The sequence below is a fragment of the Maritimimonas sp. 2405UD52-3 genome, assembly GCF_056591715.1.
Map to the genome: position 1 here is coordinate 576,716 of NZ_JBWQOL010000002.1, position 57,671 is coordinate 634,386.

Annotated in this window: 43 protein-coding genes (2 of these 43 running past the window's edge); 20 read left to right on the plus strand and 23 right to left on the minus strand. The window is 35.7% G+C overall.

Annotation, left to right across the window (positions count from 1 at the left end):
• The 7 genes from AC1EU5_RS06935 to ilvD form a co-directional block, all read right to left on the minus strand.
• Positions 1-191, minus strand: partial view of a GNAT family N-acetyltransferase gene (locus AC1EU5_RS06935; protein ID WP_480191643.1) — the 5' portion only. 427 nt of this gene lie to the left of the window's left edge; only the first 191 of its 618 coding nucleotides appear in the window; its start codon is at positions 189-191; its stop codon lies beyond the left edge, outside the window.
• Between the two features lie 445 nt (positions 192-636).
• Positions 637-2,235, minus strand: coding sequence for an NADP-dependent glyceraldehyde-3-phosphate dehydrogenase (locus AC1EU5_RS06940; protein ID WP_480191644.1), 1,599 nt, complete (start codon positions 2,233-2,235; stop codon positions 637-639).
• 32 nt (positions 2,236-2,267) lie between these two features.
• A complete protein-coding gene (gene ilvA, locus AC1EU5_RS06945) occupies positions 2,268-3,530 on the minus strand; it encodes a threonine ammonia-lyase (protein WP_480191645.1) in 1,263 nt (420 codons plus the stop codon).
• Positions 3,531-3,534: 4 nt separating this feature from the next.
• Positions 3,535-5,034, minus strand: coding sequence for a ketol-acid reductoisomerase (gene ilvC / locus AC1EU5_RS06950; protein ID WP_480191646.1), 1,500 nt, complete (start codon positions 5,032-5,034; stop codon positions 3,535-3,537).
• A gap of 11 nt (positions 5,035-5,045) precedes the next feature.
• On the minus strand, positions 5,046-5,564 hold the full coding sequence (gene ilvN / locus AC1EU5_RS06955) for an acetolactate synthase small subunit (RefSeq protein ID WP_480191647.1): 519 nt from the start codon (positions 5,562-5,564) through the stop codon (positions 5,046-5,048).
• Positions 5,565-5,569: 5 nt separating this feature from the next.
• Positions 5,570-7,303: a biosynthetic-type acetolactate synthase large subunit gene (gene ilvB / locus AC1EU5_RS06960; RefSeq protein ID WP_480191648.1), complete on the minus strand. Its 1,734-nt coding sequence runs from the start codon at positions 7,301-7,303 to the stop codon at positions 5,570-5,572.
• A 31-nt stretch (positions 7,304-7,334) separates the two neighbouring features.
• Entirely contained in the window at positions 7,335-9,011 is a 1,677-nt protein-coding gene (ilvD, locus tag AC1EU5_RS06965; protein ID WP_480191649.1) for a dihydroxy-acid dehydratase, read from the minus strand.
• A 369-nt stretch (positions 9,012-9,380) separates the two neighbouring features.
• Here ilvD and AC1EU5_RS06970 point away from each other — a divergent pair, with 369 nt between their 5' ends.
• The 3 genes from AC1EU5_RS06970 to katG all read left to right on the plus strand — a co-directional run bounded on the left by AC1EU5_RS06970 (position 9,381) and on the right by katG (position 13,508).
• Positions 9,381-10,421, plus strand: a complete 1,041-nt coding sequence (locus AC1EU5_RS06970; RefSeq protein ID WP_480191650.1) for an alkane 1-monooxygenase — start codon at positions 9,381-9,383, stop codon at positions 10,419-10,421.
• A 10-nt stretch (positions 10,422-10,431) separates the two neighbouring features.
• Positions 10,432-11,169, plus strand: a complete 738-nt coding sequence (locus AC1EU5_RS06975; protein ID WP_480191651.1) for a nitroreductase family protein — start codon at positions 10,432-10,434, stop codon at positions 11,167-11,169.
• A gap of 140 nt (positions 11,170-11,309) precedes the next feature.
• On the plus strand, positions 11,310-13,508 hold the full coding sequence (gene katG, locus AC1EU5_RS06980; RefSeq protein ID WP_480191652.1) for a catalase/peroxidase HPI: 2,199 nt from the start codon (positions 11,310-11,312) through the stop codon (positions 13,506-13,508).
• A gap of 59 nt (positions 13,509-13,567) precedes the next feature.
• On the opposite strand, the gene AC1EU5_RS06985 is transcribed toward katG, so the two are convergent.
• From AC1EU5_RS06985 to AC1EU5_RS07055, 15 genes are all read right to left on the minus strand, one after another.
• Positions 13,568-14,125 carry a hypothetical protein gene (locus AC1EU5_RS06985; RefSeq protein WP_480191653.1) on the minus strand — a complete coding sequence of 186 codons (558 nt, stop codon included), beginning with the start codon at positions 14,123-14,125 and terminating at the stop codon, positions 13,568-13,570.
• Between the two features lie 218 nt (positions 14,126-14,343).
• The gene (locus AC1EU5_RS06990) at positions 14,344-14,865 is read right to left on the minus strand and encodes a hypothetical protein (protein WP_480191654.1); all 522 of its coding nucleotides are present in this window, start codon (positions 14,863-14,865) and stop codon (positions 14,344-14,346) included.
• Between the two features lie 123 nt (positions 14,866-14,988).
• The gene (locus tag AC1EU5_RS06995; protein ID WP_480191655.1) at positions 14,989-15,462 is read right to left on the minus strand and encodes a hypothetical protein; all 474 of its coding nucleotides are present in this window, start codon (positions 15,460-15,462) and stop codon (positions 14,989-14,991) included.
• Between the two features lie 6 nt (positions 15,463-15,468).
• Positions 15,469-16,359, minus strand: coding sequence for a mechanosensitive ion channel family protein (locus AC1EU5_RS07000; protein ID WP_480191656.1), 891 nt, complete (start codon positions 16,357-16,359; stop codon positions 15,469-15,471).
• 3 nt (positions 16,360-16,362) lie between these two features.
• On the minus strand, positions 16,363-17,649 hold the full coding sequence (locus AC1EU5_RS07005) for an APC family permease (protein WP_480191657.1): 1,287 nt from the start codon (positions 17,647-17,649) through the stop codon (positions 16,363-16,365).
• Positions 17,650-17,669: 20 nt separating this feature from the next.
• The gene (locus AC1EU5_RS07010) at positions 17,670-19,271 is read right to left on the minus strand and encodes a beta-N-acetylhexosaminidase (RefSeq protein WP_480191658.1); all 1,602 of its coding nucleotides are present in this window, start codon (positions 19,269-19,271) and stop codon (positions 17,670-17,672) included.
• 10 nt (positions 19,272-19,281) lie between these two features.
• Positions 19,282-21,660: a penicillin acylase family protein gene (locus AC1EU5_RS07015; protein ID WP_480191659.1), complete on the minus strand. Its 2,379-nt coding sequence runs from the start codon at positions 21,658-21,660 to the stop codon at positions 19,282-19,284.
• 89 nt (positions 21,661-21,749) lie between these two features.
• Positions 21,750-23,522 (minus strand): cytochrome c oxidase subunit I, encoded by a 1,773-nt coding sequence (locus AC1EU5_RS07020; protein WP_480191660.1) that lies wholly within the window; start codon positions 23,520-23,522, stop codon positions 21,750-21,752.
• 30 nt (positions 23,523-23,552) lie between these two features.
• Positions 23,553-24,593 (minus strand): cytochrome c oxidase subunit II, encoded by a 1,041-nt coding sequence (locus AC1EU5_RS07025; RefSeq protein WP_480191661.1) that lies wholly within the window; start codon positions 24,591-24,593, stop codon positions 23,553-23,555.
• A 26-nt stretch (positions 24,594-24,619) separates the two neighbouring features.
• The gene (locus tag AC1EU5_RS07030) at positions 24,620-26,185 is read right to left on the minus strand and encodes a quinol:cytochrome C oxidoreductase (protein WP_480191662.1); all 1,566 of its coding nucleotides are present in this window, start codon (positions 26,183-26,185) and stop codon (positions 24,620-24,622) included.
• Between the two features lie 23 nt (positions 26,186-26,208).
• Positions 26,209-26,799 (minus strand): c-type cytochrome, encoded by a 591-nt coding sequence (locus AC1EU5_RS07035; RefSeq protein ID WP_480191663.1) that lies wholly within the window; start codon positions 26,797-26,799, stop codon positions 26,209-26,211.
• 7 nt (positions 26,800-26,806) lie between these two features.
• Complete coding sequence (locus AC1EU5_RS07040; RefSeq protein WP_480191664.1) at positions 26,807-27,331, minus strand: DUF3341 domain-containing protein; 525 nt, start codon at positions 27,329-27,331, stop codon at positions 26,807-26,809.
• A 2-nt stretch (positions 27,332-27,333) separates the two neighbouring features.
• Positions 27,334-29,103, minus strand: coding sequence for an NrfD/PsrC family molybdoenzyme membrane anchor subunit (gene nrfD / locus AC1EU5_RS07045; RefSeq protein ID WP_480191833.1), 1,770 nt, complete (start codon positions 29,101-29,103; stop codon positions 27,334-27,336).
• Positions 29,104-29,122: 19 nt separating this feature from the next.
• Positions 29,123-32,197 (minus strand): TAT-variant-translocated molybdopterin oxidoreductase, encoded by a 3,075-nt coding sequence (locus AC1EU5_RS07050; RefSeq protein ID WP_480191665.1) that lies wholly within the window; start codon positions 32,195-32,197, stop codon positions 29,123-29,125.
• Positions 32,198-32,260: 63 nt separating this feature from the next.
• Positions 32,261-33,529 carry a c-type cytochrome gene (locus AC1EU5_RS07055; RefSeq protein WP_480191666.1) on the minus strand — a complete coding sequence of 423 codons (1,269 nt, stop codon included), beginning with the start codon at positions 33,527-33,529 and terminating at the stop codon, positions 32,261-32,263.
• 155 nt (positions 33,530-33,684) lie between these two features.
• Here AC1EU5_RS07055 and AC1EU5_RS07060 point away from each other — a divergent pair, with 155 nt between their 5' ends.
• Positions 33,685-34,083, plus strand: a complete 399-nt coding sequence (locus tag AC1EU5_RS07060; protein ID WP_480191667.1) for an SPOR domain-containing protein — start codon at positions 33,685-33,687, stop codon at positions 34,081-34,083.
• Here AC1EU5_RS07060 and AC1EU5_RS07065 read toward each other — a convergent pair.
• Complete coding sequence (locus tag AC1EU5_RS07065) at positions 34,080-35,261, minus strand: hypothetical protein (RefSeq protein WP_480191668.1); 1,182 nt, start codon at positions 35,259-35,261, stop codon at positions 34,080-34,082. The two genes, AC1EU5_RS07060 and AC1EU5_RS07065, sit on opposite strands and share 4 nt — an antisense overlap.
• A 68-nt stretch (positions 35,262-35,329) precedes the next feature.
• Between AC1EU5_RS07065 and ruvB the strand changes: the two genes are divergently transcribed.
• From ruvB to AC1EU5_RS07145, 16 genes are all read left to right on the plus strand, one after another.
• Complete coding sequence (ruvB, locus tag AC1EU5_RS07070) at positions 35,330-36,352, plus strand: Holliday junction branch migration DNA helicase RuvB (protein ID WP_480191669.1); 1,023 nt, start codon at positions 35,330-35,332, stop codon at positions 36,350-36,352.
• 118 nt (positions 36,353-36,470) lie between these two features.
• On the plus strand, positions 36,471-37,568 hold the full coding sequence (locus tag AC1EU5_RS07075) for a nickel-binding protein (RefSeq protein ID WP_480191670.1): 1,098 nt from the start codon (positions 36,471-36,473) through the stop codon (positions 37,566-37,568).
• A 146-nt stretch (positions 37,569-37,714) separates the two neighbouring features.
• Positions 37,715-39,082: an FAD-binding oxidoreductase gene (locus tag AC1EU5_RS07080; protein WP_480191671.1), complete on the plus strand. Its 1,368-nt coding sequence runs from the start codon at positions 37,715-37,717 to the stop codon at positions 39,080-39,082.
• 117 nt (positions 39,083-39,199) lie between these two features.
• Complete coding sequence (locus AC1EU5_RS07085; RefSeq protein ID WP_480191672.1) at positions 39,200-39,937, plus strand: hypothetical protein; 738 nt, start codon at positions 39,200-39,202, stop codon at positions 39,935-39,937.
• A 58-nt stretch (positions 39,938-39,995) separates the two neighbouring features.
• Positions 39,996-40,919: a tRNA epoxyqueuosine(34) reductase QueG gene (gene queG, locus AC1EU5_RS07090; RefSeq protein WP_480191673.1), complete on the plus strand. Its 924-nt coding sequence runs from the start codon at positions 39,996-39,998 to the stop codon at positions 40,917-40,919.
• A 45-nt stretch (positions 40,920-40,964) separates the two neighbouring features.
• Positions 40,965-43,238: an NADP-dependent malic enzyme gene (locus tag AC1EU5_RS07095; protein WP_480191674.1), complete on the plus strand. Its 2,274-nt coding sequence runs from the start codon at positions 40,965-40,967 to the stop codon at positions 43,236-43,238.
• Positions 43,239-43,375: 137 nt separating this feature from the next.
• Positions 43,376-43,957 carry a Holliday junction branch migration protein RuvA gene (gene ruvA / locus AC1EU5_RS07100; protein ID WP_480191675.1) on the plus strand — a complete coding sequence of 194 codons (582 nt, stop codon included), beginning with the start codon at positions 43,376-43,378 and terminating at the stop codon, positions 43,955-43,957.
• Between the two features lie 4 nt (positions 43,958-43,961).
• Positions 43,962-51,251, plus strand: coding sequence for a T9SS outer membrane translocon Sov/SprA (gene sov / locus AC1EU5_RS07105; RefSeq protein WP_480191676.1), 7,290 nt, complete (start codon positions 43,962-43,964; stop codon positions 51,249-51,251).
• Between the two features lie 38 nt (positions 51,252-51,289).
• The gene (gene gcvH / locus AC1EU5_RS07110; RefSeq protein WP_480191677.1) at positions 51,290-51,670 is read left to right on the plus strand and encodes a glycine cleavage system protein GcvH; all 381 of its coding nucleotides are present in this window, start codon (positions 51,290-51,292) and stop codon (positions 51,668-51,670) included.
• Positions 51,660-52,034: a VanZ family protein gene (locus tag AC1EU5_RS07115; RefSeq protein ID WP_480191678.1), complete on the plus strand. Its 375-nt coding sequence runs from the start codon at positions 51,660-51,662 to the stop codon at positions 52,032-52,034. The genes gcvH and AC1EU5_RS07115 overlap by 11 nt, the downstream gene beginning before the upstream one ends.
• Before the next feature lie 57 nt (positions 52,035-52,091).
• Positions 52,092-52,811 (plus strand): energy transducer TonB, encoded by a 720-nt coding sequence (locus AC1EU5_RS07120; protein ID WP_480191679.1) that lies wholly within the window; start codon positions 52,092-52,094, stop codon positions 52,809-52,811.
• A gap of 143 nt (positions 52,812-52,954) precedes the next feature.
• Positions 52,955-53,686 (plus strand): energy transducer TonB, encoded by a 732-nt coding sequence (locus tag AC1EU5_RS07125; RefSeq protein ID WP_480191680.1) that lies wholly within the window; start codon positions 52,955-52,957, stop codon positions 53,684-53,686.
• An 85-nt stretch (positions 53,687-53,771) separates the two neighbouring features.
• The gene (locus AC1EU5_RS07130) at positions 53,772-54,515 is read left to right on the plus strand and encodes an energy transducer TonB (RefSeq protein ID WP_480191681.1); all 744 of its coding nucleotides are present in this window, start codon (positions 53,772-53,774) and stop codon (positions 54,513-54,515) included.
• A 63-nt stretch (positions 54,516-54,578) separates the two neighbouring features.
• Positions 54,579-55,322, plus strand: coding sequence for a deoxyribose-phosphate aldolase (deoC, locus tag AC1EU5_RS07135; protein ID WP_480191682.1), 744 nt, complete (start codon positions 54,579-54,581; stop codon positions 55,320-55,322).
• 2 nt (positions 55,323-55,324) lie between these two features.
• Complete coding sequence (locus tag AC1EU5_RS07140; protein ID WP_480191683.1) at positions 55,325-55,900, plus strand: acyltransferase; 576 nt, start codon at positions 55,325-55,327, stop codon at positions 55,898-55,900.
• A gap of 32 nt (positions 55,901-55,932) precedes the next feature.
• Positions 55,933-57,671: the 5' portion of an energy transducer TonB gene (locus tag AC1EU5_RS07145; protein WP_480191684.1), read on the plus strand. It continues 364 nt past the right edge of the window; 1,739 of the gene's 2,103 nt are visible here — the first part of the coding sequence; its start codon is at positions 55,933-55,935; the stop codon falls past the right edge of the window.

Consider the following 57,671-nt stretch of genomic DNA (forward strand, 5'->3'; position numbering starts at 1 on the left):
ATATAACAGAACCCCACAAATTTATCTTCATCCAATGCGATAACCGCATTTCCTTTTTCCATTTTAGATATAACATATTCTGGAGTACGCTTCGCGATACCCGTTCCTCGAACACTGGCAGAGTCTGATATGGTTTGGCAGATAATATCTGCATAAATATTATGTGATTTGTCAGCAATTATGATTTTCATTGCTATACTTTTTTATTATTAATCTGAGAAAAATCTTTGAAAGGAGAACCGGACACACCTGAGTTCTAAATTATGGAAACACCCTTACGGGCGACGCGGGAAACGACGACGCAAAACACATCTGTTAAGAGTGCTACTAGTTGTTGAGAAAAATATTATGTGATAATTGTTGTACATGGTTTAAAAATAAAATTTACGAATCGGGTTTAAGCAGTATACTAAGAGCGGCGACGGCGCTCGGGTAAACCGGGAAGTGTGAATCGTATTTTATTTTTAATTGTAATCATAATGTAAAACTAGTCATTTTTTTTAAATGAAGACAATTTTAATGCCAAATCAGCAAAGAATTATGAATTTCTCAACATATATCGTTTTCATTTATAAAATGAAAATTCAAATTATCTTTTTTTGTAATTACACAATCATTTACGGCTCTTATTTAACTTTAAAGAATATAATCTGTACTTACAAAATTTGATTTCTTAGAGTCTAACAGGTCCTCTAATATTTGATTATTGTACTCATTGTCTTTAGAAGCAATAAACGTTCTTATAGAAAAACTCCTTAAAGCATCATGCACACTTAAGGTAGAAACCGCTGAGTCTTTTCTTCCGGTAAACGGAAACACATCAGGTCCGCGCTGACAAGAACTATTCAGGTTTACCCTACACACTAAATTTACCAAAGTATCAATTAACCGAGACAGTTGGTTTAAATCTTTGCCAAATAAGCTTACCTGCTGTCCATAATTAGAATCAGCAATATCATCTAAAGGTTCTTCAACATTTTTAAAAGTTCTTATGGGTACTACCGGGCCAAACTGTTCCTCCTCATATACTTTCATATCTTTAGAAACCGGATATAAGACTGCAGGAAAAATAAAATTATCTAGTATTTCCCCTCCTCTTTCGTTAATGACTTCTGCACCTTTGGCTTTAGCATCATCAATTAAATCTTGAATATATTCAACTTTTCCAGGTTCTGGAAGCGGCGTGAGTTTCACTCCTTCTTCCCAAGGGTATCCATATTTTAAAGCATCTACTTTCTCGCTATAGCGCTTGTTAAATTCATCAGCAATATTCTCATGTACATAGACAATCTTCAAAGCTGTACAACGCTGGCCATTATAAGATAAGGTTCCTGCAATACATTCATTTACAGCCAGGTCAATATCTGCATCTGGTAAGATAATCGCAGGATTTTTTGCTTCAAGTCCTAATACCAATCGTAATCTATTTGATTTTGGATGCAGACTTTGCAGTGCATTTGCAGATGAACTATGGCCAATCAATGCCAATACGTCAATCTTACCTGTTTTCATAATTGGAGATGCCACTGCTCTACCTCTACCGTACAGTACATTTACAACTCCTTTCGGAAAGCTCTCTTTGAAAGCTTCAAGCAATGGTGAGATTAATAATACTCCATGTTTTGCAGGTTTGAAAATGGTGGTATTCCCCATGATCAATGCAGGAATCAATAAGCAAAATGTTTCGTTTAAAGGATAATTGTATGGACCCAAACACAACACGACTCCTAATGGTCCTCTTCTTATATGCGCATGAATGCCACCATTTTTTTGAAAACGGGCACTATTGCGATCCATATTCTTATAGTCTTCTATAGTATCATAAATATAATCAACAGTTCTATCAAACTCTTTTTCAGCATCAGCAGTGGTCTTGCAGATTTCCCACACCAAATATTTTACCACCTCATCGCGTTTGGTTTTCATTTTTTCAACGAAATTTTCCATACATGTAATACGATCAGCCACTTTCATTGTAGGCCACTCACCTTGTCCCTTATCATAAGCAGCACAGGCTGCATCTAAAGCATCTATGGCTTCCTTTTCACCTAAAGTAGGAATAGTACCTAATAAGGTTTTTGCATGTTCTCCACTTCCATTTTCTGTAAGTATGGGAGAGTGCACTTCAGAAGTATTACCAGTCCATTTAATCAATTCACCATTGACCAAATACGTATTTTGATGCAATAAAGATGTAATCTGAAATTTTTCAGGTATATAATTAGTTGAGATCATTCTGTCTTAATTTTCTAACAAAGTTCGATTATTTAAACCAAGAATTGAAATAAATCAGGTTTATTATTAAGGTAGTCGCCAAAAAAGTTATGTGCTTTCATACGTTGGACCAAAGGTTCAAAATCTGCTTCATTCTTTAATTCAACACCTACCACTGCAGGTGCTTGTTCACGGCTTGATTTTTTAGTATATTCAAAGTGTGTGATGTCATCATTTGGTCCTAAAATTTCAGCAACAAATTCTTTCAAGGCTCCAGCACGTTGTGGAAAACGGATGATGAAATAATGTTTTAAATTGGCATGCAACAAAGCACGCTCTTTGATCTCTGCGGTTCTGGTGATATCATTATTACTACCACTTACTATGCAGACTACATTTTTCCCTTTGATTTCCTCAGCATACTGGTCTAGAGCTGCCAAGGTCAATGCACCAGCAGGTTCTACTACAATGGCATCTTTATTATACAAATCAAGAATAGTTTGACATACCTTACCTTCAGGAACGGTGATCATCGCATCGAGGTTTTCTTTACAAATGGAGAAAGTCAAATCTCCCACCTGTTGCACAGCGGCTCCATCAATGAATCTTTCTATAGTTTCCAGTCGTATCACTTCATTTTTTTCGATAGCCGTTTTCATAGAAGGTGCACCAGAAGGTTCTACTCCTATAATCTTCGTGTTTGGTGATAATGCATCAAAAACGCTAGATAATCCGGCGGCCAATCCTCCTCCTCCAACAGGAACAAAAACATAGTCTATATGATGTTCCGTTTGCTCTAAGATTTCCAGTCCAACCGTTGCCTGCCCTTCTATAATCTTTTCATCATTAAAAGGGTGTACAAACGTTTTTGATAGTTGCTCACAGGCCTTCTTTGCAGCCGCATAAGCATCATCAAAAGTATCCCCAATCAATTCAATGGTAATCGCATCACCTCCAAACATCTGGACCTGTTCTATTTTTTGTTTAGGCGTAGGTGCCGGCATAAAAATAGTACCCTGAATTTTTAGTTTTTTGCATGAATACGCTACACCTTGTGCATGATTTCCAGCACTTACACATACAATACCACGAGCTAGTTCTTCTTCACTTAAAGAGCTAATCTTGTTATATGCACCACGAATTTTATAGGAACGTACTTGTTGTAAGTCCTCACGTTTTAATAGTACATTGGCTTCAAAAAGTTTAGAAAAGGTAAAATTTTTCATTAAAGGAGTTACTGCTGCTACGTTTTTCAATGTAGCAGCAGCGTTCCTAACTTCAACCAATTCAGGGATATATGTTTGGGTAACATTCATTGCTTTATGCCAATACTGCTTCCTCTTTTTCTTGCGTTTTAATAATCTTCATCGCTGTCATTGCAGCACGTAATATCTTACCGGTTTTTTCAATAGGGTGATTTCGTACAGCGTCATTTACAGCAATCAATTCAATATTATTTACCTGATTGGAACTTGCATACGATTTGCCAATCACATCAGTTGTAACCGATTTCATAAAATCTTCAAGTAGAGGTTTTGCTGCATGATCAAATAGATAACAACCATACTCTGCAGTATCAGAAATGATTCTATTCATTTCAAATAATTTCTTTCTTGCCACTGTATTTGCTATTAAAGGAAGCTCGTGTAATGATTCATAATAGGCAGATTCTTCTATAATACCTGATGCCACCATGGTTTCAAAAGCCAATTCAACACCAGCTCTAACAAAAGCAACCATCAACACACCATGATCAAAATATTCTTGTTCAGAAATAGCATCAGACGTAGCAGTTGTTTTTTCAAAAGCAGTCTCACCAGTCTCAGCTCTCCATGTTAGTAAGTTTACATCATCATTCGCCCAATCTTCCATCATAGTTTTTGAAAAATGACCAGAAATAATATCATCCATATGTTTTTCAAACAACGGTTTTAAAATTGCCTTTAAATCTTCTGAAAGGTTATACGCTTTAATTTTTGCCGGGTTTGACAAACGATCCATCATATTGGTAATACCTCCATGTTTCAACGCTTCAGTAATTGTTTCCCAACCATATTGAATCAGTTTGGCAGCGTAATTAGCATCAATACCTTCTTCAATCATTTTATCAAATGATAAAATGGATGCTGTTTGTAATACACCACATAATATGGTTTGCTCACCCATCAAATCACTTTTCACTTCTGCTACAAAAGACGATTCTAATACTCCTGCTCTATGTCCGCCTGTTGCAACGGCATATGCTTTTGCCTGAGCCCATCCTTTTCGTTCCGGATCATTGTCAGGGTGTACTGCAATCAATGTAGGTACTCCAAATCCACGCAGGTATTCCTCGCGTACTTCAGAACCCGGGCATTTTGGCGCTACCATAATGACCGTAATATCCTTACGAACCTGCATACCTTCTTCAACAATATTGAATCCGTGTGAATATGATAGTGTAGAACCTCTTTTCATTAAAGGCATCACTGCTTTAACAACAGCAGTATGTTGCTTATCTGGCGTTAGGTTTAATACTAAATCCGCATCGGGAATCAGTTCATCATAAGTTCCAACTGTAAAACCATTTGACGTTGCATTCTTATACGATGCTCTTTGTTCTGCAATCGCTTGTTCACGAAGCGCATATGAAATATCAAGTCCTGAATCTCGCATATTCAATCCTTGATTTAGGCCTTGTGCACCACAGCCTACAATTACAATCTTTTTATCAATCAATGCATTTACACCATCTTCAAATTCTGAAGATTCCATAAATCTACATTTACCTAGTTGATTCAATTTTTGACTTAATGAAAGTCCATTAAAATAATTTGCCATCTTTTTATGCCTTATAATTCTTGTAATAATTCTGAAATTGCCATTTTCTCTCTTGTTATGGCTATACGCCCTGAACGGACAAACTGTAACAACCCATATGGTTTTAATCTATCATATAACTTATCTACATGTGCTTTAGAACCTGATGCTTCAATTACAAAAAAATCTTCAGTAATTGTAACAATATTTGCCTGTCTGAACTTCAACTTACGTTGGATAACTTCATCATAAAGATGCTCTGTTGAAATCTTAAACAACGCTGATTCCTGAAATACAGTTTCTTCGTCCGTGTGATAATATGCACGGATGACTTCAATTTGTTTTTCAAGTTGGGTCACTATTTTTTTTACTTGCGTTTCACTCATCCTTGCCACGATCACAAATCGATTCACATCTTCAATTTCTGAACGTGAAGTGGTCATACTTTCAATATTGATATGTCTTTTCAAGAAAATTGCAGAAACTCGATTCAGTAATCCTACATTATTTTCTGTATATATTGAAACTGTAAATATTTTTTCTTCTTCCATACTCGTTAACTTAATCTTACGTCTGATACTGATGCTCCACTTGGAATCATTGGAAATACATTATCTTCTTTTTCTACACATACTTCTAAAAAGTAAGCATCTTTGGAGGCTATCATTTCTTGAATAGTAGCTGCCAGTTCTTCTCTTTTTGTTACACGCTTGGCTTCTATTTGATAGCCATTTGCAATGGTTACAAAGTCAGGATTCGTCATTTCTGTAGACGCGTAGCGCTTATCAAAAAATAACTGCTGCCATTGACGTACCATGCCTAAAAAATCATTGTTTAACACTACTATCTTTACCGGCACTCTTGTCTGAAAAATAGTCCCTAACTCTTGAATGGTCATTTGGTAACTACCATCGCCAATGATGGCTACGACTTCCCTTTCAGGAGTTCCCATCTTGGCCCCAATAGCTGCCGGAAGTGCAAAGCCCATCGTACCCAATCCACCAGAAGTGATATTACTCTTACTCTGATTGAATTTGGCATAGCGACACGCAATCATCTGATGCTGTCCAACGTCTGAAACAATAATGGCATCACCTTTTGAAGCTGCATTAATTTCTTTAATAACCTCGCCCATAGTCAATCCCTCCTTCTCAGGATACAAGTCATTTTTAATGACTTTTTCATATTCTATAGCATCATATTTTTTATACTCTTCTAACCAATTAGGGTGTGAATTTGAGTTTACCATTGGTAGTATAGCTTCCAATGTTTCTTTTACATCACCTAATACAGCAACATCTGTTTTTACATTCTTATCTACCTCAGCAGGATCAATTTCAAAATGAATAACCTTGGCCTGTTTAGCATAGGTATTTAAATCACCTGTAACGCGATCATCAAAACGCATTCCGATAGCAATTAGGGCATCACACTCATTGGTAAGTTTGTTAGGGCCATAATTTCCATGCATGCCCACCATACCCACGTTCAATGGATGCTCTGTTGGTAAGGCTGACAATCCTAAGATCGTCCATGCAGACGGAATTCCTGTTTTCTCTATAAATGCTTTAAACTCTTCTTCTGCTTCCCCTAAAATAACACCCTGACCAAAAACAATCATAGGCTTTTTCGCGGTATTGATGATTTCTGCTGCGGCTTCTAATTGTTTGAGATTTACCTTTGGCTTCGGCTTATAGCTACGTACAGAAGTACACTTTTTGTATTCAAAATCTAGCATTTCAAACTGTGCATTCTTTGTAATATCTACTAATACGGGGCCTGGTCTACCAGATCGTGCAACATAAAAGGCCTTTGCCATAATTTCAGGAATTTCTGAAGCTTTGGTTACCTGGTAATTCCATTTGGTTACTGGCATAGAAATTCCAATAATATCAGTTTCCTGAAACGCATCAGAACCTAATAAATGCCTCGGCACCTGCCCTGTGATACATACCATAGGCGTTGAATCTATTTGTGCATCAGCAATACCTGTTACAAGGTTTGTGGCTCCAGGCCCTGAGGTGGCTATAGCCACGCCTACTTTTCCTGTAGCTCTTGCATAACCCTGAGCCGAATGTGTAGCACCTTGCTCATGACGTGTTAATACATGATGGAGCTTATCCTGGTATTTATATAATTCGTCATATACTGGCATTATGGCGCCTCCGGGGTATCCATAAATCAAATCAACTCCTTCTTCCAACAGACACTTCACCACTGCTTCCGCACCTGTAATTTGTAGTTTACCCTGAGTTGTTTTGTCTTCAAGTGTTGCAGTTTGCGTTTTCATATTCTCTTTCTCTAAAATGATCTCTTATTTGTTAGAATTCATCTGTTACACATCCTTGTGATGCAGATGAAACTGTTTTTGCATATTTATAAAGTACTCCACTGTTCACCTTTAAATTAGGAGCTTTCCATTGCTGTTTTCTCTTTTCCAATTCTTCTTCTGGTACTTCTAGCACTAATGAATTTTTCTTGGCATCTATAGTAATAAAATCGCCATCTTTAACAAGAGCAATTGCTCCGCCTTCCTGAGCTTCTGGAGTTATATGTCCCACTACAAAACCATGGGTACCTCCAGAAAAACGACCATCAGTTATTAAGGCTACATCCTTACCCAAACCTGCACCCATAATAGCTGATGTAGGTTTTAACATCTCTGGCATGCCCGGTCCACCTTTCGGTCCCTCGTAACGAATTACCACAACATCTCCTTTTTGCACTTCTCCATTTTTAATACCATCATTGGTAGCAAATTCGCCATCATATACCTTGGCTTTTCCTCTGAACAATAACCCTTCCTTGCCTGTAATCTTGGCTACGGCACCATCTTTTGCCAGATTACCATAAAGCATCCTTAAATGCCCTGTTTCTTTTATTGGATCTTCTAAAGGTTTGATCACTTCTTGCCCCTTAGTAAGATCAGGAACTTCAGCCAAATTCTCAGCCAAGGTCTTACCTGTTACCGTTAAGCAATCACCATGTAATAATCCTTTTTTCAATAAGTATTTTAACACTGCCGGAACGCCGCCTACTCTATGTACATCTTCCATTAAGTATTTTCCGCTTGGTTTTAAATCTGCCAAAAATGGTGTTTCGTCTGAAATACGTTGGAAGTCTTTTAAGGTAAATTCAACATTCGCTGCTTTAGCTATTGCCAAAAAGTGTAGTACCGCATTGGTAGAACCACCCATTACCGTTACTAATCGAATGGCATTTTCTAGTGACTTTTTAGTCACTATATCTGATGGCTTGATGTCATTTTCTAATAAATACTTTAAGGCCTTTCCTGCATTTACACTTTCTGCTTCTTTTTGGCCACCTATTGCCGGATTTGATGAATTATAAGGAAGACTCATTCCTAAAGCTTCTATAGCCGAAGCCATAGTATTGGCTGTATACATACCGCCACAAGCTCCTGCTCCCGGACAAGCATTTTGTATGACACTCTTGAATTCCTTTTCGTCAATTTTCCCTGCTACTTTTTCACCCCATGCTTCAAAAGCCGAGACTACATCCAGTTTCTTTCCTTTATGACACCCTGAAGCGATTGTACCGCCATATACCAATACAGAGGGTCGATTTAAACGTAGCATAGCCATTAATGCACCCGGCATATTTTTATCGCATCCAACTACTGTTACCAATCCGTCATAACTCATAGCTTGTACCACCGTCTCCATAGAATCTGCAATAATATCTCTGGATGGCAAGGAAAAACGCATTCCTGGTGTACCCATAGAAATACCATCACTCACACCAATTGTATTGAAAATCAATCCAACAAGGTTAGCTTCTTTAGTTCCTTTCTTTACAAATTTTGCAAGATCATTTAAATGCATATTGCACGGATTCCCCTCGTAACCTGTGCTCGCAATACCAACTAATGGTTTTTGAAAATCATCATCAGTTAAGCCTATAGCATGCAACATAGCTTGTGCTGCTGGTTGTGTAGGGTCTTGGGTTACAGTCTTGCTGTATTTATTTAATTTCATTCGTTTCTTTACATACAGAACTTCAAAACTAGATGTTCAGGTGCTTTTTTTAGCCTCACTTTGAAATTCTTAAGTTAAATTCAGGTTTTTACTTTTAATTTTAACTATTTATAAATCAAATGCTTAAACCATAATTATTACTATGTTCACACTATTTTTTTAAATAAAAAAAGCCTTCCTGCTATAGGAAGGCTTTTTATTTTTATAGTATTAATACCATTCCTATCGTTGCGAATAACTCACAATACGAATGACAATAATGATATTTAATACTAGTTTATGCATCTGTTATGAGACAAAGATTGTTAATAATCTGAACTAATCAAAATAAAAATTGATTTTTTCGTATTTTACAGCAATAATTATTCTATGTTCAAACGAATTAAATACTTTTTAGTGTATCTATTGCCTATTTTGACTTATATATCTTTCACTTCAAAAGGTTGGCTCACTTTTTTACCCATGCTGTTGGTTTTTGTGTTAGTACCTTTTATAGAATTATTTTTAAAAGCCGATAGTCGTAATTTTGATAAGGAAACTGCCAAGCTGGAAAAAGAAAACAAGCTTTATGCTTGGATATTGTACCTGTCGGTTCCGGTTCAATTAATGATGCTATTTTTATTTTTTGAGAGTATTCAAGAATTCGGTTTGTCAACGATGGATTATATAGGACGTATAAGTGCCATGGGAATTTTATGTGGCATCATTGGCATTAATGTGGGGCATGAGCTAGGGCATCGCTTGAATAGAACAGAGCAGTTCTTTGGAGAGTTATTGTTACTAACATCCTTGAATACTCATTTTTTACCCTACCATAATGGTGGTCACCATTTTAACGTTGCCACTCCAAACGATGCAGCTACCGCCAGAAAAAACGAACCGCTTTACATTTTTTGGGTACGTTCCCATTTCTCCAGCTACGCTGAAGCATGGTATTTAGAGAATAAACGTTTGAAAGAAAATGGAAAGGCTTCCTTTTCACTACAAAATAGGATGATTGTCTATACCCTAGCAAATATCATTTTGCTATTTTCTATTTATTATTTCTATGGTTCTTTAGTATTAGGTGCTTTTCTTATAGCAGCGGTTATTGGTATCTTGTTGCTTGAAACTGTCAATTATATTGAACACTACGGGTTGCTGCGTAAACAAAATGAGCATGGACGTTATGAACGAGTAAGGCACACGCATTCCTGGAATTCAGATCATATTATTGGTAAATTATTCTTATTCAACCTATCGCGTCATTCAGATCATCATTATAATGGTAGTAAACCTTACCAAGTATTAAAGTCATTACCCGAGAGTCCGCAAATGCCTACAGGCTATCCAGGTATGATGCTGCTCTCATTGATTCCACCCCTATGGTTTAAATTCATGAACCCCAGAGTTGCACAATTCAACTCCTAACTTTATGTATATGACCCCTGAAAAGTCAGTTTCTGCCGCGGTACACTACCGTCGTTCTGTTCGCGTTTTTGACCCAGAAAAACCTCTTGATTCCCAAAAAGTAAAACAATGCTTAGAGCAGGCTGCATTAGCACCTAATAGTAGCAATCTGCAATTATGGGAATTTTATCATATTACCTCCAAGGAGATGATAGCCAAACTGGCAAAACATTGTTTTGATCAAAATGCAGCAAAGACAGCTCAAGAACTAGTGGTTGTTGTTGTACGTAAAGATCTTTGGCGTAAACGTGCTAAGGCTAACTTAGGGTTTATTGATAGTGTTTTTGGTAAAAATAATCCTAAGTCTGAACAAAGTAGTCGTGAAAAGGTGGCTCGTAGCTATTATGAGAAATTAATTCCTTTTGCATACATAGAATTTTTAGGATTCTTTGGTTTGTTGCGCTACCTTATGATTTTAGTAAGTGGTTTATTTCGCCCGATGTATCGAGAAGTCAGAAAATCTGATATGCGTATTGTAGCACATAAAAGTGCCGGATTAGCAGCACAAACCTTTATGTTGAGTATGGCTGCCATTGGTTATGACACCTGTCCTATGGAAGGATCAGACACGTGGCGTGTCAAAAGTACTTTAGGGTTGCCTTTGCTTTCTGAAATTAATATGGTCATTGGTTGTGGTATTAGAACAGAAAAAGGGATCTATGGTGATCGTTTTCGTATTCCTTTTGAAGAAATCTATACAAAAGTTTGACTTTTCTTATCAATATGATTCTATCATAAATGGAACTTATTAACACATAAGTTTTATAAATTATTCTCAGTGGATTAGTACTTCATTATTCCGTAAATTTGGTAGGGAATTTTTCTACTAACATTTAAAAACTAACTAATATGGAACATAATAAAAATGGCGACATTGCTAAATGCCCATTTATGAGTGGTGCTCAGAAACAGGGTGCCGGCGGTGGAACCTCCAATCGCGATTGGTGGCCCAACGAGCTTAAACTAAACATTCTTCGCCAACATGGTAAAAGTTCAAATCCGTTTGACAAAGACTTTGATTATGCAAAAGCTTTTAATAGCATTAATTATGCTGAATTAAAGCAAGATGTCATTGATGTAATGACCGATTCACAAGACTGGTGGCCTGCAGATTACGGCCATTACGGGCCTTTTATGATTCGCATGGCATGGCATAGTGCTGGTACCTATCGTGTGGGTGATGGCCGTGGTGGTGGAGCTTCAGGCACACAACGTTTTGCACCTTTAAACAGCTGGCCTGATAACGGAAACTTAGACAAAGCACGTTTACTACTATGGCCCGTAAAAAAGAAATACGGAAGAAATCTTTCTTGGGCAGATTTGATGATACTTGCCGGGAATTGTGCACTAGAATCTATGGGATTCAAAACCTTTGGTTTTGCCGGTGGGCGCGAAGATGTATGGGAACCAGAGCAAGATGTGTATTGGGGTTCTGAAACCGGATGGTTAGATAATGATGATCGTTATGATACGAGTGACGGTGACCTTGAAGGGCATTTAGGTGCTGTGCATATGGGATTGATCTACGTAAATCCAGAAGGGCCTAATGGCATTCCTGACCCTATGAAGTCAGCACATGATATAAGAATTACTTTTGGTCGCATGGCAATGAATGATGAAGAAACCGTTGCCTTAGTTGCTGGAGGTCACACATTTGGAAAAGCACATGGTGCTGCTGACCCTGATAAATATGTTGGCCCTGAACCGCATGGTGCTAGCATACAAGAAATGAGTACAGGATGGAAAAACACCTTCAATTCTGGTGTATTAGACGATGCCATTACCAGTGGTTTAGAAGGCCCATGGACACCCAACCCAACGCAGTGGGATGATGAATATTTTGATGTGTTGTTAAATTATGATTGGGAATTAACGAAGAGTCCTGCAGGTGCACATCAATGGACACCTACAGCTGCTTTAAATGCGCGTATGGCACCGAAGGCTGGTGACCCTAATGGAAAACAGGCCTTGATGATGTCTACTGCAGACATTGCCTTAAAAACAGATCCTAAGTACTTAGAAATCTCTCAACGTTTTCATAAAGATCATGCTGCCTTTGAAGATGCTTTTGCACGTGCATGGTATAAATTGACACATAGAGATATGGGACCAATAGATCGTTATTTAGGTCCTGAAGTACCAAAAGAAGAATTATTATGGCAAGACCCAATTCCAAAAGTTGATTATACGTTAAGTGATGATGACATTTCATTATTGAAGAAAATGGTGTTGGCTTCTGAGTTATCTATTTCTCAATTAGTTACTACAGCTTGGGCTTCTGCTTCTACGTATAGAGATTCAGATAAACGTGGCGGTGCCAATGGTGCACGTTTACGTTTAGAACCGCAACGCAGCTGGGAAGTGAATAACCCTAGTGAATTGAATAAAGTATTAGATATATTGGAAGCCATACAGAGAGACTTTAATGGTACCATTTCTATGGCAGATCTTATTGTTTTAGCAGGTTCTTCCGCCATTGAGGAAGCTGCCAGAAATGCCGGACATGATGTTACTGTACCTTTCACTCAAGGTCGTGGGGATGCTTCTCAAGAACAAACAGATTTAGAATCTTTTAGTTATTTAGAACCGTTGGCAGATGGATTTAGAAATTACATAAAATCTGATTTAAATGTAGCTGCTGAAGACCTATTGGTAGATCGTGCGAATTTAATGTCGCTTTCTATACCAGAAATGACTGTCTTAGTAGGTGGTTTGCGTGTATTAGGTGCTAATTATGATGGATCAAATCATGGTGTCTTTACGGAGAATGTAGGGCATTTAACTAATGATTTTTTTACTAACCTATTAGATTTTGCCATTACCTGGAAAGCTGCATCACCTGAAGATAAAGAATTTATAGGGCGTGATCGTAGAACCGGTGCTATGAAATTCTCTGCTACCCGTGCTGATCTTATCTTTGGTTCAAATACAGAACTAAGAGGTGTAGCTGAAGTATATGGTGCCAATGACGGACAAGAAAAATTTGTAAATGATTTTGTAGCAACTTGGGTAAAGGTGATGAATGCTGATCGGTTTGATCTGAAGTAATTTTTCAATTTAAATTTAAAAGAAAAGGTGATCCCGAGACTTCGAGATCACCTTTTTTATTATGAAACTAGATCATCAAAAGCCAATGTGAGATTAAATGGAATCCATGTTGAAACTAATCGTCTAGAAGGCAAGTGTCCAATAAAATGATCTCGTGGTCTTAGCCTAAAACTTCCTTTTAAAATTAATTGATTTGATGAAGGTTTTCTCCTTAATCTAAATTCAATAGGTTCACTTGTTCTTCTAAAATGTAAATCACCATTCACCACATAGGTATTGTCATTTACTTTTTTAACTGATTTGCTAACAAATTTTAAATTTTGGTTTGCAAATCCGTTGATCCATGCCAAATAATCAGAATTAAAACCATTAAAAGTATTTGTCGGCACGTCAAAATTTAATTTTTTAATTTCACCCGTTTCATCATCTATCTCAACTTCACTAATAATTGAATTACTTTCCCCTTCAATTATTGAAGCCGGACCTGAAATTACCCTGTAAGAAATATTACTTGAAACACTTGTTTTCTTGTGCTGAGCACTTACCGTTGATACTCCTCCAAATAAAAAGAGAATCATCAACATGATTGCTATTCGTTTAATTTTATATGTTTTCATAATTACATTTTTTAAATTATACTTTATGCAATGAAAAATTCAAATGATATGCCAAAACAGACAATAAATCTCAAATATTTATATAATTATAAAAATTTTAACAAATTAAATATTAACTCCATATATTATGATGTCAAACTAAAAGATTAAATAAAAACCGCAAAGCAAATGCTTTACAGTTTCCAATTAACCAAATTAACTAATCAACCCTCAAAAAATCATTTGCCTTTTTTCAGTTCTTCTAATTCTTTAGCATTTTCATCTTTGGGTTGTAAAAATGCTTTACTATCAAAATCATGCATCATTTGTTGCTGAATTTTCTTCATTCTCATCATCATCTCTTTCATCTCAGGAAATTGTTTTAAGATTTCTTCATTCATAAAATCATCACCAAAAAAATAATCTGGTTGCTTCGATTTATTCTTACCTTGCTCAACATTATTATCAAATCCTCCTTCAAATTCAGGAAAGTGTTCTGAAATTATTTTTTGATACCTTTTTATTACATTCCCAGGTCCAAAATTTATAGAATCATTATCTGAAGAATACGAGTAGATAGAATCGTAACGGATAATATTTCCGTTCTCATCGAGTTCTTTATTTACTTTCCAATTTCCTTTAGGCTTTACACTTTCTGCCAGTTCTTTTTTTGTGTCGCTTTCTTCTTTATTGTCTTTAACTTGAGCATTGCACGAAGTAGCAATAAATACTATTGCCAATAGTAACAAAACTTTCTTCATAATATAAAACAGTTTTAAAAATTATTTCTTGCAGTAAGAAACAAACAGAATACCAAACTCACTCCTAACTACTTAAAGTTCTGTTAAGCGGTTCTTAAAAAAGTATTAAAATTTAAACTAGAATTATTTAAGGTGAAGAATATCTATCTTTTTGGAGATTACATTAGCTAATTTCTTTTTATTGAAGAATAACTTGGTGAGGGTAAGGGCCAAAACGATCCATAAAGCTCCTGCAATTAGAAAACCCAATGCAGCATTATTAAAATAGCTTCCCAGCCATAGTGATAAAGCAACAGCGCCAAAGATTAAACCAACACTTATTGCCAAAAAAGTAATGATCAAGGTCATTAAAGAAGAAACTAATTTTGCTAATACTTTTGTGGATGTTTCTATACTATGTTGTACTTGGTGCTGTACATAGTTTTTACCTTCTTGTGCTAGTTTTTCAATGGCATCAATTCCCAAAAACTTAAAGAAGTGTAGTAAATATTGTACTGTTTTTTTGGTTTCTTCATCATTTTTGAGATCGGCTTCTACAGTCTTTTCCGCTGCTTTCAGCGATTCTAACAGAATAGTTTTTATGGCTTGATTGTTCATATTAAGCTAAGGTTTATTCTTGGTCATTATGGGCTTGTCAAAAATATTAACACCACCTTTTCCTCCAAAATCTAAAGTAGTAACGGCATATGCTAATGAAATGTCTTCTTTTTCAAATCGTTTTTTAATACGCATCACGATATCATTCATTGCACTTAAGTAATCTTTTTGGTGCGTGAATTTAATCCAGAATCGAAGTTCAAAATTATACGAATAGCTGCCAATTTCAGTAAAATAGAAATCGATAACTTCATTTTTCAATAAACCATCGATAGTATCAACTTCTTCTAATGCTGCTCGTTTTACTAAATCTAAATCATCACCATAAGATACACCACTTTTAAAAATAACACGACGTTTTCCAAAAGTTGAAAAGTTGGTAAAGGTATTATTATAAATTAGCTGATTGGGCACAAATACTTCCTGACCTGAAATGGTTTTTATAGATGTAGTAATTCCACTAATCTCTTTTATAGTTCCAAAAGTTCCATCAATATCAACCCAATCACCTTCTTTAAATGGGCGCTGTATATTTAGTAAAAGTCCAGCAAAAGCGTTGGAGGCAATGTCCTTAAAGGCAAAACCAGCAACTATACCAACGATCCCCGCTCCTGCCAGTAACTTGGTTAAAACACTTTCTAATCCCAAAACTTCTAAGGCTAAAAACACACCTGAAAGCAGAAAGAAAAAATAAATAACTACAGAAATGAGTTTAGCAGCATTAGTTCGCTTTTTAAATACCTTAGAATAAAACCGCAATGCTAAACCCTTAAAAACTTTAGCTATAAAATAAAAAGCAATGATTATGAGTATTGCCAAAAGCAATTTAGGTAGATAACCAACCATTGAATCTCCCCATTTACCCAGTAATTGGTCTATTTTTTTAATATCATTCATAAATTACGATATTTTCTTTCGTTCTGTATTTTTGTAAATATATTCCATTATAAAACAAACTACAATAATACCAATCGCTATAAAAACATCTGTTTTACTCGTTGAATAATGCTGTATTAGCAGTGCTATCATTGCCAAAAAACAGGCTACTGCACCCACTAAAGGAATGACTTTATTACCGCCTATATCATTAGCTTTTTTAAACCCAACGTAGTTTACAATAGAGAAAATGAGCAAAAACCCAACACTTCCCGCAGTAGAAATACTTTCTAGTTTAAGTGTATTTACCAAAACCAAAGTTCCAATGGCAGTAATGAATAAACCTATTGGTTGTCCCCATAATTTTTTAGTAAAATGATCTGGTAATTCATCGTCTTCAGCTATTTCATAATTCACACGACTGCCGCCCAATAGCGATGCATTAATTGCTGAAAATGTAGAGATTAAAGCAGCTATAGTTATAATGGTAAACCCTACTTTACCTAACATGGGTCTAGCAGCTTCTGCGAGCACATAATCTTGCGCTGTTGCGGCTTCCTTAAAGGTTAGCGACCCTACAGTAATAATAGCAATAATAATGTAAAGAAGAATCACAAAAACAACCGACCAATAATATGCCCGTGGTATATTTTTTTTAGGATTTTCAATATCTGGTGCGGCATTCGCAATCAATTCAAAACCCTCATATGCTACAAAGATTACCATACCTGCAGTTATGAGTTTAAATGGCACTTCCCAATGATCTGGTGATAATTGACTAAGGTTTGTACTACTTTTTAACCCATATAGACCAATAACCACAAAGGCTAATAGAATTAATAATTTTACAATTACGGCATACGATTCTATTTTTCCAACAACAGCAATGCTGTAATAATTAATAATAGTTGCTAAAATTACTATAGTACTTGCGTAAATATGTGTATCGACTAGTTTATCACTTGTTAGTGCAAACAAGTTTGGTGCATACGACCCAAAAGCAGATGCATAAAGTGCCAACATAATTATATAACTAACCCAAAGTAAATTGTTTATACCTCCACTAAACACACCAATGCCAAAACCTTTATTCATAAACTTTACAGTACCTCCTCTGTCTGGATACGCCAATGATAGTTTTACATAACTATATGACGTAATTAATGCAATTAACCCTGCAATTAAAAACGATATGGGAGTTCCACCTTTGGCTAAAGCTACTGCTAAACCTAATACGGCAAAGATTCCTCCGCCAACCATACCGCCAATACCAATGGATATAGCTTCTTTAAGTCCAATTTTTTTTGTCATTATGCTAAATTTAGATTAATCTATTTCTTTAATGTTTTCATTTCAAAATCTTTTTTCCAATCTATTAGTGATGAAGGGTAATATTTTACATTCATTCGTTCTAAAAATGGAGCTTGAATCGCTAAACGTTTTTTATAATCTTCCCAATTACGATTTTCTTTGGGTGTCCAACCCAATTCAGCATAGCCTATCGCTCTTGGAAAAGCCAAGTATTCTAACTCTGATATATTGGTAATGGTTTCTGACCATAAAGGTGCTTCTATACCCAATATATGCTCTTTAGAAATCCCTTCATAATCTTCAGGGTTCCATTGATAGGCCTTATCAACAGGTATATAACCTGCCCATCGTAAACCATATTTTGAAAGTGAGTCGTATTTCATATCTAAATAGGTATACTTGGCTGGTGACATAATGATCTTCATATTCTTTTGAATCGCATTATTTGCAAAATCAGTATGACGCCAAAATTGAGAGATACTATTGGGGCTTAAGTTTGCCTGCCCAATTTCATCCCAACCTATGAGTTGCTTATTGTGTTTTTGAACGATCTTCTCTACGCGTTCTACAAAGTAGATATAATCATTCTTTTTTGTGGCTTCACTCTCATCACCACCAATATGAAAATAAGGACCAGGTGTCATCTCAGAAATTTCTCTAACTACATCATCAATAAATTTGTATACAGTGTCTTTGCGGGTATCAAACGTGCTAAAGCCCACACGCATACCTGTATAGATTTGTGCTTTTCTTCCATTTCCGTTCAATATAGGATAGGATGCTGAAGCTGCGCTTGTATGCCCCGGCATGTCAATTTCGGGTACAATTGTAATATGATGTTTGGTAGCATAGGCAACAATTTCCTTATAGTCTTCTTGGGTATAAAAACCTCCTTTACCTCCGCCTACAGCAGTTCGCCCTCCAATTTCAGTGAGCTTTGGCCATGATTTGATCTCAATACGCCAGCCTTGATCATCACTTAAATGTAAATGAAGTACATTGTATTTATAATAAGCCAGAAGGTCTATATACTTTTTCACATCTTCAACAGTAAAGAAATGACGTGCCACATCTAACATGGTACCTCTGTATTCAAAAGTGGGCTTATCTGTAATCATTCCTGTTGGGAGTACCCAAATTGGATTTGAAGCAAGTGTATCATTAGTTTGTTCAGGAATCAATTGCCTGATTGTCTGTATGCCCCTAAAAGCGCCTTCAGCGGTCTGCGAACTTAGAACGACAGAGTCTCGTGTTACTCTTAATCTATACGACTCATTGACATTTAATAAGCTATCAGTAGTTTTTTCAAGATAAATTCCGTTTTCTATGCTTTTATTTCTTTCTGGATTTATGCTTAAATCCAATCCTGTTTTTAATTGTATTTTTTCTTTTAAAAATGACGCTATTTTTTTAAAATCTTCTTGTGCATAAATGGCTGTCAAACTGTCCAGTGGAAATCCGGAATTTGTAGCTTCAACGTTTAATGGCTTTGGAATAATGGCTACTTCAGTTAAATCAGTTTTAGGAAAATTTAAAATTCGTTTCGATTCTTTTTCCTGACAAGAAAGCAGCATTGAAATACAGCACAGAAATGATAGATAGAATATACTTTTTAGGTTCATAGTTCTTTGATTAATTAGTTGGTTTTAATACCAGTTTTTGTTTGCTCTGTTGAATTACTTCTTTATTCAATAGCATGGGTACGAACTCGCCATCTACATATTTTTGCGCTTGATCCTTATAATGATTACTAAACGGATTTCCTGATTGCCCGGTTGGGGAAATACTCATGCTATTTTCAACATCAGAAAAGTCAATCACACGACGTGTTGATGGACCTGAATTCACTTTATAGTAGCCAGTACTATCTAGTTTAAATGCAAGATTATTAATGACTTCTTTACCTCCGTTGATTTCAAAAGGGCCTACATTAAAGTAGCCACGTAATGACTTCACGCGCCCCATAGGATGAGGATGTTCTATCGTATGTACCCTATTCCATGTCCAGGAATTGCTATCATCTCCTAATTGGTTTTCTAAAAATGTAATCGCCTCTTTTAAAGAACTAACAACAATATCTTCTTTTGTTTCTTTTTTATTTTCAGTAGTGATATCATCCCACCACACCGATGTATCTCTTGCCATTTGGTTTGCCGCTACTTTCTTTTGTTGCGAAGTATTTAAAAAAGTATAAAAGGTCTCACCCATTTCATCTTTATAGGTATTCTCTAACCATTCATAGATAAACCGATTGTAAATAGTGGGCGCTACACTTTCTAAATCATAATTACCATCCCAAGCTTTTAATACTTGGAGGGCCTTTTGCTCTTTTTCTGTAAAAACTGATTCATTAACATCTTTAAATGCGCGTTCTATCATAGTAGGTGTCATTGAGCTAGTAACATCATTAATCATAACCATGATGTCTTCTTTAGTGAAATCATTTTTGGCTTCTAATAGATTCACAATACGTTTAGCTCTATCTTCTGGCTGGTAATAACCAGGGTATACTATTCCGGCAATAGAATCTGGTTGGTTATTGGCAGAATATACATAATGCCAAGATGGGTTAATTGCTTGCGGATTTTCATTAAAATCTAACAGTTCTTTTTCATCATCATTACTATTGCCCTTTAAGATCAATTTAGAGTTTACTCCATTTTTGAACTTATGCAGCTTGCCTGAAGCAAACCAAGCAATATTATTTTCTGCATCACCATACATAACATTCAAGCCCGGAGCATGGATCATTCTAGCCGCTTCTCTAAATTCTTTCAACGATTTTGCATGTGACATTTGATAGGAGACATCCAGCATTTTATTTTCAAAATTGGTGTATACCCAATCCATTGCAATAGGTCTATCATCATTGATCTGCTCAATAACATCATTTACAATAGGACCATGATCACTTAATCGTAGATCATAAGAAATGGTTTCACCATCTTTTACCTTGATATTCTTTTTTAGTATTTGATAATCTTTGGGACCTTCTGGTGTTAAATATTGATTCTTATTATTAGGATTATTCTCTTCAAAATAGAAATCAAGGTCATCATTGGCAAACATGGTCAATCCATAGGCATAGTTTCTATTATGGCCTAATAAAGGAAACGGTGTTAAGGCCAAATTATAACCATACAATTCATAGTTTGGTGTTACTATATGTGATTGATACCACACTGCAGGTTGCGCAAACGCTATATGGGGATCATTGGCAAAGATTACCTTACCATTTTTTGTTTTTTCTGGGCCTATTACCCAACTATTACTCCCAATAAAAGGAGGTACCGGTAATGTTTCATAAATAGTATTAACGGCTTGTGCTAAGCGGCTTTCAAAAACAGTGTTTTTTTCATTTTTGATTAATGTCGTGGTGCTATCAATATAAACTTCTAGTTCTTTTAAATACTCAGCCCCTAATTTTTCTTTAATCTCGGTTAGGACGGGTTCCGTTTTATGAGCAATAGCAAAACTAAAACCCATATAACCTATAACATTATAGACATCTTTTAGCGTATACTCTTCTTTTTCTAAGCCTACCAGATAGAATTCAATAGGCGTTGGACCTTCTTTAATAAACTGATTGATCCCATCTAAATAGGCTATTGCCAGTTTGTATGCATGACTATTAGTATCAAGATTTTTTATGGTTTCTTCAGCAGCTTCTTCTATGCCTAAACTTGAAAAGAATTTATCATTACGCACCAACTTTTCACCAAATAATTCTGACAATCTTCCTGCTGCAATTCTACGAACAAGTTCCATTTGCCACAATCTATCCTGCGCATGTACATAGCCCAATGCTCTTCTTGCATCTAATTCGTTTTGCGCATATATATGTGGAATACCATAATCATCAAAGTAAACTTCTACTTCATTCTTAAGCCCATTTAGTGAAAGTGTACCTTCATAAACAGGCTTTAAATTACGGGTAAAAAAGAAGCCGAAAATGACAAACAACACAAGTAATGCTAAAACTATTAGTAAGATTTTCTTAAGCGATTTCATTAAGGAAGATTTGAAAATCTAAAGATAGTTAAACAAAAAGCAGCCTCAAAAAATGAGGCTGCTTTTATACTTTTATCGTTATTCTTTTTTTAGAAGACTTCTTCGCCTTCACGTATAGGAACATTTTGCGGTGTAAAGTCTTGACCACCCCATAGTTCGCCATTCTCATCAGTCTTACTATAGTCATAAGCCCAACGGTGTACATGAGGAATCTCTCCATGCCAGTTACCATGTATATGCTCTATTGGCGCAGTCCATTCCAACGTATTAGAATTCCACGGGTTCTGAGGTGCTTTTGGCCCTCTATACATACTAATAAAGAAATTAGCCAAGAAAATAATTTGAGCAAGACCTCCAATAATCGCGAATACTGTAATTACCTGATTGATATGTAATAAGTCATCAAAGATTGGGAATGCTGTATTGTTATAATATCTACGTGGTAAACCAGCTAATCCTGTAAAGTGCATTGGGAAAAATACCCCATATGCCGAGATAGCCGTTAGCCAAAAATGCATATATCCTAAATCTTTGTTCATCATTCGTTTATACATCTTAGGGAACCAGTGGTAAACCCCAGCAAACATGCCAAAGATAGCAGATACACCCATTACCAAATGGAAGTGTGCTACTACAAACATGGTGTCATGTACATTAATATCCAGTGCGCTATCACCAAGAATTAACCCTGTTAAACCACCTGTAATAAATGTTGATACCAACCCAATGGAAAACATCATAGCCGGATTCAGCTGTAGATTACCTTTCCAGAGCGTGGTTATATAGTTAAATGCTTTTACTGCTGATGGGATTGCAATCAGTAAGGTAGTAAATGTAAATACCGAACCTAAGAATGGATTCATACCCGTAACGAACATATGGTGACCCCATACAATCGTTGATAAGAATGCAATAGCAATAATAGATGCAATCATGGCTCTGTAACCAAAAATGGGTTTTCGTGCGTTGGTTGCAATCACCTCTGACGTGAGTCCAAGAGCAGGTAATAAGATAATATATACCTCAGGATGGCCTAAAAACCAGAATAAGTGTTCAAATAAAATAGGCGAGCCTCCTTTGTAATGTAATACCTCTCCTGCAATGAAAATATCCGATAAATAGAATGAGGTTCCAAAACTTCTATCGAAGATCAATAATAAGGCTGCCGATAATAATACCGGGAATGAGATTACACCAATAACTGCTGTAATGAAGAATGCCCAAATTGTTAATGGCAAACGTGTCATTTTCATCCCCTTGGTACGTAAGTTCAATACCGTTACAATGTAATTCAGTGAACCTAATAAAGAAGATGCTATAAAGATGGCCATAGATACTAACCATAAGGTCATACCCATACCTGAACCAGGCATTGCTTGCGGTAAAGCACTCAATGGTGGGTAGATTGTCCATCCTGCTGAAGCAGGACCTGTATGCACAAATAGTGATACTACCATTACTACACTAGAGATGAAAAACATCCAATAGGATAACATATTCAAGAAGCCCGATGCCATATCGCGTGCACCAATCTGCAAAGGAATTAATAAGTTACTAAAGGTACCACTCAATCCGGCCGTTAGTACAAAGAATACCATGATAGTACCGTGAATGGTTACCAAAGCTAGATACATGTCAGGAGACATAATACCTCCTTCGCCACCTTTACCTAAAAAGGCTTCAATTATTGTAAATGGCTCTTCTGGATACGCCAATTGCAAACGGAACAACATGGACATGAAAATACCTATAACACCCATGATCATACCCGTAATTAGATATTGCTTGGCGATCATTTTATGATCTTGACTAAAGATATATTTCGTTACAAACGTTTCTTTATGATGATGGTGATCTGACATATCTTTATTTCTTTCTTTTTATTCTATCAATTATAAACTTTCTGCCAAGGTTTTTTGACCGGCAATCCATTTGTTAAAATCAGCTTCCTCTTCTACTACAATTTTCAACTGCATGTTATAGTGAGAAGCTCCACATATCTTATTACACAATAATAAATAATCAAACTCTACTTCTTCTTTTCCTTCTGCCTTTCTTAGCTCATTAATTTTTTCGAATTTCGATTTTGTATCTGGATATTGACGCATCTCTTCGGTAGTTACCGAAGGTGTATACTTTATTTGTGTAACCATACCAGGCACACAATTCATTTGCGCTCTAAAATGTGGCATATAAGCAGAGTGCAATACATCCTGAGAACGTAATTTAAAAATTACAGGCCTACCTTTTGGTAAATGCAGTTCTTTTACAAAAGAAGTAGGATCAGCTACCAATGGAATATCATCAGCAGCATTTTTATCTGTCATATCTACCCCCATGGTATTTGTTCCTTCAATCAATCGTACACTAGCAGAGCCTAATACCTTATCTTTTCCTGCATAACGTGCTTCCCATTGAAATTGTTTTGCATACAGTTCAATAATTAACGGGTCTTCAACATCAGCAAAATCCATTACCTTATTCCAGGTCCATAAACCATATATGATCAATCCTGCAAGTACAACAGCTGGTGTAATTGTCCACCATAACTCTAATTTATGACTATCTGCAAAGAATAATGCTTTTCTACCTTCAAGCCCTCTATACTTAAAAGTAAAGTAAAAAATCAAGAACTGTAAAATGAATTGTACAACTAAGATTAGCGTCATTGACACTTTAAACAATATATCAATATGGTAGCCTTCTTCTGAAGCCGATAGTTGAGGCAACAATACATCTTTTGCGCCATACATGCTCCACAACATCAATCCATAAATAAAGCCCATTAAACCTAACATCAACCATCCGTTAATATTATTTTCTTTAGGCGTAGCAGTGGTATTATCTGGTTTTGTTAAACCTAACAGTTTTACAAATTGCCAACAGGCAACCATTAATACTACAAAAATTACGATATAAAATAATGCCTTCATTTGTTATACTTCTTGATATATTTTATTTAGTAATGAAATATTTCACTTTCCTTCATTAATGGGTTTCCTTTAGGATGCAATGGTGCTTTTGTTAATGCATTAAATACCACAAAAATGAACAATCCTAAAAAGAACAATAATGCACTGATCTCAGGAATACCAAAATGCCAATTACTACCTACAGTACCAGGTGCAACCATAATAAACAGATCTAAATAGTGACCTGCTAAGATTACAAGACCTGCTAATACTACAAACCAAGGTACTCTCTTATAATCACTATTCATTAATACCAATATTGGGAAAGCAAAATTCATAATAATCATTCCTATAAATAGTGGCTGATATGCACCTATTAATCTAGGTCTAAAATATGTAGCCTCTTCAGGGATATTTGCATACCATTGTAGCATAAATTGGGCAAACCATAAGTAGGTCCAGAAAATACTGAATGCAAACATATATTTTGCTAAGTCATGAATATGACTATCATTTACCTGTGGTAAAAATCCTTTTGCTCTTAAATAAATGGTTACAAATGCAATGATTGTTATACCTGATACAAACATACTTGCAAATACATAAAATGGGTATAACTGACTAAACCAGTGATGATCAATAGACATTAACCAGTCAAAGGCCATAAATAATTCTGTTGTTAAAAACACCACTAAGAATACCACAGAAAGTGTAAAGTTTCTTTTATATGGTTTTAGATCAGATGCTTCGTCTTGGGCTCTAGAATTTTTAATAATAAAATGCCTAAAGCCTATCCAAATCAACACATAAATAACTGATCTTATTAACCAACCAGGAATATTCAACCACCAATCTTTAACTTCCATAGCATAGTCATAGTTCTCTGCCGATGGATCAATACTTGTATACATCCATGCAAACATGTGATTTGCATGACCTAAAGAAGAGGCAAATAAAAATATCAATACAATAATTGAACCTGGAACGATATACGCTGAAACGGCTTCCATTACTCTGAATAATACTGGAGACCAGCCAGCAGTAGCTGCTCTTTGAATACAATAATATACAAAAGCACATACACTAGCCAGTAAGAAAAATAACATAGCTACATAAATAGCAGTCCAAGGTCTGTTTTGCGCTTGCATTAAAGCATGCTCTAAATGCTCTTCTTCAGAAACACCGTGAGCATCGCCTCCATGACCATCATCATTATGTGCATTCATCATACCTGCCTTCGCAGCTTCTGACATTTCTTGTTTATCACCTACATGTGCAGCTTCTTTTTCTTTATTTTCATGAGATTCTTCACCATGGTCTTGAGCTCCCTCTTTAAGAGGAGCTTCTAACTGTTCTACAACATCGTGTGCATCTTGCTCATGATTCTCAACAGTTTCTTTAGCGGAATGTTCAGAATTTAAGGCCAAAACATCACCTTCAACATGTGATTCTACTGCCGCGTGCCCACCTCCATGACCATCATTTTGGTGTAGCATTTCTTTAACCTGTTCTGTTGTTTTTGGTGCAGTGAAAAAACCATACCCAATACCCAATGCACCAATAATCATCAATACAAAAGCGGCGGTTTTTAATCTACTTGAAAATGTATACATATCTAAAATATTCCGTGTAAACCTTATTTTAATAAATCATTTCTAAGCTTCTCTACATAATGCGTTACTTGCCAACGCTCTTTTGCATTTAGCTGCGAAGAATGCGATCCCATTAAATTTCTACCATACATAATTACATGATAAATACTTCCTTCAGTAATGGCTCTATCTTTATAGTTAGGAATCCCTAAAAACTTCTCATTTTGTACTAATGGTCCTTGACCATCACCTTTTGTTCCATGGCATGTGGCACAATAAATATCATATAAGTATTTCCCTCTATCAAGATCAGCATCAGAAACTTTAGCTATAGAATCTAAAGTACCGTTCATCCTTAATGGTGATTTTAATGAATCTCTAGCTGCTTCATAACCTGCTTGCGAATCATCATACTCATAAGCAATCGTTCCACCTCTCATTATAGTACCAGCTACTGGTTTTTGCGCCTCCATACTATCTTTAAATACGCTGTACTCTCCATAAGTTTCATAGCCTACAGGCGTATACATATCAGTATCTGCCATATATTGAACCTGTCGTTCTTTCTTATTGTAGCATGAAGAAATTACTACAATCAGCAATAGTAACCTACCTATTTTTATAAAACTCTTCATACGTTCTTTAGTGCTTTTCTTTTACATTAATTTCTATAGCGCCTGTACTTTTTAACAATGAAGCTAATTCATCAGTATTTCCATCAACGGCTACTTCCATTAAAAAATGATCGTCTGTTGTTCTAGGGTCTGGATTTTCAGCTTTTCTAAATGGCCATATTTTACTTCTTAAATAAAAAGTGATCACCATTAAATGTGCCGCAAAAAATACTGTCATTTCAAACAATACAGGTACAAACGCCGGCATATTCATATAAAATGCGAAACTTGGTTTACCACCAATATTCTGTGGCCAATCTTGAATCATAATATACGTCAAAAACCAAGTAGCAAATGCCAATCCTGTTAGACCAAATAAAAACGCTGTAATACCCATTCTGGTAGGCGCTAAGCCCATAGCTTTATCTAGGCCGTGTACCGGAAATGGTGTATAAATCTCTTCTATATGATGATGTGCAGCCTTCACTTCTTTGACGGCTTTCAAAAGCACATCGTCATCATTGTACATTGCATGTATAACTTTAGAACTCATACTTATGATTTCAAATTGTTAGCCTGACCTGCCCAATCATCACGCTCTGCCCTTCCGGGGAATGAACCCGTAATAGAATCTAATAGGTCATATTCTGTTTTAGTCATCTTACTCACCTGATCAAAGGTGTAAATACCAATCTTATTTAAGGTTTCTTCCATTTTTGGACCGACACCTTTTATTTCTTTAAGATCATCTGCCTGTTGCGTATTAGGATCAAAAGCTCCTAATGCACTTAACAGTGAACTTGTATTTGCTACTTTTTGTTCTTCAGTAAGTTCTGCTACCTCTTCTTTAATTTCTTCAACTTCAGAAATTGTATCCTGAACTTCTACTTTTGGAGCTGAAGGTGCAACAAATCCGTTAGCAAAAACTACTGGTTGGTTTGTTTCTCTTGCTTCCTTATAATTATCGCCCGTAGACTTCAAAATAGATTTTACCTCCGCTTGAGCAATTACCGGGAATGTTCTTGCATATAAAAGGAACAGTACAAAGAAAAATCCTAAGGTACCTATGAAAATGGCAATGTCAACAAATGTAGGTGAGAACATCGTCCATGATGATGGTAAGTGGCCTCTGCTCAAGTTAATTACAATAATATCAAAACGCTCAAACCACATACCTATATTAATAAATATAGAAATGATGAACGTCCATATATAGTTGGTTCTAATCTTTTTGAACCAGAATAACTGAGGAATTACCGAATTACAGATAATCAACGACCAGAATGCCCACCAGTATGGCCCGGTTGCAGCACCCACAGATAAGTATACAAAGTCTTCATAGCTACTACCTGTATACCATCCTACAAAGAATTCTGATAGATAAGCCACTGTAACAATACCGCCTGTTACCAAGATTACCTTGTTCATGTTCTCAATATGTACCTTGGTAATATAGTACTCAAGATTACATACCTTACGCATTATTAATAATAGAGTTTGTACCATTGCGAATCCTGAGAATACTGCACCGGCAACAAAATAAGGTGGATATACTGTACTGTGCCATCCTGGTATTACCGAAGTGGCAAAGTCAAAGGATACAATAGTGTGTACAGAAAGTACTAATGGTGTTGCTAAACCAGCAAGTACCAATGACACCTCTTCAAAACGCTGCCAGTCTTTTGCTCTACCACTCCATCCAAAACTTAACAGACTATATATTTTCTTTTGAAAAGGTTTTGTAGCTCTATCACGAATCATAGCAAAATCAGGTAGTAAACCTGTCCACCAGAATACCAACGATACTGTTAAATAGGTAGAGATGGCGAACACATCCCATAATAATGGTGAGTTAAAGTTCACCCAAAGCGCTCCTAATTGATTTGGAATTGGCAATACATAAAAACCATCCCAGATACGCCCCATGTGAATTAAAGGGAATAATCCTGCCTGAACAACAGCAAAGATGGTCATAGCTTCTGCAGAACGATTGATACCCATTCTCCATTTTTGACGGAATAATAAAAGTACTGCTGAGATCAGCGTTCCGGCATGACCGATACCTACCCACCATACAAAGTTGGTAATATCCCAAGCCCAGTTAATTCTGTTATTCAATCCCCAAACACCAATACCCGTTCCTATAGTATATGCAATAGCGCCCACGCCCCAAAGCATGGCTACCAATGCAATAATGAAGGCTATCCACCATGATTTGTTGGCTTTACCTTCTATAGGTCTAGCTACATCAACAGTAATATCGTGATAACTTTTATCACCTGTAATGATCGCTTCTCTAATAGGCGCTTCGTAATGACCCATAATTGTATCTAATTCTTAATTATTATACCGTAATATCTTCGTTTGTGTTTCTAACATCTAACTGATAGAAAACATTTGGTTGTGTACCAACAAAATCCAATAAATGGAATGTTCTCTTATTTTCTTTTAGATGCGAAACTTCACTTTCTTTATTATTGATGTCTCCAAAAACCATAGCTCCAGAGCTACAAGCATTTGCACATGCTACCTCAAACTCATTGGTTTCAACAGGTCTTCCTTCACGTTTGGCTTTTAAAATAGTAGCTTGCGTCATTTGAATACACATAGAACATTTTTCCATGACACCACGAGAACGTACCACCACATCTGGGTTTAATACCATTCTACCTAACTCATTGTTCATATTGTAATCAAACTCATCATTATTAAAGTACTTAAACCAGTTAAATCTACGTACTTTATAAGGACAGTTATTTGCACAATAACGTGTACCTACACATCTATTATAAGCCATCTGATTTTGACCTTGGTGACCATGCGATGTTGCTGCTACAGGACATACCGTTTCACACGGCGCATGATTACAATGTTGACACATTACTGGTTGGAATGTTACCTCAGGATCATCAGAAGGATGTGTTTGTGCGTTAAAGAACTCTCCAGTACCAAAAATACCTTCTTCCTTACCACGCTCATTGGTCATGTCTGAACTATAGTATCTATCAATACGCAGCCAGTGCATATCTCTACTCTTACGCATTTCTTCTTTACCAACTACAGGTACATTGTTCTCTGCATGACAGGCAATTACACAAGCACCACAACCTGTACATCCCGCTAAGTCAATTGATAAGTTAAACTTAGGACCAATAGTATCATCAAAATTTTCCCAAAGATCTACACGTTCTAAATCAACACTTTGATGATCTAGCTGAACATGTGGCTTAGGGTTCCAATCATCTTTTGACTTGTTAATGAAATCAGCTAGCGTTGTTTCTCTAATGATCTCATCTCTACCCATTAGCGTATGCTGTAACTGAATACAAGCAAACTCATGTCTACCACCAACTTTTTCAATAGTAACAGGTTGCTTGGTATTAAAGTTTTGATATAAAGGATAAGCATTTACACCAATCTTCATATTGTCATTTACACCATGCGTTCTACCATAACCTAATGCTAAACCAATAGAACCTACTGCTTGACCTGGTTGAATATAAGCTGGAACGTTTTCAACAGTTACACCATTTACAGTTACATTTACTAAGCTACCATCTAAGGCACCGTTTGAAACTGTCCAGTTTTCAAGACCAAACTTTTCAGCATCAGCTCTTGAAATTGTTATGTAGTTATCCCAAGAAGTTCTAGTAATAGGATCGGGTAATTCTTGTAGCCAAGGATTATTTGCCATGCTACCATCACCCAGACCAGTTTTAGGATATAATGTTAATTCTAATTCCGAACCTTGAACATTTGCCAAAGCAGAAGCTGCTGCAGCAATATTTACCGCCGGAGTTTCTTCTTCAGCTGAAGTATCAGAAAGTACTTCCGTTATAACTGCTGGTGCGTTTGATATGAAAATCCCGTCATGTAGCGCTTGATTCCAAGATTGTCCGGAAAGGATAGCTCCGTTCCAGTTTGACTTTAAATATTCATGGTAAGATTGTGAGCTACCAATCCATTTTAAGAGCGTATCTTCAAATTGACGTGTATTAAATAAAGGTCTAATCGTTGGTTGCACCAATCCGTAATGACCTTTTTTGATAGACATATCACCCCAAGATTCTAAATAATGTGGAGTAGTTGCTATAAATTGTGCTCCAGAAGCGGTTTCATCATCTTTCATAGCAAAAGCCACAGAAAGACCTACCTTTTTCATTGCTTCAGTGAATTCAACACCATTAGCCAAGGTATAAGCAGGATTTGCATTATAAGTAAACAATGCACCCACTTTTCCTGCTTTCATATCATTTATCAGCTGATTCACTTTTGCATCACTACCACTTCTAATATATCGCGGTGATGCTGTATCAAATGCTTTACTTTGAATTGCTTTATTAATAGCCAAAGCAATCAACTGTGCATCTTTGTTATTAGCTCCAACAACTACCAACCCTTTACTTCCAGCGGCTTTTAACTGAGCTACTGCTTTTGCTACATTTGCATCAGATGGCGTGGTACCGGAAGCTATAGCATTATAAATGGCTAATAAAATCGCTGCTTGTTCAGATGGCTTTACAATGTAACGCTTATCTGCATTAGCACCCGTCAATGTCATATTCGATTCAAACTGAACGTGACGAGACATTTTTCCATCATCAGGAATGCGTCCTTTAGCATAACCTACTTCAAATCCGCCACCTTGCCAATCACCTAAAAAGTCAGCACCAATAGAAACAATCACATCAGCTTTGCTAAAATCATAATCGGGTAATGCACGCTCACCATACATGGCTTCAAACGCATCTAACGCACCAGATTCTGAAATAGCATCGTATGCTACATGTTCTGTATTAGGATAGAGTGCCGTAAAATCTTGAATTAATTTATGAGCAGTTGGACTCGCTAACGTTCCGGTAAGGAATACTATTTTTTCACCACTAGCTTTTAATGTACCTAACTTATCTGTAACTTTTTTATCTAGTGTTGCCCAGTCTGTAGCTTCAGTCCCTGCTTTTGGACCTTTTAGGCGAGCATCATCATATAAATTTAAAACTGAAGCTTGTACTCTGGCATTGGTACTCCCATGTTCTCCTGCCAATTTATTTGGCTCAATTTTAATAGGACGACCTTCACGTACTTTTACTAATATATTCGCAAAATCGTAGCCATCTGCTATAGACGAAGCATAATAATCCGCTACACCGGGTATTACATCATCAGGCTTTACTACATAAGGAATTGATTTTATAACTGGACCTTCACAAGCTGCTAATGAAGCCGCAGCTGTTGTAAAACCAACATATTTTAAGAAATCTCTTCGTGAAGTTTCTGTAGAAGCCAGGGTTTCTTTGTCACCTAGAAACTGATCCGTTGGAACCTGCTCAACAAATTCATTTTGTTCCAGCTTTTCAACAACAGGGCTGTTTTCGTTCAGCTCCTCAACACTTCTCCAGTATTTCTTGTTTGATGCCATTCTTATTCAGTTGTTTATTGTTGGATTAGCTATAAAAGCTAATTACACTTTAATCTTTGTTTATTAATAGTGGCACTTACCACATTCTTTACCTCCCATTTGTGCTACTGTAACTTTCTCAACACCATATTTCTTAGAAAGTTCTTCATGAATCTTTGCATAATACGCATTGCCTTTTAGATCAATCTCAGTCTCTTTATGACATTCAATACACCAACCCATTGTTAACGGAGAGAATTGATACATCTCATCCATTTCCTCAACAGGTCCATGGCACTTTTGACATTGAATCCCTCCAACGGTTACGTGTTGCGAATGATTGAAATAAGCAAAATCAGGAAGGTTATGAATACGAACCCACTTTATGGGCTTTTGCTCGTATCCTTCTATATATTGTAATCTATCTTTATCCCAGCCAATGGCGTCGTAAATCTTTTGAATTTCACCATCTAGCTCAGGTTTTCCTAAGGTAACACCGTCTACAACTACCTTGGTATTTTCAGCAACCTCTGAAATGCTCTTATGACAATTCATACATACATTTACTGAAGGTATACCAGAATGCTTACTATGTTTCGCTGATGAATGACAATACTGACAGTCTACTTTATTCTCGCCAGCATGTATTTTGTGTGAGAATGCAATGGGTTGAATTGGTTGGTAACCTTCATCTACACCAATATTCATCATAGCTTGATAACCAAAATAGGCTAATGTTAACAACAACAGTATTGTTGAGACCAACTTTAAGAATTCATTAGTGCTCTTAAAATAGATCCAAAGCACTAATAATAACAATGCTGCTAAAACGATGTATGACATCCATGCTGTTGAAGGTTTTTCTTCAGCAACCTCATCACCAGTATCTCCAGCTGCAGCTTTTTTATCAATATCACCATGTGTGGTATACGCCAAAATAGCATCAATGTCATCGTCAGACAACTGAGGGAACGCCGTCATCACAGAGCCATTGTATTCATTGAAAATAGCTATGGCATCAGCATCTCCGCTTGCTCTTAAAGCAGCATTATCTTTAATCCACAACTTCAACCATTCATTTGTTCTTCTATCTTCTATATCACCAAGTTCAGGACCAATTAAATTACCTTCTAATTTGTGGCAAGAAGCACAATTGGCATTGAAAATTTTCTTACCCGTTCTTACTTGAACTGAGTCTATATCTTGTGCCGAAAGTTGAAGTGAAAAAAATAGAAAAAACGCAAGACTGCTTAAAATAAATCTTACGATTTGCTTGTGTTGATGCACACTTTTCATATGATAGAATATATTTCTGTCTATTTTGGTATGGTTTTTTCTTTGGTAATAGGGCATAGGTAGCCCTATTTAAAGATTGAGCAAAAATACTATTTATCTACTATATGCAAAATCTAAAAATAATGTTAAATGCAATTTATAATAATTCTAAATAAGGTTGTTTTTACCCAGGCTAAAAACAAAATTTTAAATTTGCCAAAATATCATTCAAAATGAGAAACTTACACTTTAAATACTCCATATTAGCCCTACTATTTTCTCTGGTATCAATATCCTTTACTGAAGCTCAAACAGAAGGAACCATAAAAGTAGAAAGCAGTGAGAGTATCAAACAGTTGATTGCTAAAAAACGATCATATAATAGAAACCTGCGTTATGTAAATGGCTTTAAAATTCAATTGTTTTATGGCTCTGAAAAGGCTTCGAATGATATTAAAGACAAGTTCAATTCTGCTTTTCCGAAAATAAAATCTGAATTAAAATTTGATTCTCCTGACTGGAAAGTTTGGGTAGGTAATTATAAGACGCGTTTAGAAGCCGATAGAGCTCTTGAAGAAATAAAAGATGGATTTCCCAGCGCTTTTATTCTTGCTGCTAAGGTGAGAATTTAGTCCTTTTTCTTAGGAACAAAGTGACTTTTACCAATGATTAAATGATGATCACTATCAGGATAAAGGGCAAAGAAATAACTCTCTTTTTTCCCATTCTCAAATATGAAGTTTATCGTGTGATTTGAAATAGTATATGTGCCTCTGGCTTTACTCTTATGATATGCTGAATTACCGGAAAAAGTTCCACCTGAAACGGTTTTCCAAGCAAATCTACCGGAAGTATCAAGATATAATGTTTTTGAATTTATTACGGATGATCCGCCGAAAGGATCTAAGGTATAAAAAAACCCACTAATCTTATAGTTCTTTTTAACAGAACGTACATCAAACCATTTTTTTATTTCAGCTTCTTTTGTTTTACCTCTACTTTTATAAATAAGAGTTATAACACCATTTTTCTCTTTCCATTGATCCCACTTCCCTGAGTTTTTCTTTTTTGAAGCAGCTATATCAAATGACTCCAACGGATATACAGGTGATTTAAACGCATCCCCATTTTTATATAATACATAAACTCTATTAGCCATATAAGGACCCGATAAACCGTAAGAATGTACAGTTCTCATTCGTATATCATAAATTTCAGAATTGTTAGTGTTTGATTTATCGCTTGACTTCTTTGAGGATACCTCTTTTTGATTTTTTTGTTCTTGCAACTCAGATTCAACAGCACTTTTTATAACCGAATATTCATTAGCTAATTTTTTGAGAGTTTTTTTATCATCTTTCATCATTCCTTTTAAGCTATATAACCACATGGCGGTAAGAATCCGTTGATCACTTATACTTTGTAACTCATTCTCGGTTAGCGATTTTGCATCCTCAAAATTCTTTTCTGTAGTTTTATAGACCCGATTAATCTCGGGTTTAGAATAGTTTCTTTCTGCCAATATTTCATTAGAAATAACTCTCAAAAAAGTAGTAGCTGTTATTAAATTTTCGGGGTGATAGCCAGAGGTTTTGGCCACTCTATTATACTCGTTAAACAAATTATTCCCGAGAAAAGAGAAGTTTAAAATAACACGTGCCCGTTCTGGAGTTTTGGACTTTAATTCATTCCAAGTAGATTTTCTAATTTCGTTTCTTAGATTTCCGTCAACTGTATAATTAAAATTTTGAGAGAATGCAGTTGAAACATACAATAGAAAAAAAACAACTATTTTTAGTCTGTGACTCATCTTTTAAATTTATAAAATATTGTTTAATGATAAAAACTTCTAGGGTCATTTAACTTATATTTGTTGCTATGAATGAGCATTTAAATCCTTCAAATGAACATTTTTCAAATGAAGAATTAGATTTAGAAAAGAAATTACGACCACTATCCTTTGATGACTTTACAGGTCAGGATCAAGTAGTGGAAAATTTAAAAATATTTGTTGAAGCAGCCAATCAACGCGATGAAGCATTAGATCATACGCTGTTTCATGGACCTCCCGGACTAGGTAAGACCACTTTAGCTCATATTTTGAGCAATGAATTAAATGCAAACATTAAGGTTACATCTGGTCCGGTTTTAGATAAACCTGGCGATCTCGCTGGCTTATTGACCAATCTTGGTGAACGTGATGTGTTGTTCATAGATGAAATTCATCGTTTAAGCCCCATAGTTGAAGAGTATCTTTACTCTGCTATGGAAGATTACAAGATTGATATTATGATTGAATCGGGCCCCAATGCCAGAACTGTTCAAATCAACTTAGAGCCTTTTACATTGGTAGGTGCCACCACCCGATCAGGATTATTAACAGCACCTATGCGTGCTCGTTTTGGTATCAGTAGTAGACTCCATTATTATAAAACTGACCTGCTCACAACTATTGTAAAACGTAGTGCTCATATTCTACACGTACCTATTTCTATGGAAGCCGCTATAGAAATTGCAGGCAGAAGTCGAGGCACACCTAGAATAGCCAATGCATTACTTAGAAGAGTTCGTGACTTTGCGCAGATAAAAGGTGATGGAAACATCGACATAAAAATTGCCAAATATGCCCTAAAAGCACTAAACGTTGATGCACATGGCCTAGATGAGATGGATAACAAAATACTACTCACTATTATCGATAAATTTAAAGGAGGACCTGTAGGTATATCTACCCTTGCCACCGCCGTTGGTGAGAATGGTGAGACTATAGAAGAAGTGTATGAACCTTTTTTAATTCAGGAAGGTTTTATTATGCGCACTCCAAGGGGTCGTGAAGCTACAGAGTCTGCTTACAAACATTTAGGAAGGATCAAAACTGCTAACCAAGGGGGTTTGTTTTAAAAAGTCATAGGAAAAATCCCCTACACATACAGGAAAAATCCTCTTGACTTCTGACCGTCAATAAATTATATTTGCCCTTTCTGGCAATATTTTATATCTTTAGGTCATGCCACTATATATGGATTTCCACTTATTTACTGACGACATTAACATCGAGGGTGTTAAAGAAGCACATATTGCAGATCAGTCTGTGCAAGATAAATATGGTGTAAAATACCATCAGTTTTGGGTGAATGAGAAAGCTGGGACAGTATTTTGTCTGATGGAAGGACCTGACAAAGAAACCTGTGAACAAGTACATAAAGAAGCGCATGGAAATGTAGCTTGTGAAATTGTTGAAGTTGAAGGCGGTTTTTATGATATTTTTTTAGGGAAGAGTCGCAAAGCTGAAGGACATTTAATGGTTCATGAAGATGGTTCTGTTGACAATGCGAATCGTTTTATTCTGGTCATAGATATTATAGGTAACTCTTCCTTAGTTTCAGGGCCTCTTGATATAGAACGTATAAAATTACCCAAAGCTGCAAGAAAATTAGCTATAAGTAGTATTGAAAGTTTTGAAGGCAATGAGGTACGCCAGGTTCAAGATAGCATTATTGGTATTTTTATTAATGCCGACCATGCCCTTAGGTGCGCAGTTAATTTGAAAAAAAGTTTTGATTCCAAAAAAACGAAGCATCCTAACTCTGAATGGGATATTCGTTATAGAATAGGTCTAAGTTCTGGGCAACCTATTCATGAAAATAAAGGGCTTTTAGAAGAAACCATTACTGCTGCGCAACGTTTGTGTTTGATTGCCGACTATGGTGAAATTGTACTTTCCAGAGACTTTGAGCGGTTAAGCAGATTTTATCAAAATGCTAGAGATATTGAATCTATTAGAATTATAGAAAACAGCGAGCAAAAATTTCTCAATAGCTTTTTTGAGCATACAGAAAAAAATCTATCTAACAGCAACTTTAATGTAAATTCGCTGAGTTCTACGATAGGCGTAAGCCGCCCTCAATTGTATAGAAAAATCACATCTATGACAGGGCGTTCACCAAATAATTTTATCCGTGATCTTAAAATGGGAAAAGCGTTGAATCTTATTAAAGAGAGACGCCTTAATGTTTCAGAAATAGCTTTAGAAGTTGGATATAGTAACCCATCCTATTTCTCTAAGTGTTTTCAGGAAAAGTATGGTATTACTCCTTCTAAAGTAATTGCTTCTTAAATACAAATTTCATTCACTTTAAAAGACTATTGAATCATTTGTGGTAAACAATGATTGAAATGTGGTAGATGTTAATGCCTTTTTGAATATAGATTTGTAGTGCTAATAATCATTACTTTTTATTGTTTAACATTTAATAGTACATTATGAATATAGAAACATTAAAAGATCAGGTAAACGGTACCGTCATAACACCTACTGATACAAGTTATGATGAAGCACGCGCAATTTACAATGCCATGATAGATAAAAAACCGGCTATCATAGTTAAATGCAAGAACGAAGAGGATGTAGTAGAAGCTGTAAATTTTGCGAGAAAAAACAATATTGAAGTCTCTATAAAAAGTGGAGGACACAATGGTGCGGGCCTTTCTTTAGTGGAAAATGGTCTGGTAATTGACCTCTCTGAAATGAAGCAATACGATATTGATCCACAAGCTAAGTCCATTAGAGTAGATCCTGGTTTTACACTTGCTGAAATTGGGGAAATTACAACTAATTATGGACTCTATTTACCTTACGGCATCAACGGTACAACAGGAATAAGTGGTTTAACGTTGGGCGGTGGACTCGGCTATCTCAGTCGCAAAGGTGGCCTCACTATTGACAATTTATTAGAATGTAAAGTGGTGCTTGCCAACGGCGATGTAGTTGTAACCAACAAAGAATCGCATCCAGATTTGTTTTGGGCTTTACGTGGTGGTGGCGGTAATTTTGGCGTAGTCATTTCTTTTAAGTTTAAACTTTTAGAAGTCTCAACTATTTACGGTGGCCCTATGATCTGGGAAATGGAAGATGCTGAAAAAACCTTCCGTTTATATGAAGAATTTACCAATACAGATGATCAAGATCTTTATGGTTTCTACGCCTTTTTAACTGTACCACCTGCAGCACCTTTTCCTGAAGAACATTGGAATAAACGAGCGTGCGGGGTGGTATGGAACTATACAGGACCATTAGAAAAAGCTGAAGAAATATTTAAACCTATGCGCCAACAAACCAACCCTATCATTGATTTTGTTGGTGAAATGCCCATGCATCAATTAAACACTTTATTTGACGAACTCTATCCAAAAGGCATGCAATGGTATTGGCGGGCTCACTATATTAATGATGTTCCAGATGCGTCATTAGACATAAATATCAAATACGGTAAGGCAATTCCCAATGTGCATACTACCACCCACTTTTATCCTATAGACGGTAAAGTACATGAAATAGGCAACGATGAAACGGCCTGGGCAAACAGAGGTGTGCGTTGGGCACAGGTAATTGTGGGGGTAGACCCTGAACCTAAGAATGCTCAAAAAGTCACTGATTGGTGTAAAAACTATTATGATGAACTTATACCGTATGCCGCCAATCAAGGAGCCTATGTAAATTTTATGATGGAAGAAGGGCAAGAACGCATTAAAAACTCATATAAGGATAATTATGAACGCTTAGTAGAGATCAAAACTAAATACGATCCTACAAACTTTTTTCATATAAATCAGAATATACAACCAAAATAAATCTTTCCAATGAATTGATTTTGAATATACGCTTAAGTAATGATTATTAGCAAAAAATAGAACGGATAAGCACTGCTTACCAAAGTAAATTTTTAATCTAATCTTAAACGTATTACTATGAAAACAGTATTTAAGTTTTGTGTATTGGCATGTTTGCTAATCACAATGGCATGTAACACAAATGAAGAAGAGATCATTTTAGATCCTTCTGCGGAAACACAAGAAAACTTTGAAGGCGAATTTAATGCCAAAGAGTTTGAAGCTATGGAAAAGTCAGGGCGTTATTACTTGACTATTACCAGAGAACAAGCATTCAATCCTATTTTAAATGAAGTATCAGGTAGATCAACCTTAATTAGAGGACGAAGGGGAGCATGGGCTCGCTATAAAGCAAAAAAATTAATACCTGGTCATGCGTATACACTTTGGTGGGTGGTATGGAATCAACCCCAGAATTGTATCACACCTAATCAGTGTATAGATCAGGACTTTTTTACGAATGCTGCTGGTGTTGAAGTAGAATTGTTGTATGCGGCGGGTAGCGTTGCCAATAGAAGAGGAAAGGCAACATTTTATGGACGCTTAAGAGCTGGCGATATATCTGAATCTATCAATCAGCATATGTTTGGCATACCATCTGTGGGAGGATTGCAAAAAGGAAACACATTTGGTGCAGAAGTACATTTAGTCATTAGGAGTCATGGCCCGGCCATACCTGGGCAAGTATATGATCAGATCAGTTCTTATGATGGTGGATGTACAGATCCGTTAGCAATTCCACCATTTCAAGAAATTCCTGATGAAGAAGGTGAATGCGCTGATATAGAATTTTCTATTCATGCGCCAATCAAATAAATAGTAAAACTGTAAATTCTGATTTCCTTTTTAGTTGTATTTTAGCTTTAGACAAAAATTGAATTCAAAGACTAAATACACCCAACTTATAAAATCCGAAGCCAAACGCCTCGGATTTTTGTCTTGTGGCATAAGCAAAGCTGAATTTTTAGAAGAAGAAGCACCGCGACTTGAAAAATGGTTGAACCAAAACATGCATGGCGAAATGTACTATATGGAAAATCATTTTGACAAACGTCTTGACCCTACCAAACTCGTAGAGGGTTCAAAAAGTGTTATTTCATTATTGCTAAATTATTATCCTGAGCAAGAACAAACAGTAGACAGCTATAAAATCTCTAAATATGCATTTGGTACCGATTATCATTTTGTCATTAAGGATAAGCTCAAAAACCTACTTAACTTTATACAAGAGGAAATAGGTGAAGTGCATGGTCGTGCCTTTGTAGATTCTGCTCCTGTTCTCGATAAAGTTTGGGCGGCAAAATCAGGCTTAGGATGGATAGGTAAACACAGTAATTTATTGACGCAACAAATAGGTTCTTTTTACTTTATTGCTGAACTGATCATTGACTTAGAATTGGAGTATGATACACCTACTACAGATCATTGTGGCACTTGTACTGCATGCATAGACGCCTGCCCCACCCAGGCTATTATAGAACCCTATGTAGTGGATGGCAGTAAATGTATTTCTTACTTTACTATCGAATTAAAAGAAGAACTTCCGCTCTCTTACAAGGGTAAATTTGATAATTGGATGTTTGGCTGTGACATCTGCCAGGACGTATGCCCCTGGAATCGTTTTTCAAAATCTCACAGTGAACCTTTATTTAATCCTCATCCTGAATTATTATCCATGACAAGAAAAGATTGGGAAGAAATCACCGACGATGTTTTCAAAAAAATTTTTAAAAAATCAGCAGTAAAACGTACCAAACTTTCAGGACTCAAAAGAAACATTCAATTTTTAAAAGATTAGTCGCACAACTTTTTAACTTTGCTTTTCTAACTCAAAAAATGCTTTATGGCGCATTCTAGGCAAAAAAGAGAAGCACTTAACTACCATTCCAAACCCAAACCCGGCAAAATTCAAGTATTACCTACTAAAAAACATGCTACGCAGCGTGATCTTTCTTTGGCATACTCACCTGGTGTTGCTGAACCCTGCCTTGAAATTGCCGAGAATAAAAGAGATGTCTATAAATATACTTCCAAAGGAAACTTAGTAGCTGTTATTTCAAACGGAACAGCAGTTTTAGGTCTTGGAGATATTGGTCCTGAAGCTTCTAAGCCTGTTATGGAAGGTAAAGGGGTACTCTTTAAAATCTTTGCGGATATTGATGTTTTTGACATTGAAGTAGATGCCACTGATGTGGATAAATTTGTGGAAACAGTAAAGGCCATCGCCCCTACTTTTGGTGGAATCAATCTAGAAGATATTAAAGCTCCTGAAGCTTTTGAAATAGAACGCAGACTTAAGGAAGAATTAGATATTCCCGTCATGCATGATGACCAACATGGTACAGCTATTATTTCAGCTGCAGCACTAAAGAATGCCTGTGAAATAGCAAAAAAAGATATTTCTAAAGTTAAAATTGTTGTGAGTGGTGCTGGAGCGGCGGCCGTTTCTTGTACTAGATTGTATATGAAACTAGGCGCTAAAAGAGAAAATATTGTGATGCTTGATAGCCGTGGGGTGATCAGAAAAGACCGCGAAAGTCTTACACCACAAAAAGCTGAATTTGCAACAGGCAGAAAAATAGATTCACTAGATGAAGCAATGAAAGATGCTGATGTGTTTATTGGCTTATCACAAGGGAATATCGTTTCTCAAGAGATGATCAAATCTATGGCAAAGAACCCTATTGTATTTGCCATGGCCAATCCTGACCCAGAAATTAAATATGACCTTGCTATTAAAACGCGTGATGATATTATTATGGCAACTGGTAGGTCTGACCACCCTAATCAGGTAAATAATGTTTTAGGGTTTCCTTTCATTTTTAGAGGAGCTTTAGATGTTCGTGCTACAGCCATCAATGAAGAAATGAAATTAGCTGCCGTTCATGCCCTGGCAGAATTAGCAAAACACCCAGTGCCTGAACAAGTAAATATTATTTATGATGAAGTCAGTTTAAGTTACGGAAGAGATTATATTATTCCAAAACCATTTGACCCCAGATTGATTTATGAAATCCCCCCTGCAATTGCTAAAGCTGCTATGGATTCTGGAGTAGCTACAGAACCAATTACAGACTGGGATGCCTATAGAGATGAACTCATGGAACGTATGGGTAACGAAAGTAAAGTAATTCGCCTACTTCATAATAGAGCAAAAGCTAATCCAAAAAGAGTTGTATATGCTGAAGCTGATCATCTTGACGTCTTAAAAGCTGCTCAATTTGTACATGATGAAGGCATTGCAAAACCTATTCTTTTAGGCGATAAACAGATCATTTTAGAGTTAAAGGAAGAACTTGGTTTTATTGACGAAGTAGAAATTATAGATCCTCGTGATCCCAAAGAAAAAGCTAGAAGAAATCGTTTTGCTGATAGTTATTGGAAAGCACGCCATAGAAAAGGTATTAAATTATTAGACACTCAAAAGTTAATGCGTCAGCGCAATTATTTTGGTGCTATGATGGTTAACGAAGGGGAAGCTGATGCTATCATTACCGGATACACCCGAAACTATGCTACCGTAATTCGTCCTATACTCGAACTTATTGGTATGAATAAAGGTGTTAAGCGTATTGCTGCTGCAAACCTGATGCTTACAAAACGTGGACCCATGTTCTTGGCTGATACTACCATCAATATCAATCCAACAGCAGAACAGCTGGCTAAAATTTCGCAGCTAACAGCATCCTTAGCTAAAATATTCAATATCAAACCGAATATTGCCATGTTATCCTATTCTAATTTTGGCGCCTCACATGTTGATAATGCACGAAAAATATCTAAAGCCATTAAAGATATTCATACAAACTTTCCTCAAGTAGTTATAGATGGAGAAATTCAAGCTGATTTTGCCTTAAATCCTGAAATGTTAAAAAAGGAATTCCCTTTTTCCAAACTAGTAGATAAGAAGGTAAATGTGCTAATTTTTCCAAACCTTGATTCGGCTAACATCACATATAAAATGATGAAGGAACTATATGATGCAGAATCTATTGGTCCTATTATTATGGGATTAAAAAAACCTGCTCATATATTACAGCTAGGAGCCAGTGTAGATGAAATGATAAATATGACAGCCGTAGCAGTTATAGATGCACAAGAAAAAGCTAGGAAATAAAGATTGTTTTTGTATTATTGTACCTTATAACCTATTTGACCAGATATAGTATAAAACTACTCTTTTTATCAATTCATGATAAGCCGCAAATGAGTGCTCAAAATTTGTGTAGCTTTGGCGATTAAATTTTAGATTGAATGATTACTCATATAAGAGGAAGACTAGTTGAAAAGAACCCAACATATGCCATTATAGATTGTAATGGAGTAGGTTATTTTCTAAATATTTCTTTGCATACTTATTCTCAAATTCCTGATGAAGAATCAGTAAAATTATACACCCATCTTTCAATACGTGAAGACGCTCATACACTCTATGGTTTTGCAAATAAAACTGAACGTGAAATTTTTCTTCTATTAGTTTCTGTTTCTGGTGTTGGCCCTAGTACGGCTAGGACTATGTTGTCATCTATGACCACCGAACAAATTCAACAAGCAATTGCTTCAGAAGATGTAGCAGCTATTCAATCAGTTAAAGGCATTGGGGCTAAAACTGCACAACGCGTTATTGTTGATCTTCGAGATAAAATATTGAAAACCTATGAAATTGCTGAAGATTCTGTTAAAACTGACAATACTATTAAAGAGGAAGCGTTATCTGCTTTAGAGGTTCTTGGATTCTCTAGAAGACAAGTAGATAAAATGGTACAAAAGATCATTCAAGAATCGCCAAGTATAAGTCTTGAAAACATTATAAAACAAGCACTTAAAAACTTGTAACTCGTTGAAATTTTTTATACAAAAAACATATAACTCCCTTCAATATTTAATACTCTTTTGTGTCCTTTTTTCTGGGTATGCGCAAACAAATCCTTCTGCAAAAAAAACAGATTCTACTAAAGCAGTAGTTGCCAAAATTGATACAACAAAAACAGATTCTTTAGCTAAACTACCATATTCATTTAAACCTGATCAAAAAGGGAAGCTTTTTTTAAATGAATTAAGAAATCTTGAGGTAATTTATGACCCTGTTAAAGGGCAGTACATTTTTGTAGAAAAAGTAGGCGATTATTACATTAAGCACCCACTTCATATGAGTAAAAAAGAATATGAGGAATATAGGCTTAGGCGTGATATGTTTGATTATTTTAAAGAAAAGATCAGTGCTATAGAAGGAAGAAAAAAGGATGCTGAAGAAGCTCAAAAGAACTTGTTACCCATTTATAGGGTTCGTTCTAAATTTTTTGAAAATATTTTTGGTGGAAACACCATAGAGGTAAATCCGCAAGGTTCTGTACTGGTTCGATTTGGCTTGCTCTATCAAAAAGTAGATAATCCTCAACTATCTGAACGAAATAGAAGTAGTATTACTCCTGATTTTGACCAGGAAATTAGCGCCAGTTTAAATGCTAAAGTAGGAAAACGCTTACGTGTAACAGCCAACTTTGACACTCAATCTACATTCAATTTTCAGAACCAGATTAAATTAGAATACACACCTACTGAAGATGACATTATCAGAAAGATAGAAGTAGGTAATGTGAACATGCCTATTAATAGTTCATTGATCTCTGGTGCTCAAAATTTATTTGGTGTGAAAACAGAATTGCAATTTGGGAAGACAACAGTTACTGGTGTTTTCTCACAACAACGTTCTCAAACGAGATCTGTTCAGGCACAAGGAGGTGCAACCATTAGTGAGTTTGATATCAGAGCAAGTGATTATGATGAAAACAGACACTTTTTCTTGTCACAACAATTTAGAAATGATTATAATGAGGCGTTGAGTCAATTTCCGTTAATACGAAGTTCTAAATATATTACACGCATTGAAGTTTGGATTACCAATAGAAATTCTACTACGCAAGATGTAAGAAATATCGTGGCTTTAGCAGATTTAGGAGAACCCAGTGACTTTGGCCCAGGCAATGTTCAACCTTCAGCTAATCCACAACCAGGACCAAGAAATGGAGCTAATACTTTAGGGAGAATAAATGGAACTGATGGAGTTCTAACCGCGTCAAACCCTATTAGAAATATTTCCACTGTAGATAGTGAACTATCCAAACCCGATTATTCATTAGAACAAGGTGAAGGCTATTCCATATTAGAAAATGCTCGAAAATTAGTTTTAGGCGTTGATTTTACCTTAAACCCTCAACTTGGATTTATAACCCTTAACAGACGACTTGCCGATAGTGATATTCTAGCAGTTGCCTATGAATATACTGATAATAGTGCCGTGAATCCCGATACTGGCACTAATGTATTTAGAGTTGGAGAGCTAAGTGGTGATGGAGTAACGGCTCCTGACAATCTCGTTGTTAAATTACTCAGAAGTGAGATTTTAAATACAAGTATTCCTGTATGGGATTTGATGATGAAGAATGTGTATAGTATTCCTGGAGCATTTCAATTGCAGGAGGATGGCTTTAGGCTTGAAGTACTTTATCAGGATGATCAAACCGGAGTGCCTATTAACTTCTTGCAGAACGCTATTACAGGAGATGGAACGTCTGAAGCAGTTAAAGAAAAACCTTTGCTCAATTTATTAAGGCTAGATATTTTAAACGGTACTCGAGATACAATTACAGGTGGTGATGGTTATTTCGATTTTGTGGAAGGTATTACCATTGACTCACAAAATGGGTATATTATTTTTCCTACTGTAGAGCCTTTTGGTAATAGTGGTAACAGTGCTTCTACTCCACTTCAATCGGGTGAAATAGGTCAAATTTTGACCAGTAGCCAAGACGATCAGTTTGTATTTGAAGAATTATATGACAGAACAAAAGCTCAAGCACAAAATGAATTTCAAAGTAAAGACAAGTACTTTTTACGAGGTTATTTTAAATCAGAATCAAGTGGTGGTATTCCATTAGGAGCATTTAATGTACCCAGAGGTTCTGTAACTGTAACTTCGGGTGGTAGGCAATTGTTAGAAGGTGTAGACTACGTTGTAGATTATCAAATAGGAACAGTGCAAATCATCAATCCAAATTTAATTGCCTCAAACGCGCCTATTAATGTTTCTGTGGAAAACAATACAGGTTTTAATCAGCAACGCAGGACATTTATGGGAGTAGATATCCAGCATATTTTCAATGAAAATTTTGCAATAGGTGGTACTGTTTTAAACCTCAACGAACGACCTTTTACACAAAAACCTCAGTTCGGTGCTGAACCAGTAAACAATACAATTGTTGGTTTTAACCTAAACTATCAAACTGAGGTACCTAAATTTACTAAGTGGGTCAATAACCTGCCAAATATTGACACCGATGTAGAGTCAAATTTCTCTATACGTGCCGAAGGTGCTTATTTATTACCTGGTTCGCCTAAAGGAATTGAATTAAATGGTGAAGCCACATCCTATGTTGACGATTTTGAGGGTTCACAAATACCATTAGACATAAGCGCACCCCAACAATGGTTTTTAGCAAGTGTACCACAAGGGCAAGCAGCAAATTCTGATTTAGATTTTACAAATGAAAATATTGCTCCTAACTTAAATCCTAATGGGAGTCCTGGTTTACCTGATATTACACCAGGGTCTAATGACAATTTACGATTAGGTGCAGAACGTTCGCAGTTATCCTGGTATACTATTGACCGTTTATTTTATGGCACTTCGTTAAAGCCAGATAATATTGATGATGTTGAATTATCAAGAGCGGAAGTACGTCGCGTGGGATTTGAAGAGTTATTCCCTGAGCTGGATCTTGACATTACTCAGACCAATATCATTAATACATTTGACCTTGCATACTACCCTAAAGAACGTGGTAGTTATAATTTTAGTCAGGCTGCGGCTGAAGGTACTTATGGAAATAATCCTGAACAAAAATGGGCCGGTATTATGCGCTCCTTAAATACTACGGATTTTCAACAAGCTAATGTTGAATACATTCAGTTTTGGTTGATGGATCCCTATGAAAATTACTCTATTACCCCCGAAGAAGGTGGTGAAACATTAGTAAACCCAACAGATTTTGGTGGTGAGCTCTACTTTAACTTAGGAAATATTTCTGAAGACATTTTACCTGATAATAGACGGATGTACGAAAATGGTCTTCCGTTAGATGGAATTAAGCAATATGAAAATATAGATCTTTCGCCTAATGTGGCTAGAACAGAATGGGGAGATGTACCTATTAACCAAGCCTTAGTATATGCTTTTTCAGAAGAAGATGGTGACCGTCCTAATCAGGATATAGGTTTAGACGGCTTAAAAGATGATGAGGAATTGCAACGGTTTGGCTCTCAATTTGGTGATGACCCAGCCAACGATAATTTTACATTCTTTAGAGGAGGTGAATTAGATGCACAAGATGCATCCATTTTACAACGCTACAAACGTTTTAACAATACTGAAGGTAACTCGCCGACCATTAACAATTCAACAGAGTCCTTTCCTACTGCAGCCACTTCTTTTCCTGATGTAGAAGATATCAATCGTGACCAGACTATGAATGCGGCTGAAAGTTATTATCAATACAGGATATCTTTATTCCCTAATGATTTAGTTGTTGGTCAAAATAATATTGTTGACAGCCGTGTGACTACTGTGAACCTTGAAAATGGGCAAACCCAACAAACTACTTGGTACCAATTTAGAATACCTGTGACCAGTGGAACTCCAATTGGTGGCATTTCTGGGTTTACAGCCATTCGTTTTATGCGTATCTTCTTAACTCAATTTAGAGCTCCGGTTGTATTGCGTTTTGGTGAATTAGAATTAATTAGAGGTGATTGGCGACGTTACACCCAGTCATTGGCAGAACCGTTACCAGCAGACCCAAATCTTACCCCTGAAGAAGATAGGAATTTTGAGGTAGGTGTGGTTAATATTCAAGAGAACGAAAATAAATTACCAATTCCTTATGTATTACCTCCAGGGGTAGAAAGAGAACGATTACAGGGTAGTACTACTATTCAGCAGCAGAATGAGCAGTCACTTTTAATGCGTGTTAAAGATTTGCCACCCGGTGAAACAAGGGCAGTATTTAAAAATACTTCCTTTGACATGCGGTTATTTAACAAGCTAAAAATGTTTGTGCATGCTGAAAGTATTCCTGCGGAACCTGATGCTGAAAACAATGACTTAACTGCCGTTTTAAGATTAGGAAGTGATACTAATGACAACTTTTATCAATTAGAAGTACCTCTTAAAATCACAGAGACCGGAGAAATATCTGCTGATAGTATCTGGAAGAATGATTTTGATGTTGTATTAAGACAACTTGGACAATTAAAATTAGAACGAGAAGATTTGAGTGCATCAAGGATAGAAATCTATCCTAGCATTGCTAGTGCTCCTGAAGCGAGGATACGTCTAAAAGGGAGCCCTAACTTATCGAATATCAGAACTATTATGTTAGGTGTGCGTAATGACGCCAACATGAATAAGTCTGCTGAGCTTTGGTTTAATGAACTTCGCGTAGCTGATTTTGACAACAAAGGTGGCTGGGCTGCTGTGGTAAATGCTGATGCTAATTTTGCAGATTTTGCAGATATCTCTATTGCTGGTAGAGCTAATTCTGAAGGTTTTGGTTCGTTAGAGCAGCGTGTTAGTGAGCGAAGTCAAGAAGACGTAAAACAATATGATATTGTAACTAATATAAATTTAGGACAGTTACTACCTAAAAAGGCAGGGATAAAAATTCCATTAAATTACAGTATTTCTGAGGAATTTAGAGATCCAAGATGGGATCCCCAATTCCAGGATGTTTTGTTTGAAGATGCGCAAGATGTAAATGATAATAGTGAAAACTCAAGAGATTATACCAAGCGTAGAAGTATTAATCTGATCAATGTCAGAAAAGAACGTACCAACCCCGAAAAGAAACAACGATTTTATGACATAGAAAATTTATCAGTCTCTTATGCTTTTAATGAAACTTTTCATAAGGATTACAATACCATAAAAGATCTTGATCAAAATGTACGTGCTTCAGCTAATTATAATTATAGTTTTAAACCTTGGAGCCTAGAACCATTGAAGAATTGGAAGTTCTTAGATAAGAGTAAATACCTTAAATTTTTTAAGGATTTCAACATTAATCTTTTACCAACATCTATCTCTGTAAATTCAAATATTACCAGAAGTTTTAATCAACAGCAATCGAGATCTTTGGTTCCTAGTTTAAATGATCTTCCTGAATTAACACAACGTCGTTTCTTATTTGACTGGGATTATAATGTTGCATTTAACTTAACAAGGTCCTTACAGTTTACATTTAGAGCTGCTAACAATTATATCTACGACACCTTTAATGAAGATGATGGTTTAACGTTATACAGTGACTTTTTTAATACCGGGCGCCCGAATAATTATCATCAAACATTGGATGCCACTTATAAATTACCAATAAATAAACTACCTGTTTTTGATTTTATTAATGCCAATTATAAGTACACAGCTGATTTTGACTGGCAAGCACCTTCTAGAAGTTATATAAACGAAATTGGTAATATTATCAGTAATGCCAACACACACACTTTTTCTGCTGATCTTGATATGATGAAACTTTATAAACGTACAGGCATATTAGATTTAGCAAAAAAGAAAAACAAAAAAAATAAGGCAAAGAAAAAGAAAGATAAGAAAGACAAAAATGTAGTTGTTAGACCTCCTACCCCAACGACATCTTTAGCTCAACAGCGTAAAAATCGCAAAAAAATGTCTGCCGGTCAAAAAGTAATACAAGGGCTGGTTGATGTAGTAACCTCTGTTAAAAAAGTACGCATTTCATATGCTGAAAATAATGGAACCGTGTTACCCGGATTTAGACCTGAAGCGGGGTTTTTAGGTAGAGGCTCACATTCAGAGTCTAATGGTGTAGGTCCAACCTTCGGGTTTGTATTTGGTAGCCAACGTGATATACGTCAATTAGCTATTGACAAGGAATGGCTTATTACAAGTGATGAATTCAGCAATGTGTATAGTAATAATCATTATAATAAGTTAGATATCAATGCTGAAGTACGTCCAACAAAAAATTTAAACATTGAATTGATTGCCAACAAAGTATATACCAGATCAAGATCTCAGCAATTGGATATTGACCCTATTACTGAAGAATTAAATGAAGATTTCCCATTAAATGAATCTGGAAACTTTAGTATCAGTCATTTTATGCTTCCCAAAGCTTTTGATGGTAATGGTGATGCTACCTTTGAAGAGTTTAAAGCTAATAGATCTATTATACAAGAACGTTTGGCAAGACAAGCTGGTCAGGTTAGCTCAACTGGCCAAGTAGATTTAACTGGTTTCGGCGAAAATAGCGCACAAGTGTTACTCCCAGCGTTCTTGGCTACCTATTCAGGTCAGAGTCCTAGTAAGGTAAAAACAGGGCCATTTAGAAATATTCCTATCCCTAACTGGCGTATAAATTATAAAGGATTAATGCAATTTGCATGGTTCAAAAAACATTTTAGAAGTTTTACGCTTGAGCATCGTTATAATTCAACTTACTCTATTATTGGGTTTAGTAATAATTTACTATTTGATCCAACAAATCCATTCCCAACCGATATCAATTTAAGAGATATTAATGAAAATTATCAACCTGAAAGGCTATTTACTGGTGTAAATCTGGTTGAAGAATTTTCTCCATTGATCAAAATAGACATGAAAATGCGTAACTCTTTTTCATTGCGAGCAGAAATAAGAAAAGACAAAGCACTCAATTTAAATTTAAATAATAATACCTTAACTGAAATTCGTGGTACTGAATACATCCTAGGTTTGGGATACCGCTTCAAGGATGTAAAAATGAAAATGAAAATGGGTCCAACGATTACAACATTTAAGGGTGATATCAACTTAAAAGCTGATTTGGGAATTCGTGATAATTCAACAGTCATAAGATCTATAGACATTAATAACAACCAAGTGACGGGTGGCCAACGATTAATTTCAATAAAATTCATTGCCGATTATGCATTGAACAAAAACTTATTAGCCTCTTTTTTCTATGATCAGAACTCTTCAAGATTTCTAATTTCTACTACCTTTCCTAGAAACTCAATTAATGCTGGAATTAGTTTAAGGTACACTATTGGAAATTAATTCAAAACCATTAAATTCGCATCAATAACAAAAAACGAATGAACTTACCTTCTGAATTAAAATATACAAAAGACCATGAGTGGATATCAGTAGACGGAGATATTGCCACTATTGGCATTACAGACTTTGCGCAAAGTGAATTGGGAGACATTGTTTATGTTGATGTTGATACCTTAGATGAAACTGTGGATAAAGATGAAGTCTTTGGTACTGTAGAAGCTGTGAAAACAGTATCCGATTTGTTTATGCCTTTAACAGGTGAGGTTGTTGAATTTAATGAAGCACTTGAAGATAGTCCAGAAAGTGTAAATAATGACCCGTATGGTGAAGGTTGGATGATCAAGATAAAAATAAGTGATCCATCAGAAATTGACTCATTATTAGATGCCGAAGGCTACAAAGAACTTGTTGGAGCGTAATAAGTACCTTATTGCGATATCTTTCACCCTTCTTTTAACAATCTCAAGCCTAGTTTCTTTAAAGGGTATTAGCAGTGGATTATCAATAAAGATAATTCACTTTGATAAGTTTGTTCATTTTTTGTCGTATTTTTTACTGACTCTTTGTTGGTTTCACGCTACTTATGAAATAACAAAAAACAGAAAGCAAAAAGGTATTTTAATACTTTTGTTAATTATATACGGCATAATTATTGAGGGATTACAAGGAGGAATGACAACCGATAGAACCGCTGATTTTTTAGATATTTTGGCAAATTCTATTGGAGTTTTACTGGCAGCGACTCTTTTTTCAAGATTAAACCAGTGGTTTAATTCTATTTAAGTTGTTATTGTAATTAATTATTTATTAAATTAGCAATCAAATTAATCTCTTTTACAGATGGAAGTAAAGAAAAACCCAAAAGCAAATTTAGAGAACTACAGTAAGTTGTTCTTACAATTAGGCTTAGTACTTGCGTTATTGATTATATACGTGGGTATTGAATACAAAACATTTGACAGAAGCTTAGTTGATCTAGGTGATGCCTCTTTAGAGGAAGAACTTGAAGAAGATATTCCAATTACAGAACGAATTGAACAGATCAAGCCACCTCCACCTCCACCACCTGCACCTGAAAAAATTGAAGTTGTAGAAGACGAAAAAGAGGTTGAAGAAACCGTATTAGAGTCTACTGAAACTGATGAAGAAGAAGCTGTAGAAGTAGAGGAAATTGAAGAAGTTGTAGAAGAGGAAGAAGTAGAAGAAGATGTACCTTTTGCTATTATTGAAGACGTTCCTGTTTTTCCTGGTTGTAAAGGTACTAAAGCACAGAAGAAAGCATGTTTAAATAAGTCCATGCAGAAACACGTTGCAAGAAAATTTAATGCAGACTTAGCTTCTGACCTTGGTTTATCTCCAGGTAAAAAGAAAATATTTATTCAGTTTAAAATTACGAAGACTGGTAATATTCAAATTATAGGTGCACGTGCGCCACATGCTAGATTAGAGAAAGAAGCAAAACGTGTGGTAAACTTACTTCCAAAAATGATACCTGGTAAACAAAGAGGGCGTCCGGTTAACGTAACATACATGTTACCAATATCATTTAACGTAGAGTAAAATAGTATCAAAATATTAATATTAAATCCTGGCTTTTGTCAGGATTTTTCTTTTCAGGGAACACCTAAAATTTTCATCATGACTTTTGTCATTTTTTAACTAATTTGTTGTCAATACCTTAGATAGAAGTAAAATCTAAGGTTATGGAAGCAAAAAAGAATGATAAGGTGAAAATTGAAAATTTTAGTAAAATTTTTTTTCAATTAGGATTAGTGCTTGCATTGTTAATCACGTATGTTTCATTAGAGCATAAAGTACTTGAGCGCAGTCTTGATGCGTTAATTGCAAATGCAGTAAATCAGGAAGAGTTAGAAGAAGACATTCCAATCACAGAGCGTATTGAACAAATTAAGCCACCTGCCCCTCCTCCACCTGCACCAGAAAAAATTGAAATCGTAGAAGACAAAGAAGAAATTATAGAGACTGTTTTAGAATCTACAGAAGTTGATCAAGATGAAGCGGTAGAAGTCATAGAAATTGAGGAAATAGAAGAAGCAATTGAAGAAGAAGAGGTGGCTGCAGATGTACCTTTTGCAGTAATTGAAGAAGCACCCATTTACCCAGGTTGTAAAGGTAGCAAAGCGCAAAAAAAGCAATGTTTAAAAGATAATATTACCAAACATGTTGGTAGAAATTTCAATACTGAATTAGCCCAAGAATTGGGACTGCAACAAGGTAAAAAAAGAGTATTTGTCATGTTTAGGATCAATCACTTGGGCAACATTGATAATATTCAAGTACGTGGTCCGCATAAACGATTAGAAAGTGAGGCTGTTAGAGTCATAAAAAAATTACCTAAAATGACACCTGCCAGGCAGCGCGGTCGGGCTGTTGGAGTTAAATATTCACTACCCATTACTTTTGACGTGCAATAATTTCAAATCCCGGCTTAAAGCCGGGATTTTTATGGTATGTTTCTTGTGGTTGTTAACATAATTTTAACGCTTAAATTAAATTATTATGAATTCACAAAAACATCACCAAAAAGACAAATTACAAAAAAGTTCTTTATTGTTCTTACAATTAGGGCTGGTACTCGCACTATTTTTAGCATATAGCGCCTTAGAATTTGAAACTACTAAAAAAGAGATTGGAAGCATAGATTACATTTCTAATGAAACTCCTTATATAATTCAAGATATTCCAATAGTGAATATTAAAAAACCCGTAAAAGACAAACCCAAAGTAGTTGAAAAAAGAGCTTCAGGTGATGAATTTATAAAGAAAAAAGACGACTTTGAAGAAAGTAAAGAAGTTTTAAAACCTGAAGACCCAGCAGAACAACCAACAACAAGTCAAAAAATTGACGCGTTACCAGGTAAAGAAACCGAAGAAGAAGAACCTGATGAAATTATTGAGTTCAGGGTTTTGGAAGAAGCTCCGGTATTTCCAGGTTGCGAAGGTTTAAATGAAGAGGAATCAAGAGATTGTTTTGTAAAAGGTATTAGAAAGTATGTAAACAAAAAGTTTGACACAGGCATGGCGGAAGGTCTTAACTTACAAGGAAAACAAAAAATCTGGATAGCGTTTAAAATTACGAAAGAAGGCACCATTGAAATTCTGAATGCAAGAGCACCTCATAAAAGTTTAGAAAAAGAAGCAAGAAAAGTAATAGAAAAATTACCAAAAATGACTCCAGGTAAACAACGAACAAAACCAGTAGCAGTTAAGTACACCTTGCCTATCGTATTTCAAGTATATTAAATTTTAAAATCCGGCTTTAAGCCGGATTTTAATTTCCTATTAATTTGGTACATTAGCATATCTATGAAAATTCATCAATATTTAGACGCTACTTATTTAAAAACACCTGAACAAGCAGGCATTTCTGATAATGAAACGAGGCAAATAGTTCTGAAACTACTTAACGAAGCTGTGGCATATGAATATAAGCTTATTATGATAAGACCAGAATATGTTGGTCTTGCCAAAAAAGTGGTTTCTAAAAAAAAATCTAACGTACTTATTGGCACCGTAATTGGTTTTCACGAAGGAACAAATACCATTCAACAAAAATTAAATGAAGCCTCTAAAGCAGTTACTGATGGAGCAGATGAGCTTGATTTTGTTGTTAACTATTCTCAATTTTTAAAAGGTGGACTTCAATTAGTAAAAGATGAAGTTCTTAAATGTTCTAAATTAGTTTTGGAAAACAATAAATCTATAAAATGGATTATTGAAATTGCTGCGCTTACTAATGAACAAATTATAAAAATTACACAGCTAATTCGCGATATTATTGTTGAAAATTTTGACAATGAAAAAGCTTCGCAAGCTTTTGTGAAATCATCAACAGGTTTCTATAAAACTAATGATAATAAGCCTAGTGGTGCTACTTTTGAAGCTATGGAACTTATTGTTGAAAATGCACGCCCATTAAAAGTAAAAGCAGCTGGCGGTGTTAAATCATATGATGACGCTCTTAAAATGATCAATATTGGAGTAGATAGAATAGGTACTTCATCGGCTAGAGCAATTATGAATAATGAAAATATCTCAACAAATTATTAACTATGAAAAGCAACTATTTTTCGCATGAAACAGCAGTAATAGATCACAATTGTAATATTGGCGAAGGCACCAAGATTTGGCATTTTAGTCATATTATGTCTAACAGTACCATTGGCAAAAAATGCAATATTGGTCAGAATGTAGTAGTATCACCTAATGTAGTTTTAGGCAACAACGTTAAAGTTCAAAATAATGTCTCAATTTATACCGGTGTTATCTGCGAAGATGATGTATTCCTAGGGCCCTCTATGGTTTTTACTAATGTTATAAACCCTAGAAGTGCTGTTATCAGAAAAGATGAATATAGGCAAACTCTGGTTAAAAAAGGTGCGAGTATAGGTGCAAACGCTACTATTATTTGCGGTAATGACATAGGTGAATATGCACTTATAGGTGCAGGTAGTGTAGTTACCAAAGAAGTACCACCATATGCTTTGGTAGTAGGAAATCCGTCTAAGCAAATTGGTTGGATTAGTGAATATGGTCATCGCTTAAATTTTAATGAAGATGGGCTTGCCATTTGTCCAGAAAGCAATGAAAAATATCAACTTAAAAATAATCAAGTAGAAAAAATATAATATTACTTTTGCTCCTGACCAAGTAATTATCTATGAAGCAATTTATTTTAGTTGTAATCATTCTTTTTACATATCAAGTAACCTTTTCTCAAGAGGATATATATCCTATTTATAAAGGTTGTGAAAATAGATCAGGCACACGGCTTGAAAATTGTTTTAATGAGAAACTCACAGAAGACGTTATTAGTTCATTTGAAGTTCCTAAGAAAGTTACTTTAGATGGCTATAAAGGAACCATGAATGTTATATTTTTAGTAACTAAAGAAGGTACTTTTGAAGTCTTGTATGTAAGATCAGCATATAAAGAATTAGAAGCTGAAGCTAAAAAGGTTTTTTCATCTCTACCAAAGATAAAGCCAGCTACTTATAACGGTAGGCCTATAGATATGCGTTTTGGTTTACCAATCAGTATCCCTTTAAGTGATCAGCCCGAACCTGAAATAGTTCAAAATGAGATAAAAGAAGTTACGAAACCTGTTGTTATCCAGAAGCAGAAAGAAGAGGAAGTAATAAAACCTAAAGAGGATATTACTACAATAGTTCAAAAAAGATTATTCCCTGAGCATCAGAGTCAGTTAAACATACCCTTAACACATGATATGTATGCCCAGTTGGATTATTATTATGATCAAGGTGAAAATTCGCATACAGCATCTAAACCATATGTTTATAGTGAAGCTTCTAAATATGTTGATCTTGATAACTTGAAAGAACCTCTATTCAAAAATAAAACTTCAAAAGTGGGCAAGAAACTTTGGAATGAGCATTTCTTCAAAGTGCAAAAAGAAGATTATTGGTTTACCATCAACCCTGCTTTTGATTTACAAATAGGTAAGGATAATTCAGATAATGTAGATTATACTTACAACAATACAAGAGCCATTCAAATACAAGGCGGTTTGGGAAAAAAATTCAGTTTCAATACCTCCTTTTATGAGAGCCAAGGAAGGTTTGCTGATTACATAAATAAATATGCCAGAGAGCTTAGACCCTTAGGTGCAGGTGCTACTGTACCTGGTAGAGGAAAAGGAAAAGGTTTTAAAGAAGATGCTTTTGATTATCCTGTGGCCGAAGCCTATTTATCTTATACACCGAACAAAACCTTTAATTTTCAATTTGGTTTTGGTAAAAATTTCATTGGTGATGGCTATCGCTCCTTTATGCTGTCTGATGTTGCATCACCAAGTACCTTTTTAAAAATCAATACTAAATTCTGGAAAGTAAAATATACCAATTTATGGATGTGGATAGATGATGTACGCCCAGAAGTAAGTGTAAATAATGCCAGATTACGTAAATATTTAGCTATACATCATTTAAGCTGGAATGTTAACAAAAGATTGAACCTAGGATTATTTGAAGCTGTTATTACTAATAATGAGGGCGGTAATGGGTTTGATATTAATTTCTTTAATCCTATTATTTTTTATCGCGCAGTTGAATTTACACGAGGCTCTGAGAGCGGAAACGCCATGATAGGACTCAATTCAAAATATAAACTAACTGATAATATCTCTTTATATTCTCAATTTGTTTTAGATGAATTAACCGTAAGTCGTTTTTTTGACGGTGACGGTTACTGGGGTAATAAATTTGCATTTCAATTTGGTGCTAAATATTACAATGCTTTTAAGGTTAAAAATCTTTTCCTGCAGGGAGAATTTAACATTGCCAGACCGTATATGTATAGTCATTTTGGTAATGCAACACTTAATTATGGGCACTTTAATCAGCCACTAGCCCATGCTTGGGGTAGTAACTTCTGGGAGGC

Excerpts from the sequence above, each read along its gene's own strand:
- AC1EU5_RS06940 (WP_480191644.1), bottom strand. The coding sequence starts at position 2,235 with ATGATCTCAACTAATTATATACCTGAAAAATTTCAGATTACATCTTTA.
- ilvA (WP_480191645.1), bottom strand. The coding sequence starts at position 3,530 with ATGAATGTTACCCAAACATATATCCCTGAATTGGTTGAAGTTAGGAAC.
- ilvC (WP_480191646.1), bottom strand. The coding sequence starts at position 5,034 with ATGGCAAATTATTTTAATGGACTTTCATTAAGTCAAAAATTGAATCAA.
- ilvN (WP_480191647.1), bottom strand. The coding sequence starts at position 5,564 with ATGGAAGAAGAAAAAATATTTACAGTTTCAATATATACAGAAAATAAT.
- ilvB (WP_480191648.1), bottom strand. The coding sequence starts at position 7,303 with ATGAAAACGCAAACTGCAACACTTGAAGACAAAACAACTCAGGGTAAA.
- ilvD (WP_480191649.1), bottom strand. The coding sequence starts at position 9,011 with ATGAAATTAAATAAATACAGCAAGACTGTAACCCAAGACCCTACACAA.
- AC1EU5_RS06970 (WP_480191650.1), top strand. The coding sequence starts at position 9,381 with ATGTTCAAACGAATTAAATACTTTTTAGTGTATCTATTGCCTATTTTG.
- AC1EU5_RS06975 (WP_480191651.1), top strand. The coding sequence starts at position 10,432 with ATGACCCCTGAAAAGTCAGTTTCTGCCGCGGTACACTACCGTCGTTCT.
- katG (WP_480191652.1), top strand. The coding sequence starts at position 11,310 with ATGGAACATAATAAAAATGGCGACATTGCTAAATGCCCATTTATGAGT.
- AC1EU5_RS06985 (WP_480191653.1), bottom strand. The coding sequence starts at position 14,125 with ATGAAAACATATAAAATTAAACGAATAGCAATCATGTTGATGATTCTC.
- AC1EU5_RS06990 (WP_480191654.1), bottom strand. The coding sequence starts at position 14,865 with ATGAAGAAAGTTTTGTTACTATTGGCAATAGTATTTATTGCTACTTCG.
- AC1EU5_RS06995 (WP_480191655.1), bottom strand. The coding sequence starts at position 15,462 with ATGAACAATCAAGCCATAAAAACTATTCTGTTAGAATCGCTGAAAGCA.
- AC1EU5_RS07000 (WP_480191656.1), bottom strand. The coding sequence starts at position 16,359 with ATGAATGATATTAAAAAAATAGACCAATTACTGGGTAAATGGGGAGAT.
- AC1EU5_RS07005 (WP_480191657.1), bottom strand. The coding sequence starts at position 17,649 with ATGACAAAAAAAATTGGACTTAAAGAAGCTATATCCATTGGTATTGGC.
- AC1EU5_RS07010 (WP_480191658.1), bottom strand. The coding sequence starts at position 19,271 with ATGAACCTAAAAAGTATATTCTATCTATCATTTCTGTGCTGTATTTCA.
- AC1EU5_RS07015 (WP_480191659.1), bottom strand. The coding sequence starts at position 21,660 with ATGAAATCGCTTAAGAAAATCTTACTAATAGTTTTAGCATTACTTGTG.
- AC1EU5_RS07020 (WP_480191660.1), bottom strand. The coding sequence starts at position 23,522 with ATGTCAGATCACCATCATCATAAAGAAACGTTTGTAACGAAATATATC.
- AC1EU5_RS07025 (WP_480191661.1), bottom strand. The coding sequence starts at position 24,593 with ATGAAGGCATTATTTTATATCGTAATTTTTGTAGTATTAATGGTTGCC.
- AC1EU5_RS07030 (WP_480191662.1), bottom strand. The coding sequence starts at position 26,185 with ATGTATACATTTTCAAGTAGATTAAAAACCGCCGCTTTTGTATTGATG.
- AC1EU5_RS07035 (WP_480191663.1), bottom strand. The coding sequence starts at position 26,799 with ATGAAGAGTTTTATAAAAATAGGTAGGTTACTATTGCTGATTGTAGTA.
- AC1EU5_RS07040 (WP_480191664.1), bottom strand. The coding sequence starts at position 27,331 with ATGAGTTCTAAAGTTATACATGCAATGTACAATGATGACGATGTGCTT.
- AC1EU5_RS07050 (WP_480191665.1), bottom strand. The coding sequence starts at position 32,197 with ATGGCATCAAACAAGAAATACTGGAGAAGTGTTGAGGAGCTGAACGAA.
- AC1EU5_RS07055 (WP_480191666.1), bottom strand. The coding sequence starts at position 33,529 with ATGCCCTATTACCAAAGAAAAAACCATACCAAAATAGACAGAAATATA.
- AC1EU5_RS07060 (WP_480191667.1), top strand. The coding sequence starts at position 33,685 with ATGAGAAACTTACACTTTAAATACTCCATATTAGCCCTACTATTTTCT.
- AC1EU5_RS07065 (WP_480191668.1), bottom strand. The coding sequence starts at position 35,261 with ATGAGTCACAGACTAAAAATAGTTGTTTTTTTTCTATTGTATGTTTCA.
- ruvB (WP_480191669.1), top strand. The coding sequence starts at position 35,330 with ATGAATGAGCATTTAAATCCTTCAAATGAACATTTTTCAAATGAAGAA.
- AC1EU5_RS07075 (WP_480191670.1), top strand. The coding sequence starts at position 36,471 with ATGGATTTCCACTTATTTACTGACGACATTAACATCGAGGGTGTTAAA.
- AC1EU5_RS07080 (WP_480191671.1), top strand. The coding sequence starts at position 37,715 with ATGAATATAGAAACATTAAAAGATCAGGTAAACGGTACCGTCATAACA.
- AC1EU5_RS07085 (WP_480191672.1), top strand. The coding sequence starts at position 39,200 with ATGAAAACAGTATTTAAGTTTTGTGTATTGGCATGTTTGCTAATCACA.
- AC1EU5_RS07095 (WP_480191674.1), top strand. The coding sequence starts at position 40,965 with ATGGCGCATTCTAGGCAAAAAAGAGAAGCACTTAACTACCATTCCAAA.
- ruvA (WP_480191675.1), top strand. The coding sequence starts at position 43,376 with ATGATTACTCATATAAGAGGAAGACTAGTTGAAAAGAACCCAACATAT.
- gcvH (WP_480191677.1), top strand. The coding sequence starts at position 51,290 with ATGAACTTACCTTCTGAATTAAAATATACAAAAGACCATGAGTGGATA.
- AC1EU5_RS07120 (WP_480191679.1), top strand. The coding sequence starts at position 52,092 with ATGGAAGTAAAGAAAAACCCAAAAGCAAATTTAGAGAACTACAGTAAG.
- AC1EU5_RS07125 (WP_480191680.1), top strand. The coding sequence starts at position 52,955 with ATGGAAGCAAAAAAGAATGATAAGGTGAAAATTGAAAATTTTAGTAAA.
- AC1EU5_RS07130 (WP_480191681.1), top strand. The coding sequence starts at position 53,772 with ATGAATTCACAAAAACATCACCAAAAAGACAAATTACAAAAAAGTTCT.
- deoC (WP_480191682.1), top strand. The coding sequence starts at position 54,579 with ATGAAAATTCATCAATATTTAGACGCTACTTATTTAAAAACACCTGAA.
- AC1EU5_RS07140 (WP_480191683.1), top strand. The coding sequence starts at position 55,325 with ATGAAAAGCAACTATTTTTCGCATGAAACAGCAGTAATAGATCACAAT.